Raw genomic sequence first — 57,671 nt, 5'->3', positions numbered from 1 at the left:
CTGGATTCGAACCAGCGACACAAGGATTTTCAGTCCTTTGCTCTACCAACTGAGCTATGGCACCTTTCCAAGATTTTGATTTGAATCTGTTACTTGTCAGATTTTGGTGGTGCCAGCTGGATTCGAACCAGCGACACAAGGATTTTCAGTCCTTTGCTCTACCAACTGAGCTATGGCACCTTTTTTTACATGTCCGTTACCGAACTTGCGATGCAAATATACCGTCCTTTTTCGAATTCTAAAACTTTTGCCTTAATTATTTTTGGTTAATTATTCAAAGTCTTGATTTTGATTGAGATAAAATTACATCAAATAAACATTGTGAATGGGCAAATAACGGTATCTTTGCACTTCAATAATATAATATGAGTAAAAAAGGAAGAGTTTTGGTAGCAATGAGTGGGGGAGTTGATAGCTCCGTTGCTGCTGTTATGCTACACGAACAAGGGTATGAGGTCATTGGGATTACAATGAAAACTTGGGATTATGCTAGTTCCGGTGGCTCTTCAAAGGAAACAGGTTGCTGTAGCTTAGATAGTATAAATGATGCTAGGACTTTAGCAGTAAATTATGGATTTCCACATTATATCCTAGATATCCGTTCGGAATTTGGAGATTATGTCATAGATAATTTTGTTGATGAGTATATAGCAGGCAGAACTCCTAATCCATGCGTATTGTGTAATACCTATATCAAATGGGAGGCCTTGATGAAACGTGCAGATAAACTGGACTGTGAATTTATCGCTACAGGACATTATGCCAATATTCGGATGCATGATAATGGACGTTATGTGATTTCAAAAGGTAAAGACGAAAATAAGGATCAGTCCTATGTACTTTGGGGTGTGTCGCAGGAAAACCTCGCTAGAACCCAATTTCCGTTAGGAAGTTTTACTAAGCAGGAAATACGCCAGATGGCTATGCAGATGGGACAAAAAGAATTGGCGAATAAGTCGGAGAGTTATGAGATCTGCTTTGTGCCTGATAATGACTATCGTTCGTTTCTAAGACATAAAAGACCTACTTTGGACCAAGAGATTGGCCCAGGAAACTTTATTCTTTCTGATGGGACGGTTGTTGGCCAACATATCGGGTATCCATATTTTACAATCGGGCAACGAAGAGGATTAGGTATTGCATTAGGGAAACCAATGTTTGTCATTCAAATTCTTCCTGAATCCAATTCCGTAGTTTTGGGAGAGGAGCATGAGCTTGAAAGAAGCAAAGCTTTCGTTAGGGACATTAATTTAGTCAAATATGCTTCTTTGACTGAACCAATGGAAGCAACTACTAAGATTCGATATAAGGACTCAGGAGCGATTTCAACGCTTACACAGCACGGAGATATCATGGAAGTTGATTTCGTCCATAATGTAAAAGGAATTGCGCCAGGTCAATCCGCTGTATTTTACGAAGGTGACGATTTGATTGGTGGTGGATTTCTTATGAAAGAAGAGAATTAAGAATTAAAAATAGAAATAAACAATAAAGGCGATGTTGAATGACATCGCCTTTGTTATTAAATAATTTTCGAAAATTATAATTTACCTACTTCTTGAGCTAGGTCGATGATTTTGTTTGAGTAACCCCACTCATTGTCGTACCATGATACAACTTTTACGAAGTTATCATTCAAAGAGATACCAGCTTTAGCATCGAAGATTGAAGTACGAGCATCTCCTAAGAAGTCAGTTGATACTACATCATCTTCCGTATATCCTAAAATACCTTTTAATTCACCTTCAGAAGCTTCTTTCATTGCTTTTTTGATATCTTCATAAGAAGCACCTTTTTCTAAGCGAACTGTAAGATCCACTACAGAAACGTCAGCAGTAGGTACACGAAGAGACATACCTGTTAATTTTCCTTTAAGTTCAGGTAACACTAAACCCACAGCTTTAGCTGCACCTGTAGATGAAGGGATGATGTTTTGGTAAGCACCGCGACCACCTCTCCAGTCTTTTACTGAAGGACCATCAACTGTCTTTTGTGTAGCAGTAACTGCATGAACAGTCGTCATTAAGCCTTCAACAATACCAAATTTATCATTCAATACTTTAGCGATAGGAGCTAAACAGTTCGTTGTACACGAAGCATTTGAAACGATGTTGTATTCAGCTTTTAATTCTTTATTGTTTACACCCATTACGAAAGTAGGGGTATCATCTTTTGCAGGAGCAGACATGATTACTTTCTTAGCACCAGCATCGATGTGTTTTTGAGCTAATTCTTGTGTTAAGAAGAAACCTGTAGACTCAATGATTACTTCAGCACCTACTTCATTCCACTTAAGGTTTGCAGGGTCTTTTTCAGCAGTGATACGAATAGTTTTACCGTTAACAACTAAGTTACCGTCTTTCACCTCAACTGTACCGTCGAATTGACCGTGAGTTGAGTCATATTTTAACATATAAGCTAAGTAATCAGGTTCAACTAAGTCATTGATTCCAACAACTTCAATATCACTGCGTTTAACAGCAGCTCTAAATGCTAAACGGCCAATACGGCCAAATCCGTTAATTCCAATTTTCATTTTTACTAATTTTTATTTATAAAATATTTTACAAGATTTTGAACAGGTTCCCGAATAATGGTTCCCACTGTTAAATGATTTTCTTTTGCTATTTCTCGGAGCCAATCTGCATAATTGTTTGCTACAGAACCAGTGAAATTCAATATTGAATCTGGATAGGCCTCTGAGAGAGGTATTAGATAAGTTTTAACATATAATTCTAAGCCTTTCCTAATGATTCCTTCCATGTAAGGGTCCTCTTTGTTTTCCAAGATAAAATCTGCAAATGAGGTTAGAAAAATATTAGGGTTAGGGGTATTATATGTTTTGTCCAAGATCATTTTACGATCAATGTTGTGTTTGTTTAGGAGTTTTTCACGAAATCCCTGCGGCATTGCTTCAGTAAGGAAATCTTTCAAGATCTGTCTAGCTTGCCAATTTGTGGAAGCTTCATCAGCAAGGATATAACCTAATCCGTAATTATTTTCAAGGACCTTTCTGCCATTGTAAAATGCAGCATTCGACCCACTTCCAATAATTCCTATAATACCTTTATCGTTACCAAAGGTGGAAATTGCTGATGCCAACATATCATGGCTAACTTTTACTTTTGCATTTTTAAAAAATTGAGTAAAGACTTTTTCTATCTTTTCCTGTCTTTCTTTAGAAGATGCTCCAGCGCCGAAAAAATATATTTTCCGAATCTTTTCAGCATTATTAATGAGCTGCGTATTCTTATTTAAGAGCTGAAATATAAATCTTTCATCTTGTATATATGGATTGATGCCGGAAGTTCGAAATCCATGTAGGACTCGTCCTTTTTCAGCTAAACGCCAATCGGCATATCTGGATCCACTAAATACGACTGCAATCATAAGTTTAAATGTTCATTACTTCAGCAATTGTGATAAGCTCCTCGTCAAGTTTAAACTCTTTACCTCGCAAAGCTTCTTCTAGGCTGGTTGCTACCATTTTACTACCTCGAATACCTACCGTAGCACTTTTATTTCCATTTATTAATTCGTTCACCGCGAAATATCCCATTCGGGTTGCCAATACTCGATCAAAACTACTTGGGGATCCGCCACGTTGTAAATGCCCTAATATACTAACTTTTGTGTCATAAAAATCAAATTTTTCTTCCACGCGTTTAGCAACATTGTAAGCGCCACCGTTTTTGTCACCTTCAGCAATAATAACAATCATAGAGGTTTTATTTCTCTCCTTTGCTACTTCTAACATTTCGATTAGTTCATCGATAGCCGTATCTTTCTCAGGTAACATGATAGCCTCCGCCCCGCCAGCTACACCAGCATTCAAGGCTATACAACCTGAATCTCTACCCATAACTTCAACGAAAAATAATCTATTATGTGATGCTGCTGTGTCTTTAATTTTATCAATAGCATCAATTACGGTATTGTTGGCCGTATCAAAGCCTAATGTGTAATCTGTTCCATATAGATCATTATCTATCGTTCCAGGAATACACATCACCGGTATATTATACTCTTGTGAGAAAATTTCAGCACCTGTAAAGGTTCCATCGCCACCGATGGCAACAAGTGCATCAATTCCAGCTTTTCTTACATTTTCGTAGGCTTTTTTACGTCCTTCCGGAGTTCTGAACTCTGGGCATCTTGCGGATTTTAAAATGGTTCCACCTTTTTGAAGGATAGAACTAACTGAACGACTAACCATTTCGGTAAAATCGCCTTCAATCATTCCTTCATAGCCCCTAAAAATTCCGGTAACTTTTAGGTCGTTAAAAAGTGCGGTACGAACTACTGCGCGAATGGCAGCATTCATGCCTGGAGCGTCACCTCCTGATGTATAAACGCCAATCCTTCGTATCTTGTCCATTAGGTCTTTCTTATTTTTTAGAATTACGAATATAATGTGTATTTCCTACACTATTAAATTTTTTTAGTAATTTGTTTGTGTAATTGTTATTATTGTTGAGGTTTTCAGGAAACAATTGATCAATATAAATAAATTTAAATTTTGCAGACACATTTTACCATAGATTGCGTCATTCTTACCTTTGATGAAGGACAATTAAAGGTGTTGTTGGCCGAAAGGAATGAGTATCCTTATAAGGATTGGTGGGCACTGCCAGGTTATTTTGTGAATAAATATGAGGAAATGGAAGATGCCGTTTCTCGTATTTTATTTGAGATGACTGGATTAAAGGATATCTATATGGATCAATTAGCTGCATTCGCAGGGGTGAAGAGACATCCCGAAGGTCGCATATTGACCGTTGCTTATTTGGCTCTAGTTCAGATGGAAGAAGTGAAAAATAAGATTTCATCCGGAAGTACTTATATGCGACAATTAAAATGGTTTCCTGTAACAGCATTGCCTGACCTAGCATTTGACCATAAAGAAATTATTGAGCTCAGCTTAGATCGTCTAAAAAAGACTGTTTCCTATTCCATGACACCCTATGAATTATTGCCTTCAAAATTTACCCTAACCCAATTACAGCAGGTATATGAAGCGCTATTGAATAAACAGCTTGATAAACGAAATTTCAGAAAAAAGATAAACAATTTGGGCTATCTCAAAGAGTTGAATGAATTTCAGAAAGGCGTATCATATCGAGCAGCAAAATTATATTCTTTCGATAAAAAGAAATTCCACAAAACATTTAGTCAGGACTAAATCCTCTTTACTTAATTAAATTCTATAATATCTTACCGTTAAAAAAGTGTTAATGATCACTTTTTTGACAAAGGGATGATATTATTTAATTTCTATTCTTTACTTTTGAACAATTTTTAGAAAAAGTCAAAAATAACAAAAGGTAAAAATGGAGAATCGTAAGGATCAAATCATTGAAGCAGCGCTTAAACGCTTCTCTCATTTTGGTTTTCATAAAACCACAATGAATGAAATTGCCGATGATCTGCGAATTACTAAAGCTAATCTTTATTACTATTATCCAGATAAGTCAACATTGATTTTGGATGTATTAATAAAACTTGGCAATGATGTGTATGCAGGAGAGAAGGAAATTGTCGAATCCTATTCAGGAGATTTAATGAAAACCATGAATGAGATACTAGATTATAGAGCAGGATTTACACGCAAATATTATGTGCTTCATATCTGTGAAAATCTAGACTGGATAAAAGGTTTGGACATCAATGAGGTAATGCAGGATTTTTATCAACGTGAAGTAGCTTTAATAAAGTCACTCTATAAAAAGTCTATAACTAATGGAGAGTTGATAATGGAGGATGTTGAAGGAAGTGCCTGTACATTGGTTGAAATACAAAAAGGGTTGGGTATTATCCATACCATTTCAGACGTTATTACAGGAATTCCAAATGAAGACAATGTGGATAAGATATTGGAGAGTCAAAAAAGAGCATTAAAATTAATTTTCGAAGCAAGAATAGCTAGCAATAAATAAATGAAGAGAACTAAACTTATGGCCCTATTGGTGGCAGGGATGCTGTCGGGTTCATTGTTACATGCACAAGAGACCTTAACCTTACAGGAAGCGGTTAAATATGCATTGGATAATAAGGCAGATGCTAAAAAAGCAAAACTCGACCTTGAGAATTCAGAATATCAAATTGATGAGGTCAGAGCTGGAGCATTACCACAAATCAATGCATCCGCAAATGTGAAGTATAATGCTATCATTCCAAGTATGCCCTTAGATATTGGTGGTCAGACTCAATATTTGAAAATGGGACAGCCATGGAACTCTACAGCTGGTTTGTCTGTAAACCAACAGATCTTTAACCAGTCCTTGTTCACAGGGCTAAAAGCAGCTAAAACAACACGAGAATTTTATCAAATCAATTCCCAATTGACTGATGAAATGTTAATTGAAAAAGTTGCAAATGCTTACTATGATGTATTTACAACACAGTTACAATTAGAAACAATTGATAATAACTTAGAAAATACAAATAAAACCAAGAGTGTTATTGAGGGATTGGTAACTGCAGGAATTGCTAGACAGATCGATTTAGATAGGATAGTCGTTAACATTAACAATTTACAAGCACAAAGACAAATTATTGTTAATGCGCTCGAGTTAAAAGAAAATGCTCTAAAGTTTGCTATTGGAATGCCTATTGAAACAGCGATTGAATTACCAGATGAAACATTTGACATCAACGCACAACTGGCATCCGCAAATACGATGGATCTTTCGGGAAGAACCGAAATCAAAGTATTAGAAAAGCAGTCAGAATTATTGGAACTTAACCGCAAGAGTATGAAAGCTGCATATTACCCATCGTTATCCTTTGGTGGAGATATTGGTTACCAAGGTTTCGGTAATGGAGTTCCAGGATCAAATGATTTTAAATGGTTCCCAACATCAGGACTAGGATTGAACTTATCCATTCCAATCTTCAATGGAGGATCAACAAAAGCAAAGATTAACCAAGCAACCATTCAGATCAAACAATTAGATGTTGATATTGAAGATGCACGTTTGGGATTGAATTTGGCAAATGAAAATGCAAAGGCCCAAATTAAGAACAGCTTATTAACAGTTGATGCCAATAGGAGAAACGTAGAATTATCTAAAGAGGTATTGGATGATACGCAAAACAATTACCGTAATGGTTTAGCGACTTTAACAGAGTTATTGGACGCTGAGAATGCATTGGCAACAGCTGAGAATAATCTAAATACATCTTTATTAAATTATAAAATTGCTGAGGTTCAGTTAATCAAAGCAAATGGAGAATTAAAAACATTAGTAAACGAATAATATAACCACATAAATGAAACGTACATTAATTACCTTACTTGTTATCATTGCTGCAGGAGCAGGTATTTACTTTATTCTTCAAAAGAATAAGGCGAAAAATGATGCAGCTACTGCTGCGGTAGCTGAGAAAAATGCTGCAGTAGCAGTTCGTATCGATACTGCAGAGAATAGCAATATGAGTTTAGAATATCTAGCCAACGGTACATTTATGCCAAAGCAAGAGGTAACTGTTGCTGCTGAAACTGGAGGTCGTGTGGTTCGTGTTTTAGTAGATGAAGGTTCAAGAGTTTCACCTGGCCAAACCCTTGCAGTTGTAGAAGGTGATAAATTAAATGTGAATGTAGCAAATGCGCAAGCTTCCTATGATAATGCACAAGCAAATCTGCAACGTTATGAAAATGCTTTATCAACTGGTGGAGTAACCCAACAGCAGGTTGATCAAATGAAACTTCAATTTGAAAATGCTAAAAACAACTTGAAGAGTGCTAAGTTGACTGCTGGCGATGTAACTATTAAAACATCAGTAAGAGGAATTGTGAATGCTCGTAAGATTGAACCAGGTGCCTATGTTAGTCCTGGAACTCCAGCATTTGACATTGTGAATGTTAGTACATTAAAGTTAAGAGTCAATGTTGATGAGAAAAATGTTGCTGCATTACGTGTAGGTCAGGCGGTAAATGTTAAGGTTAGCGTATATGCTGATAAAGAATTTACAGGTAAAATTACCTTTATCGCTCCGAAATCAGATGGTAGCTTAAACTTCCCTGTGGAGATTGAATTAGCAAATAATCCTAATAATGAATTACGTGCTGGTATGTATGGTACAGCTGTATTTGGCACACAAGGTACATCAAGTGTTTTGGTGGTGCCAAGGACTGCTTTTGTAGGAAGTATTTCAGATAATAAGGTTTACGTTTTGAAAAATGGTAAAGCTGTAGAAACTGAAGTAGTTGCTGGTAGGAGCTTCGGTGATAAGATTGAAGTGATCAGTGGATTACAAGCTGGAGATCAAGTTATTGTTTCAGGTCAAATTAACTTGTTCAACAATACTCCTGTAGAAATCATTAAATAATTTTTGCTAAGAACGAATTCATCAAATGAAAATTACCGAAATATCGATAAAACGTCCCAGTCTAATTATAGTATTATTTATACTATTGACGTTAGGTGGGATATTCTCATATTCTCAATTGGGATATGAGTTGATACCAAAGTTTGAGGTAAATGTTATTACCATTCAGACGGTGTATCCTGGTGCTTCACCTTCAGAGGTTGAAAGTACTGTTACGAAGAAAATTGAAGATGCTGTTTCCTCATTGGAAAATATCAAGAAATTAGAATCTACCTCGCTTGAAAACGTATCCATCGTTATGATTACGTTGAACGATGGGGCAGATGTCAATTTCTTGCTCACGGATGCACAGCGGAAGATTAATGCTGTGTTGAATGATCTCCCCGAGGACGTTGAAGCGCCATCCCTCAATAAATTCTCTTTGGATGACATTGCCATTATGAGTTTGGCAGTGACCTCCAATCAATCTGAAAAAGAACTTTATGATCTATTGGACAACAAAATCCAACCTATTTTTGCCCGTATTTCAGGGGTTGCGAAAGTAGATATGATTGGTGGTGAAGAACGTGAAATACAAGTTTCCGTAGATCCTGAAAAAGCTGAAGGTTATGGAGTGTCCATTTCTCAGATTCAAAATGTTATTGCACAGTCCAACCTTGATTTCCCTACAGGAAACGTAAGTACACGTGAAAATAGAACTACGATACGTCTGGCAGGAAAAGTTGTGGATGTAGAAGAATTAAGGAATCTTCCGATCACTACCCCAACAGGTGTCACTATTTTCTTGAGAGATGTTGCCGATGTTCAAGATGGAATTAAAGAGATTGAGAAAATAGCTCGTTTAGACCGTAAGAATACCATTTTACTTCAGGTATTTAAACAATCTGATGCAAATGCGGTAGAAGTATCCAAATTAGTTAAGGAAACAATTACTACCGTAGAGAATGACTATAAAACGAATGACATTAAGATATTAGTTGCAAATGACTCGACTGATTATACCTTGAATGCTGCGAATAACGTTATGCACGATTTAATGATCGCAATTGCATTAGTAGGTTTTATCATGTTGTTCTTCTTACACAGTTTAAGGAATGCTGCAATTACCATGGTGGCAATTCCACTTTCATTAATTGCCACATTTATTGGTTTGCTATTAATGGGATATACCTTAAACTTAATGTCATTATTGGGACTTTCCTTAGTAGTCGGAATTTTGGTCGATGATGCGATTGTTGTAATTGAGAATATCCACCGTCATATGGAGATGGGTAAAAATAAAGTTCGTGCTGCATATGACGGAGCAAAAGAAATTGGATTTACCGTATCGGCAATTACCTTAGTAATCGTCGTTGTATTCTTACCAATTGCGATGTCAACTGGATTAGTTGCAAATATCCTTGCTCAATTCTGTGTGACTGTAATTATTTCAACATTATTGTCCTTATTGGTTTCATTTACGATTGTTCCATGGTTATATTCTCGTTTCGGAAAGTTAGAACATGTAAATCCAAATTCATTTATTGGAAAGATTGTTCATGGTTTTGAAGCAGGATTAACAAAATTCACTCATTGGATTACTGGCATTCTAGAATGGTGTTTGAAAAATTGGAAAACTAAACTTGCGACTTTATTGATTGCCATGGCTCTTTTCTTTGGTTCATTTATGCTGGTAGGTTTAGGATACATTGGTTCAGACTTTTTCCCAGCATCCGATAAAGGTGAATTCATGGTTCAGTTGGAATTGGAAAAAGATGCTTCACTAGAGAAGACCAATTTCCTAACCCAGAGAGCCGAATCGATCCTTGAATCTAAGCCGGAGGTTGAGAGTATTATTACAACAGTTGGACAATCTTCCGATGGGGTAATGTCTACTGCTGGTTCAAGATATAAATCAGAGATCCATGTGATCTTAAAAGATACCTACACAGAGAGTTCAAAAGTTTATTCAGCAAGATTGAAAAGAGAGTTGGAGAACAAGCTGGTAGGAGCAAAAGTTACAACTGTAAATATGGGCTTAATGGGTGCTGAACAAGCTCCATTAAAATTAACAGTAATTGGATCTGATATTGAGGATGCTCGTGAATTTGCGATTAAATCTGAAGAATTGTTGAGAAATATTCCAGGAGCTACAGGTGTTAAATTGACCTCAGAAGATGGTAACCCAGAAATACGTGTTCAGGTTGATCGTGATAAGATGACAAGTTTAGGGTTGAATGTTGCGACCGTCGGAATGACTATGCAAACTGCATTTTCTGGAAATACAGATAATAAATTCCGGGCTGGTGATAATGAGTACGATATTAATATTCGTTTTTCCGAAAGTGGAAGAGCTGATATCAATAATGTTAGAAATCTGAAGTTCATCAATAATCAAGGGGCAACGATCTCATTGGATCAATTTGCAACCGTGACGTATGGATCTGGACCAACCTTATTGGAACGTCGTGATAAATCACCTGCCGTATCGGTTCAAGGTTCTGTTGTAGGACGTCCAATGGGTACAGTAGCACAAGAATGGGAAGCTGAATTTTCAAAATTAGAACGCAAACCTGGTGTAGTTTATATTTGGGGCGGTAATATGGAAAGCCAGCAAGAAGGATTTGGAACATTAGGAATTGCCTTAATTGCATCCATTCTTTTGGTATATTTAGTAATGGTAGCACTTTATGATAGTTTCTCAACTCCATTTGTGGTATTATTCTCTATTCCATTATCATTTATCGGTGCCTTGTTATTATTGGCATTAACAAATCAAACATTGAATATCTTTACGATTTTAGGTATTATCATGTTAATTGGTTTGGTTGCAAAGAATGCGATTCTATTAGTTGACTTTGCAAATCATCGTAAGGAACATGGTGATTCCACACATGATGCCTTAGTTGCTGCCAATCATGCACGTCTTCGTCCTATCCTAATGACGACGATTGCGATGGTATTTGGTATGATTCCTATTGCTCTAGCAACAGGTGATGGAGCGGATACCAATAGAGGATTAGCAATTGTAATTATTGGTGGGTTATTATCATCATTATTACTAACCTTAGTGGTTGTACCGGTTGTTTATTCCATATTCGATAGTTTTGGTCGTCGTTGGGGTAAAAAACAAAAAACTGATTATGCAACCTTAATGGAGGCAGATTATGAGAAAAACGAACATTACATTGATGAAATGGACGTTAAACATAATTAATGCAGAACAATTAAATTTCTAAATATCAAAAGGCCTGGAATTTTTACCAGGCCTTTTTATTTCATTAAAATCGGTTAGATTTAATCGAAAATATAATTTCAGAAAACCCTAGAAATTTTTGTCATCATATATCAAAAGAGAAAATATTTAAACTATCAAATCTATTGCTGAAATTGAATTGATATCCTAAAAAATAAATTGATTAATTTTTCACAAAATGATAAAACCGGTAAATTTTAGAGTTAATTTCTCACTAATGAGTTGATTTAAGAGTGGAATTCCTGAAAAAATAAGTGGAAATAATCGGAAAACTTGTTGTCTAAACATCTATTAAAAAAGCTAGAAAATATAGGTTTTTGATCAATTTAGGTCTATTTTTTAATTTTAATACTTTTGAAAAGGTTTACTTTTTAGAGAAATATATCCTATTCTCGCGAATTTTCCCGTACTTGGTCATATTAAATATTGAGAGAAAAATTTATCGAAGGATTTCAGATCGAATACAATAAAAACACAAGAAATACACACACTAACTATTTTAAAGAATGGCCTGAAATGAATTTATTTCAGGCCATTTTATTTTATTACTTATGGTCATCAACTTTATTGGGATTTGGAGGGAGTGGATTTGTATCACCTTCTGGCCTTTTACCTGTATCTGATTGAACCTTTTCATTTTCTTCTCTTGGTTGATTGGCTTTATCAGTTTCGTTTGAATCCTTTTTGATTTCTTTTTGATTACTCATGATTATTAGTTGTTTGTTTAAATCAGAACAATTAGGACATTGGAATGTTCGATTAAGATTTTGAAGGATTAACAAACTTTTTATTTGTCTTCCTGTTAAATAGGGAAGGGGAATTAAATTATATATGGAAAAACAGGAAAGTAAGGGGTTTTTTAAGGATACATTTAATATTTTAAAGAATTCTGTAATGGGATTCATGAATGAAGACAGTATGAAGTACAGTGCTTCATTAGCGTATTATACGATATTTTCTCTCGGCCCCATATTAGTGTTAATGATTTCTTTAGCAGGAATATTTTATGGTGAAGAAGCAATTAAAGGGAAGCTTTTTTCAGAATTAAACGAATTGGTTGGATTGACTGCGGCAAGGCAAATTCAAGATGTAATTAAGAATTTGGAATTGTCAGGCAAGTCCAATTTAGCGTTAATCGTCAGTATTGTCACTTTGATTATTGGTGCAACTACCGTTTTTGGGGACATGCAAAATTCAATAAACAAAATTTGGCATGTAAAAGCAAAACCTAAAAAGGGTTGGTTAAAAATGATTATGGATCGTTTATTATCCTCCTCCCTGATCATTGGACTAGGATTTTTATTGGTAGTGACCTTGGTGGTCAATGGTATTATATTAGCCTTTACGGATAGATTATTACGGTTCTTTCCAGACATGACGGTCTATTTCATGGACGCTATCAACTTTTTATTAACTTTTGGCATTACGTTTATCCTATTCTCCGTCATCTTTAAAGTCTTACCCGATGTAAATATCAGTTGGCGACCAGTGAAAGCCGGAGCTTTCTTTACTTCCATTCTGTTTGCAATAGGTCGATTTGGAATTGGTTTTTATTTACAGTCATCAGATACAGAAAGCACTTATGGAGCTGCAGCATCAATTGTTTTGATTTTATTATGGGTTTATTATACAGCTGCAATCTTATACTTTGGGGCAATATTTACGAGAGAGTATGCCACCTATCATGGTATAAGTATTGAACCATCAGAATATGCTGTTCATGTAGAATTGAAGGAAATTGAGCGAAATGTCAGTGAAATTCCTCCTGCACCATTAACGGAAGAAGAAAAAGTAATCGAAAAATAATTATAATAAGGATTGCTCAGACATTCAATTAATCGAAATTCAATCTGAAGTCTGAGCAATTTTGTTATTTATTGATAATAGTCTTTTACCTTTTTTTCAAGGTCAACAATGATTTCATTGGCAAAATCTTTTCCAAGGATTTCTGTTGCATGGAATAAAGCTCCTGGACTGAATACATTGACTTCCATGATTTTATCACCTACAATGTCCAGACCTACCAAATACATATTGTCATCTTTTAGCTGTTGAGATACCTTTCCAACTAAGTTTAGAATATGCTCATCGATGATAGCTTCTTCAGGCTTTGCTCCTTGATGAATATTGCTTCGGATTTCATCTTCCTTTTGTACGCGACGTACAGCAGCATATTTGCCATCAACTATAAGCGGTTCACCATCCATCATAAAAAATCGGATGTCTCCTTTCTTGGCTTCGGGAAGATATTCCTGTGCAATTACATAACCATCTCTCGCAATCGCTTCCACTGTTTGTTTTAAGTTCTGCCGTTCTTTATAGTCAATCATAAATACATTTTTACCTCCAGAACCTTTTAAAGGCTTTAAAATGATCTTTTCTTTCTGTTCTTCTAGAAATCTGAGAACGTCTTCGTGGTTTCTAGTGACTAAAGTTTTTGGACGTACATCTTTAGGAAAGTTTTCTAGATAGAGCTTATTATTTGCTTGAACCAGATAGTCTGGATCATTGATGACTAACCGACCATTTTTCTTTACTATTTGAGCGAACTGAATCCCTGCAGCAGCTGCCCATGGTCTATTAATCATATCTAAAGTAGGATCAAACCTTAACCATAATACATCAATATCTTCCAAATTCACCAATGTCTTTGCAGCATCTTTGAGGTGATTTACAAATGCCCCTGGGGTACTGAGCCCATGCTCTGGTTTGATAATTCTGCAATGAGCCAATATGGTTTGTTCATCTTCATAAACAAAGTCAGCTAATCCAATATAATAAACATCATGACCTCTATCTAACGCTTTCATAGCGAGCATAGTCGTCGTGAATCTTTCTTCTTCCTTGTGAGATTGATTGATAAGAATTGCGATTTTCATAAATTTTAATTGAAAAATATATTTATTGAATTAGTTTGAATATACTTCCTCTCCGTTTTACATCTTTCCATTGTGGACTGAAATCTGGGAACAGATATCTCGGAGTTATGGCTGGAGGGATAAGGATCTCTTTTTGCAATAGATCCTTTATGATAGGAAGGTAATCTTTCCTTATTTTTCCCATCATGAGTAAATGAACATTATTGCCATCTTTCAGGTATGTCAACAATTCCATAATACCTTTTAAATACAGCGCATCTTTAGTTAAGCCTCCACCTCGATATACTCGCATGACGATTTGAAAAGCAGTTTCAGTTTGGAAGCTGTATTGATCGACAAGCATGGTAAAAGTATCGATGAATGAATTTCCTAGGAGCATATTTTGGACTGCTATTACCCGTGCAGCAATAATCCTTAGGCGGTCATTATTTAATCCACCTACAATATATTCGGCTAATACAGCTAAACCTTCCTGTAATTCTTCATAACCTGGTACACCAAGGCTAAATATGCTTAAAGGTTGTTGCCTACCATTAAAATAGGTGACGACATGCGTTCCGATTTCGTGCTGGATTAAGGCCTCAGCTCTTTGACGAGTAATTCTATATTCCTTGCTTATATTCAATGCCCCTCGGTTAACCATCACCCCAGAAATGTCCTCCCGTACTCGGACAGGGCTGTTGAATTCAGGATTTTGAAGCTGCAAGAATTTTATTTCATCTCTTGCCAACTTAGCAAATTCTTGTGCGGAAAGGTACTCATCTGCTTTTTTAATAGGCTCTTCAGGTTCAGTGACCATTAAAATTGCCATTGCAGATTTATAAAGCTTCTCAGAAACATTCCCAAAGACCTGTAAGCTACCATGGAGAAAATCATCTTTCCCACGATCCGCAATCATACTAACCATAGAATCGAGTTCAGTTCTTTTATCCCTGAAGATATAAGCCATCGTTGGGTCATAGATATCCTCAATTCGTAAATTATAGAGTCTTCTTTTTACGAGGTCAGGATCAACATGCATGGGTCTATATAGGAATTTAGGGGTTTTCCAAAATTTGTCCTTTTTAAATTGCAGCCAAGCTTCATGTGCATTTAATGGAGTAACCATTAGTAGAAAGTCAAATTTCGTACTTTCCTGAGCAAGAGACTTATCAATTTCAATCATCAATGGCGTTAATTCTTGATGGAAATTCAGTTTTTGGGCTGTTGCATTGAGATGTGTGTAGACACGCAAGAATTCGAAAAAAAGACGCGACAGGGATTTCGCTAATGTTTCCCTATATAAACGCATTAATATTGGCAGAACCTGATCATCATCTTCAATATAATTCTGTTTTATAGATATTCCCATTAAAAGGGTTTGCTTATTTTGCAACTCTTTTTTACTGAAAATAGAAGGTACATCAACTGGTTGAGGAATATTTAAATCCTTGGACAGGGCAACGTCTATCTCACGGGCTTCTTTTTTAATATTTTTTTGAAAATATTCTGCTAAAGGGAGTAGATCCTTCTGTCCGACATGAATTAAAATATCTTCTTTTTGATTTTCATCAGCTACCCATGCTTCAACTAAAAGACATGCACCAAACTCCTCTGCTAGTTTTTGAGATATAGGTTTTATCCATTCCTCTAAATTGAAATCGTGGGATTTACAAACAATACTAGCATTTTCAGTTTTTGCAAGATCAACAAGCATTTTATCCCTTTTTTCAGAAGAAGGGACTCTATAAATAAATATGTAAGGAACAATTTTATTAAAGATGAATTTACCAATATTAGGAATCTGATAATGAATAGGATTACGCTTATTAATAGCGTTCAAGATTCTCAATAATGGTTTGTTCTTATCTTGAGTCATAATCGAAATACTTTTTTAAAATCGGTAAGGTATTTAATAGTAATTCTTTGCAAGAAACGATTTTATGAATATCCGGTAAGCCCGTCCATTCATCCATAAAATCTTTCCTAAATTCTATAGAAATAACACAACCATATTCGCCATATTTTTTATTTAATGTCTGGGATAAATTTCCTCCTTTAAATTTAATATTTTCTTGAATATCAATATCTTCTGAATACAGTTTTTCTTTTTGAATGTATGTTATTAAATTATTAACTAGAGAATTCCATTTAGGGTCAATGTAGGCAGTTCCTAAATTGATTTGAGGGTTTTTATTGACATCAACAACTTCATCAGGACCACTTCTCTTTGCATTATAGCTGTGAATATCATAAACAACAAAGAATCCATAAGTAGCAATGGTCCTTTCTATTAATTCCTCAATTTCCTCATAGATATTTTTATGATCAAGATAAAGATCATTGATTATAGTTTCTGGAAGATCATTCCGAAAGACAGTTAAACCCCAGGCTTGTTCAGGTTTTAAATAAACGGAATCATTAACTATTCTATTAAGATCTAATTGAAATCTAGAAGACGAAACAACAAATTGATTAATTGGAAGTTCTGCCATCAATGCTGTAAAAGGATCTTCTTCTCTTAATCTTTCCTGTTCATTTAGATTATAAAAAGGTTTGATTTGTTCATCTATTTGCTGACCGTCATGAATAGCAAATGCCCAAAATGGGCTTTCATTCTCTTTAATAAAATACTTTGTGAATTTTGCCATATATATGCGTTTCTGTTATAAAGAACAAAGATTGGATTATTTAGTTTGTAATTTCCTTATAATGATCGGACAATATATTTTCCTTGTCCTTAGCCCCAACGAAGATTCACTTTTTCATTTAATGACTATATAGGAGGATAGTTAATTAAAATATTATCGAATATATACAATATAGCTTGTTAAATTAGCGTTGAAATTATATAACCAGTTAAAAAGGAGGTTGTTATGAACCTAATTCAACGCATTGAACATTGGGGAGACGCTCACCATCCAAGGTGGATAGATTTTGTCCGAATTCTTCTTGGAGTGTTGATTTTTGCAAAAGGAATTAGCTTTATTATGGATCGTGACTCTGTTGCTAATTTAATTGAAAAGACTCATTTTCAATTATCGATTTGGTCAGCTGTACATTATGTTGTGTTTGCCCATTTGGTTGGGGGAATCTTCGTTGCATTAGGACTTTGTACAAGATTGGCAGTAGCAATTCAGATTCCTATCCTAATAGGTGCGGTTTTCTTTGTCAATATTACAAATGGATTTAGTTTTCTGAATTCAGAGTTTTGGTTGTCCCTTATTGTATTATTGTTGCTTATTTATTTTCTAATCGTAGGTTCAGGTCCTATGTCATTAGATAAAGAAATGAATAAGCCTGGCTATAAAAGGCAAATCTAGTAGGAAATATTCCTACAAAGAATTCTTGTATTATTTGGAATGGCCTTGGATTCAAGGCCATATTTTTTTGGACAAAAATCTATTGGGTTTTATATCAGTTCTTACCATAGGTCAATGCAATGACGCTAATAGGGGGCTACCTTTGTATAAGATTTAAGGAGAATACCATGAAAACAAAACAAATTGAGAGAATAATTAAGCCAGGTATCCCACATTTCGTTGGAGATGGATTTAGGGTTCATAGTTTTATTCCATCTGCCATAACGATGCAAAGGATGGATCCATTTTTAGTATTTGATTACAATTCAAAATATAATTTCCCAGCCAGTGAAATACCAAAAGGAGTTGGAGTACATCCACATAGAGGATTTGAAACAGTCACTTTAGCATACAAAGGTAGGGTAGAGCATGGGGATAGCAGTGGTGGTGGCGGTGTCATTGCAGAAGGGGATGTTCAATGGATGACGGCAGCTTCAGGGATCCTTCACAAGGAATTTCATGAAACCGAATGGAGCAAAAAAGGAGGGGAGTTTCAGATGGTTCAACTTTGGGTAAACTTGCCTGCAGAATATAAAATGTCTACGCCAAAATATCAGGCATTGGAGAACAAAGATATTCCTACAGTTCAAGTTGAAAATAATAAAGGATTTATTGAAGTTGTTGCAGGAGAATATAAGGGTACAAAAGGTTTAGCTAGCACATTTACGCCTGTAAACCTGTTGAATGCAAAATTACAAAAAGGAGGGAAAGCTGATTTTGAGTTTCCAGAAACATACAATACAGCCATGTTAATTATAGAAGGAAATGTAAAAATCAATGCTGTAGATGTTGCAACGGATCATTTCGTATTATTTGAAAACAAAGGTGAAACTATCGAAGTAGAAGCTATGGATAATGCCGTAATTTTAGTGTTGAGCGGTCAACCCATCAATGAACCAATTGCTGCTTATGGACCATTTGTTATGAACAGCGAGAATGAGATTAAACAAGCATTTAGAGATTTTCAAACTGGTAAATTTGGACATCTTGCTGATTAATCAGTCGCTTTGAATAAAAGATAAATGGGTCAATGTAATAAATACTTGACCCATTTAATTTTAATTGCTTTAAATTTAATAATTTACGGATAAGCCTACACCAAATCCCATATCAGAATCATAATGAGTCCTTATTCCAAAGTTTTTAGTAAGGATATATCGTAGATCGCCCATATATTCCATGTCTGAATTAATCATAAGTCCAGCTCTTAACCTTTTAGAAATTGGAATGTCTTCACGCATTAATTGAAGTCTCACATTTCCATCATGATAAACTTCTGCTTGGAACCTAACGAGCATGGGAAGCATATAAGCAAGACCAGCTGAAATCAATGCTCTTTCATTTTTACTGTTTTTTTGACCAAAGAGATTTTTTTCTGGCCCATGTTTATCCATTCTTCGGTACCTATAATCGAAACCGACAAATGGCATGAACCACTGCATTTTTCCAATATATCTTCCTAAATGGGTTTCTACTTCATAACCGTGCATATCATGGTATCCAAGCCTCCATTCAGTTGTTAAGCTATATCGGGTATTATGAAACATCATTTCACCATCATTTCCATTACTGGCAAAATCATTCTGAATCATAAAGTGTATTTGATTGCTTTCTTTTTGTAGTTCTCGGTATGCCCATTTTTTGTCTGGAAGATATGGATTGGGAGGTTGATTTTCCGTACTGAATACCCTGTTCATTCCCGCCATCATATGGTAAAGGATATGACAATGAAAGAACCAATCCCCATCTACATTGGAAAGAAACTCTATCGTATCGGTTTCCATTGGCATGATGTCAAGGACGTTTTTTAAAGGCGCATAATCTCCTTGTCCATTGATAACTCTAAAATCATGACCATGTAAATGCATTGGATGTCGCATCATGGAATTATTGAATAAGGTGATTCTAAGGGCTTCCCCTTTTTTAATCAGGATTTTATCACTTTCAGCTAGAACTTTGTTGTCCATACTCCACACATACCTATTCATATTCCCCGTTAACTCAAATTTTAGCTCCCGGATTTTAGCTTCCACTGGGAGTGTGGTTTTGGTTGGAGAACGTAACATGCTGTAATTCAACGTCACGATATCAGATGTTGCATGTTGACTATGATCATTCGAAGAATTGTCATGCCCATTATCTTCCATAGATTCTGTTGAATCCATTTTGTGATTAGAATGATCCTCTTTTGGAGACATTTCCATTGTATGATTAGCATGATTAGCATGGTTGGATTGACCTGAAATTTCTGGATACATGACAGTGTTCATATCCATTTTTTGAAGGGTCATTTTCATTCCCATATCATCCAGATCGCCGTTCATCTTCATCATGTCATTCATCATTTTCATGCCTTCAAAATACTTAAGCTTAGGAAGAGGGCTTATTAACTGTTTTATTCCTGAGCCAAGATACATGGAGACATTCTTTGTCCGATCTTCCGGGGTTGCCAAAAATTCATAGGCGAAACCATTTTCAGGAATCGTCACGACAATATCATAGGTTTCTGAAACACCTACGATCAGTCTGTCGACATCCACAGGTTCAACGTCGTTTCCATCATTTGCAACAACCGTTATTTTTCCTCCTGCATAGTTCAGCCAAAAATAAGAGGATGCTCCAGCATTAATTACACGCAAACGTACTTTGTCACCTGCCTTGAATTGGGAATAGATTTGTTCAGAGGATCCATTCAATAGAAATCTGTCATAATAGACATCACTCACATCCATTGCCAACATACGTTTCCATTCATTGGTAATTTTTGTTTTGAAATGTCCTTCCTTAATTGCTTCGGCATAACTTTGTGTTGCATTCTTTTTTATTGCAAACCAATCATTTGCATTATGAAGCATCCGGTGTACATTATCTGGGTCTAAATTTGTCCATTCACTTAATACCACCGGAATAGTGGGCAGGTCATCTATGCCTTTTCTAAATGTCGGATCAGTGGACCTTTTCTTTAATATCATAGCTCCATACATCCCAATCTGTTCCTGCATACCTGAATGACTATGATACCAGTGGGTACCATCCTGAATAATGGGAAACCTATAGACGAATGTACTTTTAGGAGCAATTGGTTTTTGAGTTAAGAATGGAACACCATCTTCTTTATTCGGAAGGTATACTCCATGCCAATGTAAAGAGGTCCCTTCATTCAGTTGATTGTGGACATGAATTTCCGCGGTATCACCTTCTGTAAATGTTAATGTTGGCATAGGAATCATGCCATTTACTGCAATCGCTCGTCTTTCTTTGCCAGCATAATTTACCATACTATCTGTGACGTACAGATCATATCGAACCACCTTTTGAGCATAACCCAAATTAGTTTGAATGATCAATATGCATAATAATATGAATGTTAGTAGCTTTTTCATATTCCTTATACGATTTAAATAAAAATATTGCTAGAATGGTTTTAGATTTTCTCTTTTACCTCTCCGCAAGTCATCATTTTTGAACCGAAATAAGGGTTTTTAATTTTTTCTTCTTTGCTCAGCCAGTATGCACCTTTATTATTATTTGCCATTGGACAGAATTGGTAATACAACTCTAAATTAGTGTTTGCATCTTTTGCAAGGGCGTAGATCTCATTCGAAAGATTGATGAACGCATTTCTTTGACTTTCAATTTTAGGATCTTTTGAAATTTGATTTGCTGATTTTTCAAGTCCGGCTTTTACTTTCATCCAAGTGTGGTGTTCTTTTTCACCAAGACTTGACATATCTACTTTTTGAATAGCTGAAGATAATTTTAATGCAGCTGCATTGGCAGCTTTGGGGTCCGTAGCAATTAAAGCATCTTTAAGATTCAGATAGGCATTGAAAATTGGATCTAAGGTTTTAGCTTGATCTGTAGAGTGATTATTGTGTTCTGTTCCATGTTGCATATGGTCATGAGAACCTGCATTCGGACCTCCTTTAGCCATTTGATGGTCTCTATCATATTGGCAACATTCATGAAGTTTACCATAAACATCATCAGGAGCGAGAAACTGTGCATTATCGTAACCTGCTAAAGCAATTTTCTTTAAAATTGCTTCTTCACTAGTTTTAGTTGAGTCGAAAGAAATCTCTGCAATTTTTTTGTCGGTATCCCAACTTACTTTAGAAACATTGCTTTCAGAACCATTTGTCTCTATCGTTTTTTTACACATGCCACAATTGCCATTAACAGCAACTGTTGTTGATTTAACATTTTTAATTTGTGCTATGCTGGTATTTAATCCTAGCGCCAATAAAAGACCTAGGAAAATGTATATATTTTTCATCTTTTAAAATTTTATTGTATAGAAATAGATAAGCAAATATTCATTTGCCATTTAATAAATTGTTAGAACAAGAATGTCCCTTTGTTTATTAAGCTATTTTTGGAGGAATAAAAATTGATGAAAATCCATTTGTTTCTTGGAAAACAAGGATGGTTGAAATTTCTTCTTTATGTAAAGTGATATTAAAGTCGAATTCTATGGACTGGGTATAAAAAAAGCAACAGCTGTGATTTGCCATGATAGGGCAGCAGCAGTTACTGGAATCTCCACATGCATTTTGATTTTGATGATGGTCTGCAGATTGAGTTTCAGCCTCATCACAACAAGAATAAACATTATTTTCTTCGGAATGAGATGTACATTCCATTTCTACATTTTGAGGTACTTCATGATCCTCACAAGCAAAATTATGCTTTGGACTCATCATAAAGACCATTGTAAATAAGAATATGTAGAAGTATCTCATCATATTGTATTAATCACAAAATTAGGTAAAATGTTCTGTGAAATAGAATTTAATCTTGCTAAACTTTATTAATAAACAAAAAGAAGGCCCAAATAAAATTTATTTGAGCCAATCATCACTAACTATTATTAATTATACCTTTCAAATTCTTGATGAAGGAATTACCTTCGATTTCGAGATGGAACTTCACAATTACCATTTGCTGAGCATCCCATATTCAATAGGGGCATAATGGTAAAAAATATTCCTAATCCTGCTATTAACCACATTTCCGATTTTAAGCCTTGAATAATTATTATTATTCCCATAATTAACCTCAAAAACCTCATAATAGACCATTGGGCTAAATATATTCTCACTCTATCCATTTCTTCTCCTTAAGTTAATAAACAATTCTGTGCCTTTCCTTGCTGGAATGCTATTGTAACAAAGGTCCATTCTTTCAATTTCAAAGGCCTTTGCAAATATGGATACATATTCTTCCTTTGATCCGCCAAATGGAGGCCCTTCTTTTTCAAACTCCTTTCCAAATAATACGCCGATAATTCGACCATTTTTATTTAAAAGAGAACTTGCCTTATTGGCATATTGAGTTCTTAATTTGGGTTCTAGCGCACAAAAAAATGTTTGTTCTAGCATGAGGTCATACTGCCCTACATGCTCAAAAAAGTCACCCAAAATAATTTCAATATGTGGGTTTTCTTTAAATCTTTTTCTAACATTTTCGATTGCTAAAGGAGCTATATCTATTAAAGTCACATTTTTAAACCCTTGCTCTAAAAGATATGCTGCTTCATGTGCATTTCCGCATCCTGGAATTAGGATTTTTGCATTTTTATCTAGATAACTATCCATAAATGAAACTATAGGAGTAGAAGCATAGCCAATATCCCAACCCGTCTGTTGGGTTTCCCAACGTTGGTTCCAAAAGTTTTGATCCAATGATGTTTTCATCTGCTGATTAATCCCTATAGTGTGTTTCATTTTCAATATTGCGGATAGCAATAGGACAAAATTGAAAATTAATTTTTTATTGCTATGTATCTTTTGTTACATACAGAAATAGTCAATAATTTCTCCATTTTAGTTAAGCTTTCGTAAATGAAAATTTTCTCTTTCCAATACATATGGATTGCTTTAAAATAATTAATTCAGATTTTGAAATTCCATGAATATAAGATCATATCCTTTTGCCCAATAATCAGGAACTCTTTCTATGGCTATAAAGCCTTGTTTTTTATAAAACCCTTCAGCAAATTGAGAGGTCCTGACAATTAATCTTTTTATATGAGGTAATTTGCGAATAAGATCTATTCTATATTGAGTAATTGCTGTACCTGCACCTTTATGGTTCTTGTTCTGATCCATAAAATCCCAACTGAGTCTTGCTGTAATTTGATCATCATCGTAATTAATACCGGCAGCTCCCAATAATTGATTATTTTCAGTAATGACAAAATAATCTTCAATTTCTTCTTGCAAATAGGTTGTTAGGTCGGCTATTTCCGTTTCTGCAAAAGAATCAGGCACATTGGTTTTAAATATATGGATAAGCTCATCAAAATCTTGTGGAAGATAAGGTCTGATTATATAGTTTTTCATTTCTCTTATATATTACTTAGTCCATGTTATATCTTTCGAATGACTGCCAATATTTATCCTTATAGAATTCATAATTCATATCCAACTTATCTTTATATTTAACCTGTAGATTATGAATTGCTTCAGTTGCTAATCTAAATTCACGGCAAGCAATAAAAGTTTCCCGAAGCCCATCCACTGTTTCGGAACCTAAAAATATATATCCGGATAGGCTGGGTAAGGTTAATTCTAGATCATCTTCAAATGCGGTGATAACTTTATATGTTTCAGCATCAGGAAATCCAGCTTCTCCTTCAGGTGTATAATGGATCATAATCACTAAAATCCAAGGGTGTGAGGCTTTATATTCCCAATTTAAAATGGAAGTGTTAAATGTTGAAAGAATCGGTTTATCACCCTCAACCGTTCCTTCAAATCCTGTAAATTCATCATTGCTAGGGTCATGCCTAACGTCTTGATATTTCTCAACAAATTCTTTTTCTCTCCAAATAATATAGTCCTTTAATTTTTCCAAGGGAATAAGTTCTTCAATAACATTTTGAGGCCCCTTCACATTAATTTTGTCAATGGATTGGATCATGGTTTCTTCACCTAGGAAATTGTCGAGGAAAATAAATATTCCATTCAGAATATCATCATGAGCTTCTTCATGGTATGCATTATAGACAAACATGAGGTCAATTTTATCTGGATAGTTTTCATGTATTATGGGATAGAATTGAATATTTTCCCGGTCAAAAGTTAGGTCATGCATCTTTATTGCAAAATCAATGTTTTGGGATGCAGGTTTTAGGGCTCTGAATTTCCAGTTATCAATTTCAGGAGCTTCTGCGACTAGTTTCTCTGCCCAAAAAACATTTTGAATTCTTCCATCTGGTGTAAATATCAATTCTGCCTTTTTATCCTCTTCCATTCCAACTAAAAAGAATACTTGAGATTCTATTTTGTCCAATTCAGGTGCAAAAATATTTATGAAATTCTCTTCAACATTTTGTCCTGATTTAATTACCTCGTAAAAGTCTTGGGCATGGCCTGAGAACCATTTCCAAAATTCATTATAGGTTTTTTTATTTTGGTCAAAGTTTTTTTGTTGATCGAAATCTGCCATATGATTCTATGTTAATGTCATTAAGAATTATTCAATTTCTTAAATATAAGGATATAAAAAACCCTATCCTACAATAAATAGGATAGGGTTTTAAAATATATTAAAAAAGAATTACGCTAGAGGTTCTGGCGCTTCTTCTTCAAATAATGGAAGTTCTTTGATAATATTATACCAAGAAATGATTTTTTTGATATCAGATGAATATACTCTTGCTTCATCATGGTTTGGAGCTACTTCACGGAAATATTCACGTAAAGTATTTCCATCAGCTTTGATGTCAGGAGTATTTCCGCCATTGTTTTTGATGGTTTCAAACACATCTAATAAGCGAATTTCATCATCTTCACCATAAATAGTGATATCCTCAAGAGTAGCCATTTTTGTAGTTGATAGATTCACTACAGATTTAATTTTGCTGCCATCTAAAGATTCTAAAACGAATCCACCTTTGTTTTGTCCGATCAATTTAAATAAGCCTGGTTTCCCAGTCACTGATACTAATCCTCTTAAATTCATTTTTTTATTAATTTGAATTAATCTTCAATAATTTCTACAGCTAAAATACGGTCGCCTTGACGGATATCATCAACGATATCTACATTTTCGATAACTTTTCCGAAACATGTATGATTACGGTCCAAATGTGCTGTATTGTTACGACTGTGACAAATGAAGAATTGTGATCCTCCAGTATTTCTTCCAGCGTGAGCCATTGAAAGAACACCACGGTCATGATATTGGTTTTCCCCAGTTAACTCACAATCGATTTTGAATCCTGGTCCACCAGTACCCGGCATACCTGTAGCGCCTTCACGAGTGTTTGGACAACCACCTTGGATAACGAAATCAGAAATAACACGGTGAAATGCTAATCCATCGTAATATCCTGATTTAGCTAACTTGATAAAGTTTGCCACTGTATTTGGAGCATCTTCTGTGTAAAACTGCACAGTCATGTCGCCTTTTTCTGTTTTAATTATTGCTTTGCTCATGATATCTATCCTTAATATTATAATAGGCTACAAAGATAACGTTTCTAACTAAATTCTAAAGGTTGTCTAAGAAGATGTTGATAATCAATATTTAACGTCCTGTTAATTTCTTTTTATTTACTTTAAGGAAAGAAAATTACATTAAAATTTTATGGAGAAATTAGTCATACGCGAATGGGCTGAATTGGATAGACCAAGGGAAAAACTATTAGAACATGGCAGAAGATCGGTTTCAGATGCCGAATTGCTAGCGATTTTGATTGGATCAGGATCAAGACAGGAGACTGCAGTAGCTCTATGCCAACGCATGCTTAGCTCCGTCAACAATGATTTATTTCAATTGAGTAAATTAGAAGTGAAGGATTTATGTCAATTCAATGGAGTCGGAGAGGCCAAAGCCGTAACGATCATTGCAGCCTTGGAATTAGGAAGAAGAAGACAAGAATTCAATATTCAAGAAAAACCAGTAATCAACAGTAGTAAAAAAGCTTACGATTTTATCAAACATGCTTTAGAAGATTTGAGTCATGAAGAATTTTGGGTCATATTCTTAAATACGAGCTGCAAAGTTTTAGAGAAAAAGCTTATCGGTCGTGGTGGTAATGATTTTACTCCAGTTGACGTTCGAATAATTTTAAGGAATGCTTTATTAAATAAGGCAAATTCTCTAATTCTGATTCATAATCATCCTTCCGGGACGCTTAAACCAAGCGAGCCTGATAAAGTACTCACCAAAAAGATTTCTTCAGCCGCTAAAGTAATGGATATTCATGTTCATGACCACCTCATCATTACCGATAATGGTTATTTCAGTTTTAGAGATGAAGGTTTATTAACTTGATTTCTTATCCTAGGTCAATGAAAAATAAAACTTAATGCTGGATACTTGTGTTATAAAAAAAAGAAGAAAAAGATGGCAAAATTTTTTTATCACCCCGCTGATTCACGTGGTCATGCAGACCATGGATGGTTGAAATCAAATCATACTTTTAGTTTTGCAGGATATATGAATGCAGAGCGCATGAACTTCGGAGCCCTAAGAGTGCTGAACGATGATTATGTTGCTGGGGGAATGGGATTTGGTCGACATCCACATAGTAATATGGAGATTATTTCGATTCCTTTAGAAGGGGAATTAGCACATAATGATAGTATGGGAACAGGATCCGTTATCAAAAAAGGAGATATTCAAGTAATGAGTGCGGGTACTGGGATTGAACATAGTGAGTACAACCATAGTGAATCTGAGCCAGTTAAATTTTTACAAATTTGGGTAATTCCCAACAAACAGAATGTTGAACCGCGATATGATCAGCAAACGATAGATTTCGATGCTGCTAAGAACAATTTTCTTCAAATACTTTCTCCTGATCCAGAGGATAATGGAGTTTGGATTCATCAAAATGCTTGGTTTCATATTTCTGAATTTGATGCAGGATTTACAAGACAATATGTTCTTAAGAAGCCAGAGAATGGCCTGTATATTTTTGTTTTAAATGGGGATTTGGATGTGGAAGGCCAAAAAATGGAAACTAGGGATGGATTAGGAATTGTAGGAGCAAAAGATTTAAAAATAAAAGCTGATACAAAAGCAGAATTTTTAGTGATGGAAGTTCCAGTTTAATAAATTAATAATATTTAGGATTCGAAAATTCTAAACTAAATTCAGGGTATTCAACTGGTACCCCCATAATTTAAAAGTCAACAAGGTAAGAGGAAATTAAATTGGAAATAACCTTATTCGTTCCTTTGGTTATTGTTAGAAACTATCCTCTTACCTTTTTGGGAGCTTTTTACAATTAAGAATAGATCATCTCCCAATTCTAAAAAACCATATTCATAACAGAATATGTATTCATGTCCTTTGGCAGTTGTTATTCTGTGTGTATGATAGCTGAAAGAGTAACCCTCAGTAAGTAATTTGTGAGTATTGATTTTATACATTTTTTCATCAGCTAAAAATTGTTTCAATATTTTCCGATTTTTTTTCAACTGTTTATTTATAATCTTCAAGATATTATTTTCCTTACTGTTTATTCTATTATTGAAGGCATTTCTACAACTGTCGTTGCAAAATCTTTTATCTGTTCTTCCTCTTAACTGCAAACCGCATTCCTTACAAATCTGTTCGTTCATATTTTCATATTAGTTTTTAAACGATTATAACCGCTTATATCCGACTTTAATTAGTTGATTTCCGTATAATTTCTTAGATCATTTAGAATTTTGTTTCAGATACTTAGCTAAGATAAATTAATTAAAAGAAAAATAAATATCTAAATTAGAAATATATTATGAGCACATTAAGAAATTCAGTTCAATTATTAGGGCGATTAGGGAAAGAGGCAATCGTGAAAATGAGTAGTAATGGAAACCCATATTGTTACCTGAATTTAGTTACAAACGAATACGTAATGAAAAAGAATGGTGAACATTTTGAAAAAAGTCAATGGCATACCATCGGAGTATGGGGCGAAATGACAGAAAAAATAAAGAATAAGGGAAAGAAAGGTAGCCTATGGTTAATCCAAGGCACCATAGAATATAGACAGTATGCTGATAAAAATGGTGAATTGAAGAATTACTGTGAAATAAAAGCAAATAAAATTATGTTTCTAACAGATGCATTGGGAACAAAGAAACCGTTAGAACATCAAGTTGAGCTCTAAAAAGAAAAGGTAGGTGAATAGAAAATTCACCTACCTTTTTAATATGTTTTCAGATACTATGGATGTTGCCAGCCAGCAATCTTTGATACTGTTCTTGGAATGTCAACATTATCCATTTTTTTATTGAATTCTTGAGCACCAACACCAATAGCAAAAACTGGAATATAGGCTGCAGAGTGGCTTCCTGATGCCCAACTGATAGATGATGCCTTGTTTAAGGCTTTAATTGCCAAAGAAGCAATCTTATCAGATGTTGCATATAAGCTTTTACTGGTTTCATTCTTATGTTCAACAAAGCTCTTTTCATAAGCTTCATGAAGACTTTCATTGTCTTCATCGCTTAATTTAATTGTCTTCCATAAACCTAATTGCTGTCCTAAAAATTCTTTTAATTGATCCCAGCTTGCTGATGCATTTTTATTACGGAAATCATTTATCAATAAGGACAAAGCTTCTTGGGATATTTTTTGGTTTTCAAGATTTTTAACTCTTAAAGTAGAGCTGCCGTTTCCAACGCCAATTCCTCCTGTTTCATGGTCAGCAGTTACAATAATTAAGGTTTCCTCAGGATGTTTTTTGTAGAAGTCATAAGCTTTTTGAACAGCATTGTTGAAATCCAATACTTCATGAATTGCAGTTGCGCCATCATTAGAATGTGAAGCCCAATCAATTTTCCCCCCTTCAACCATTAAGAAAAATCCGTGATTACCTTGACCTAGGGTTTCAATTGCGGCTGAAGTTATTTCCGCAAGATTCAAATCTCCAGGTTTTTGGTCAATAGCATATTTTAAGGATACGTTATCTGTTCCTTTTTTGTTCATTAGAATCAATTTATCAGATTTGTTCGCTTTTTTGAAATCATCTAAACCATACAATAACTTATAACCTGCTTTTTCTAGTTGCGGGAAAATGGATTGTACCTCTTCTTTTTTTGCATTTGTTGTAGGTTTCAAAAATCCTGATCCAGCGAAGAAATCAAACTTCGATTTAATTATATCCAAGCCAATTTCATAATACATATCGCGATCAGGCTGATTAGCGAAGAAAGATGCTGGCGTAGCATGATCAATACTTACTGAAGTCGTAATGCCGACTTTCATACCTTTTTCCTTTGCTAAATAGGCAATACTCTTATACGATTTTACACCAGCGCTATCCATAGCAATTACTCCGTTTTTAGTTTTATAGCCAACAGCTAATGCTGTACCGCCAGCTCCTGAATCGGTTACTCCATGAGAAAGAGAATGAGACGTTGCGAATGTTGCATACGGAAATTGACTAAAAACCGTTGGGTACACAGTATTTTTATTGTCTAGTGATGCTTTGTAGATTTCCGCTGCTTGAACTTGATTTAATCCCATACCATCACCGATCATAAAAAAGATGTACTTGGGTTGTTTTTGCGCAAATGCTGAGCCTACAAATAAAAATAAAGCAATTAATACATTTAAAAATTTAATATTCATTCCTATTCGAATTAGTTTGTTTACAAAAATAAGGTTCTAAGATTAAGATAATGTTAATTACGAAAGTGAAGGCTATGCAAACAAATTGTTACATGGATTGTTTTTTTGATTGTACTTATAAACTAAGGTTATGGAAAACAATTTAATACAACTTGCTCAGTCTTATTTTAATGAGCAAACGTATAGCACGCTTGCTTCTCAAGAAAACATTTCTGTAGAGCAAGCAAAGAAAGGAATTGATACAGTTATTCCTTCGTTATTCTTAGGCTTACAGAAAAAATCTGGTCATGGATTAGCAAGCCTCCTGGAGACATTAAAATCAAGTTTTTCGGGATTTAATTTCAATGAGATATTGAGATTTAGTCCTCCAGTTCAAGAAGTTCCTCAACAAGGAGATACTACAAGAACTGTTTTAAGCTCTTTGTTTGGGAATGAATTTGATCAAATCATTCCAAATACGGCAAATTTTTTAGGATTAAATACCAATAGTCTAATTAGATTATTCTCAGCTGGTATTCCAGCAGTTATTGGGGCTTTAACCAGTAATGGATCTAGATGGGACACGACTTCCATCGAAGCTGACCTTAACAACAACAGGAGTAATTTTTTAAAGGCTCTTCCAGTAGGACTTCCTCTAAATATATTGGGTGAAAATCCAATAGAAACTGTAGTTCCAGAGGAAAGAGAAATCCTTACAACGGAAACCATTGTTGACCCGGCGAGAGATGTTATATTAGAAGACCCAGTTATCCCGGCATCGGCACATATTAAAAGACATGATGAACCGCCTGCTGCCCTTCCACCTGCAGAAGAAGAACGCAAAAGAAGTGCAGGATTATGGTGGATTTTAATTCCAATTATATTGTTGTTGTTATGGTTTTTCTTTGGCAAAGGCTGTAATCGTGAAGAAGCACCAGTTTCAGATGCTCATGTTGATTCATTAATTACAGATTCAGTAGTGACCAATGATACCGCTACTGCTCCAGCAGGAGAGATTGTTCGCGAAAGCATCATGGTTACTCTTCCGAATAACACAACAATTAATGCATATAAAGGAGGTATCGAAGATCAATTGGTTCAATTTTTAAATTCAGATTATAAAGGTCTTTCAGATGAAGAGCTAAAAGATCGTTGGTTTGACTTTGATAATTTAAATTTCGCAACAGGTACGGCAAATATTCTTCCTGAAAGTCAGGTTCAAGTAGATAACTTGGTTGCCATAATGAATGCGTTTCCAGATGCAAAAATCAAATTAGGTGGATATACAGATAAGACCGGAGATGAGGCTTTTAACAAAAAATTGTCTAATGATAGAGCAATTGCTGTAAAAAATGCCTTTGAAGCAAAAGGAGTTGGTGATAGAGTTATGGCTACTGAAGGTTACGGTTCAGAATTTGCTAAATTTCCAGCAGATGCTCCTGAATCTGATCGTGTAAAAGATAGACGTGTTGCAATCAGTGTAAGAAAATAAAAACAGATAGATTATTTAACAGCCCAATTTTGATGTTGGGCTGTTTTTTTATTGAATAAGGTATTGTTATTTTTGCGACATGCTTACACAGACACAACAAGACATGATCCGAGGGGATTTTGAGAAGTTCTTAAATTCATTAAGATCAAAGAAAAGACCGTTAGACTTTGATTTATTTGGTGAATATGCCGTATCAATCTTAAATTTTTACGTTGGCAGTTCTTTATTAACAATACAAGAAAAATCTGATGCTGCAGACATTTTAGTCAGACTTTTTAATGCAGGACTGGGCAATAGAATCAGTCCATCGGATTTAAAAGAAATCGCGGCTTCGGTCATTCAGGATCCAACCTTGGATTACAGTATTATTCAGCCTGTTTTTGATCTATAATCAAGCCTCCTGTACCGTCCATTTTAATTTTGAAATATCATATCCTGATAATTCAGCATATTTTAAATAAGCTTGTTTTCTGCTTTCGTCAATTTCTTTGGTCCTGGAAAGAATCCATATATAATCTAGGTTATCACCAAAGATCAATGCATCTTGATAATGATCATCAATTTGAACAATGTGATAACCTGAATAAAAGGGACCAAAAAATGAAACTTTTAGGCTCCCTTCATTTACATCAGCAGCATATTTTGCTTTCCCAATACTCGTTTTCTTTTTACCAGAGATCGTACTTACACCTTCATTTTTTACCTTTACGGACCCATCCTCATTTAAACTGTATTCAGCTGTGACATTTTTTAGGTTCTTTTCCCAAAAGAAATCCAACCTAGCAATCTCATACCATTTTCCGAGGTATTTCTGAAGATCAAAATTTTGAATGACTTCTACTTCAGATTTAATTGGTTTTAAATAATTATAAATTACAGATCCTAATGCTACTGCTGACAATGTTATAAGGGTTTTCTTTTTATCCATCGTAATAATTTTAAAGGAAAACAGCTTAAACTAGATAAATGTTTAAAGAGATTCCTAGTTTTGCATAAAATTAAAAAAATTGTATTCAAGAGAAGAGGCAAAGCGCATTAAGGAATCTTTCTGGACTAGTTTTGGTCAATATATGGCACCAATACCTAATTCTGATGGTGAAAAAGTAACTTGGGTAAATTATAAAACTGGAATTCGTTATCTTTTTTTTCGGATGGAAGCTAGCAACAAGACTGCCCAGATTGGAATAGAGATAGCTCATCCAGATGAGGGTATTAGAGCCTTGATTTTTGAACAATTCAAAGAATTTAAAGCGGTATTGAATGCCGAATTGAATGAGGAATGGATTTGGGATGACCTTCATTATGATGAATATGGGAAGGCAACGGCGAGGATTTATATGGAAGCCCGAGGTTTGAATGTGTTTAAAAAGGAAGATTGGCCAGAATTGATACAATTTTTTAAGCCTAGAATCATAGCGTTAGATAGTTTTTGGTCGATGGCAAAATATGGATTTGAAATTTTTAAATAATAGATTGGTATATGAAAATTGTTGGTAGGATTATAGTTTTTTTAATGATAATTATCCAGACCCAGGAAGGATTTGCTTGGGGGATGACAGGACATCGGGTAATTTCTGAAATTGCAGAACAACATTTAACGAAAAAAGCAAAGCGGAATATCCAAAAATTAATGGGACATCAAAAGTTGGCTTATTGGTCCAATTGGGCAGATTTTATTAAATCTTCACCAGACACTGTTTTATTGAAAACAGGGACTTGGCATTTTTTGAATACCCCTGGTAACTTGACTCATGCGCAGTTTTTGGTTGAACTGCAAAATTCTCCGGAACAGAATTTATACAAAGCCTATCAAAGAATAAAAAAGGAGGTCGTAAATAAGGAGTTATCGCTAGAACAAAGGCAACAGGCATTATATTTTATGATTCACCTATTGGGCGATGCACATCAACCTATGCACGTGAGCAGGGCGGAGGATCTAGGAGGAAATAAAATTGCAGTAACTTTCTTTGGTAAAGGATCAAACATTCATAGAGTTTGGGATAGTGATTTAGTAGATAATGAAAAATGGTCTTATACTGAGTATGCACGAGTATTAGATTATGAAAAATATTTTTTCAAGCAATATACCCAATCTACTTTTGAAGATTGGCTTTATGAATCACATGAATTAGCAAACCTAATTTATGATGATGTGGCTAAGGACAATAAACTTTCTTATGATTACATCTATAGATTCAAAGATCCTATGGAGAAAGCATTATTAAAAGCTGGACTTCGATTGGCTAAAGAATTGAACGATGTTTTTGGATAGAACAAAATTAATAAATTGCAAAAGCGCCCATTGTATTGGGCGCTTTTTTAGTTTTTATAGCATTGTATCAATTTTAATTTCGGGATTAATTAGTTAAGGTCCAATCAAAATAAGAACCTCTAGCGTTAAAATCCCCATTCTCAAAATGAAAATTGAAATCGATGTAATCATTCGAACAGCTTTCCATATCGGAGCAGCAAAACCTACGATCTATATCAAATTTCAATCGAAATGAACCTTTATTTTTTTCCTTGTCAAAAATGAAATTAGAAACTTTCAAATTGTTGATTTCAGGACTTCCATCCTTATTGCCTAAAATATCAAAAATAAAATCTTTCAGCTGAGCTAATTTATTAGGCTGTATAACCTTCAATAAAATGTTAGAATCTTCTAAAATAGAGGAAAACTGATTATTATCGATTTGAAGATTGAAAGTATATTCTTTAGCATCCATATTTTAATAATTTTTCAATTTGTATTTTATCTGGAAAATGTTCATCAAGCAGTCCATCTTTTACTTGGTTACTTGCATTTAATAATTTTAAAACGGCACTGAATAACAAGTATTCATTAATTCTTAAATTAAACTTTTCATTATTTCTATTGAAAACAATCTTATTGTTTTCAATTATGAAATAGTTTGTTTTAAGTTTTTTAAAATTTACCTCTTCCACCAATATTTGCAGTTTTTCTTCCCATTTAGCACATAAATTCAGGATAGTTTGTTCAAAAACATACTCAACAATAAATTTTGTTAATTTCTCGTGAGATTTAAATAGCAATGCTGGTTTAGAATAATAAATAATGTTGTTTTTGAGGTAGGGTTTTGAATGGCCATCAGATAAGGGTTTGACTGAAAATGATTTATCAAATAAATTGATGGTAAAAAACTCTAATGAAAAGCTATCAACTTTGGGTTTTAATTTATTTTTTTTTGAATATTGCTTTACAAATAAAACCACTTCATCTAAGGGCAATGTTGCTGCAGCATAGATGATTGGCAAATCAGAATTTTTGTGTTCCAATCGGATAGATTCATCATTTGTACTTATTAATTTGTATGATTTGTTTTCAATCTGGATGATCATAGGCACAAATTACTAATTCCTTTCTTTTATATTCTTCACTTTATATAAAAATAGTTACTTCGAGAATTTTTATAGAATCATTATGTTTGCATAAGAACTTACCTAAGTTTTAAAACAAAAAAGGTTAATTATGAAACAATATGTATTAATGGCTGCGTTATTTGCAAGTTCTGGTTATGTTTTTGGCCAAGAGCATCAAGCAATTAATGTTTCCTACATGGACAAATCAGTACGTCCACAAGATGATTTCTACAATTACGTGAATGGTAATTGGATGAAAACAGTAGAGATTCCATCGGACAAAGCTCGTTGGGGTTCTTTTGATCAGTTAAGAGAGAATACCGATGAAGCTACTCTTAAAATCCTAAAAGAATCATTAGATACCAAATTTGAGAAAGGGACTGATGGACAAAAGATTGCAGATCTATATAAATCATATGTAGATTTTGATACCCGCAATAAATTGGGTTATACACCTATACAACAGCAATTGAAAGATATCGATCAAGTTAAAAACCTGAAAGATCTAAATGATTATTTTGTAAAATATGGTGCAATAGGGGGAAATCCTTTCTTCGGAGCTTATGTTTATGCCCATATGAAAAACAGTAATATGAATGCTGTTTATTTAGGTGGTGGAGGATTAGGTCTCGGCCGTACCTATTATCAAAAGGAAGATGCGAAAAATACAGAAACCTTAGGGAATTACAACCAATATATCAATGCATTATATGGAAAGGTTGATCCCAAAACTCGTGATCTAAAAGGTCCAAAAGTCATTGAATTTGAAAAATTAATTGCATCAAATTTAAAGACTGTAGAAGAGATGCGTGATGCTCAAAAACGTTATAATCCAGTTGCTGTGAAGGATTTGGGCAAAATGGTGAAAAATATGGATGTTGCAAAATATATCCAAACGTTAGGCTTCAAAGCTGATACTGTAATTATTGGGGAATTGAAGTATTATGAAAATCTTGATAAGATCGTTAATCAAGAAAATATCCCTGTCATTAAGGAATATTTGAAATTCCATGTTATGGATGATGCAACTGGTTATTTAACAAGTGACTTAGATGAATTATCGTTTGACTTTTATGGAAAGAAGCTAAGGGGGCAAAAGGAGCAGCGCGCATTGGATAAACGCGGACTTGAATTTGTCAATGGTAATGCAGGTGAATTATTAGGAAAATTATATGTAAAAGAAAATTTCCCTGCCGAAGCAAAAGCGACCTGTGAGGAGTTGGTTCAATATTTAATCAAATCATTTGATCAACATATCAAAGATTTAGCTTGGATGTCACCAACAACCAAAGAGAAAGCTTTAGAGAAATTATCCAAATTCACTGTTAAAATAGGATATCCAGACAAATGGAAGGATTATTCAAATCTTCAGGTTGGAACATCATTAATTGAAAATGTGAATAATGTTCGTCGTTGGAGTTTTGAAGAGAATTTGGCAAAACAAGGTAAACCGGTAGACAAATCGGAGTGGGGTATGACACCACAAACGGTGAATGCATATTACAGTCCACTGTTTAATGAGATTGTATTCCCTGCTGCGATTCTACAGCCACCTTTCTATGATTATAAAGCGGATCCTGCTGTTAATTTCGGTGGTATTGGAGCTGTAATAGGCCATGAGTTATCCCATGGATTTGATGATTCAGGTTCTCAATATGATGGAAATGGTAATTTGAACAACTGGTGGACAGATGAAGATAGAACCAAGTTTGAGGCTGCTGCTGATGCTTTGGTTGCTCAGTTTGAGTCATATGAGCCAGTACCAGGGGTTTTTGTTAATGGAAGATTTACATTAGGTGAGAATATTGGAGACTTGGGTGGTTCGTCAGTTGCATTTGATGCTCTTCAAATGTACTTAAAGGATAAAGGTAATCCAGGCCTAATCGATGGCTACACGCAAGATCAGCGATTTTTCCTTTCTTGGGCTACTATTTGGCGCGCAAAAACAACGGATGAATTTGTTGTGAATCAAGTTAAGACTGATCCACATTCACCGGCGCAATATCGTGCAACAGGTCCAATCATTAACTTGGATGCCTTCCATAAAGCATTCGAAACAAAAGAAGGCGATAAATTATATCTTCCAAAAGATAAGCGAATCGTTATTTGGTAATTGATATCTATATAAATACAAAAGCCACTAATTTAATTAGTGGCTTTATTATATATTTAGATTTCAGATTAAACTGAAGTATCGTCTATTGTTGCATCAGGAGCATTTTCCTGAACGGATTTAATACCATTGCTTCGGCCAGCTTCGCTTTCATACATTTCACTGGTACCAATTATCTGTCCATTTCCTGCTTTTAAATTGAAATAGAACTTTCCATTTTTTGCTGTGATCTTGTCGAATTTAGCCGTGTCTTGTGAATTTTTCTTTACAGAACTAATCCCGTTTTCACAAGCTGCCTTTGTAGTATATCCTTCACTACTTAAAATCACCTGACCATTTGCAGCTTTGAGGTTGAACTGGAACTCTCCATTCTTCCTTGTAGAAATTACAAACTTTCCCATAGTTTAAATTATTTAGTATATACTAATTTACTAAAATTCAATAAAACCCACATATGGTTTTAACAAAAAATTAGGAAACTATCTTGCCATCTACATAATACCAAATATTCTGAACTCTTTGAAAGCGAGACTTTTCGTGGTGACTTTGTTCAGTATTGTTTGAATCTAGGTATTTAGCAATAAATTCTACTGTGTTTTCAGTTACTTTGATAATTTGTAGTCCCATCCATTGGTTTTCCTTGCTCCATTGTTCAATTTCTGATTTTTTTTGAAATCTTCTGGTTTGAGGATGAAAGGTGTCATAAAGAAAATTCACAAGATTTAAAGTGAATGCTGAATATCTAGCTCGCATCAGTTGTTCGGCAGAACTGGCAGATTTTGGTTCTTGATGAATGATTTTACAACAATCTGCATAAGATAAGGTAGACCCACAAAAACAATTCTTATTCATATTCAATAGATTATCAATTTTTCAAAATATTAACCTTTGTTGGTCTAATACTTGTTTTGCGAAGATACAGATGTTTCTAATTTCACTGAAATATCTATATAAGTATTGTTACAAACTATTAATTGAAAATCGCCGTTATAAAGGCAAACATTAACCCCTAAATGACAACATTGAAGAATGAATTAGTTGGTACATGGCAACTACTATCCTATATAGAAGTACCCATTAATGGTACAGACTCAAAATTTCCGATGGGACAGAACCCAAAAGGATTATTAATATATGGCGCGGATGGATATATGTCCGTTCAGATTTCAAATTCAGAGCGTGGTAATTTCAGTTCCGATGATCGATACTTAGCAAAGGAGGAGGAATTAAAATCCCAAGTGAAAGGATTTATTGCATTGGCAGGTACCTATAAAATTGACAACATGAATGCAATTGTACAATATGCCATTACTACTTCATCATTTCCAAATTGGGAGGGCCAAATTCAGGAGCGTAAAATTGATTTTGAAGGAGACATCCTTTATCTGAAATCAGTAGATCCTATCCTGTCCGATGGAATAAAAGTAAATAGCTATATGACTTGGCGGAGAGTTGAGAAAGAAGAGTACCTTTCTAGGAGGGAAAGATTTATGGAGATAACGGCTTCCAAACAGTCAAAAACACAGTTTGAGGACTTTGAATAAAAAGTTGTGTACGATATAATTTTTTACATTTAGATGTATCTAATTTTTTTTCAAAATTCCGTACCTTTGTGCCATCAATTCAAGCTATGAGTGACGCTATAAAACACGAGTGCGGAATCGCACTTATCCGACTTTTAAAACCCCTGTCTTATTATCAAGAAAAATACGGTACGCCCTATTATGGCATCAATAAATTGTATTTGCTTATGGAAAAGCAACACAATAGAGGTCAGGATGGAGCTGGTATTGCAACAATTAAATTTGACGTAAAACCTGGCAACCGATATATCTCAAGATATAGAGCGATGGGATCAAGCGCAGTTGCGGAAATTTTTGAGTATGTTCAGAAGAAATTCGCGGCTGTAAACAAAGCTTTTCCGGAAGAGTCTAAAGATACTCAATGGTTAAAGGATAATGTAAGTTTTACTGGTGAGGTTTTGTTAGGCCATCTACGTTATGGTACTCACGGAAAAAACAGTATTGAAAGCTGTCATCCATTCCTGAGACAAAACAATTGGATGTCTCGGAATCTTGTTGTTGCCGGAAACTTCAATATGACAAATGTTGATGAATTACTGCAACAGTTATATGACCTAGGTCAACATCCAAAAGAACAAGCCGATACAGTAACTGTTTTGGAAAAAATTGGTCACTTTCTAGATGAGGAAAACCAAAAACTATTCGATAAGTTTAAACAGGAGGGTTATTCTAATATTGAGATTTCTGCGCAGATAGCAAAGAATATTGATGTTTCGAAAATATTAACTCGTTCTGCAAAAACCTGGGATGGTGGATATACTATTGCGGGTATATTTGGACATGGCGATGCTTTTGTCATGCGCGATCCAGCAGGGATTCGTCCGGCATTTTATTATCAAGACGATGAAGTATTGGTTGTGGCATCTGAAAGACCTGTTATACAAACAGCATTTAATATCCCATTAGGAGCTGTTAAAGAAATTAAGCCCGGTCATGCGCTTATTGCTAAGAAAGATGGTACGGTGAGTGAAGAAATGTTCCGTCAACCAGTGGAACAAATGTCTTGTTCATTCGAGCGTATTTATTTTTCAAGAGGATCTGATGCAGATATCTATCAAGAACGTAAATCACTTGGGAAATTATTAATTCCTCAAGTCTTAAAAAGTATCAACAACGACATTAAGAATACTGTTTTCTCTTTTATTCCAAATACGGCTGAAGTGTCTTATTATGGAATGATGGAAGGAATCAATCAACATGTTAGAGATTGTCAAAAAGAGGCTTTATTAAATCGTGCAGATAAGATTTCTGATGAAGAGCTTAATGAAGTATTGGATTTAAAGCCAAGATTTGAGAAACTGAATGTTAAAGATGCCAAGCTACGAACCTTCATTACACAAGATGCTGATCGTCAGGATATGGTTCAGCATGTATATGATACGACCTATGGTATTGTTAATGATCATGAGGATACCATTGTAGCAATTGATGATTCAATCGTTAGGGGAACAACCTTAAAGCAAAGTATATTAACTATCCTTGATCGATTGAATCCGAAGAAGATCGTAATTGTTTCTTCTGCACCACAGATCCGTTATCCTGATTGTTATGGAATCGATATGTCGAGGATGTCTGAGTTTGTTGCATTTGAAGCTGCCGTATCATTATTGCGTAAAAATGGATTGGCTCATGTCATTGATGAGGTTTATCAAAAATGCCTTGCATCTGTTACCATGCCTAAAGATCAGGTTGAAAACTATGTGAAAGCTATCTACGAACCTTTTACAGATGAACAGATTTCGCAAGAAATATCTAAGATTGTTAAGCCGCATAATTTGAAAGCGGAATTGGAAGTTATCTTCCAAACTTTAGATAATTTACATTTAGCATGTCCTAATCACAAAGGTGATTGGTATTTCTCCGGAAACTACCCAACACCAGGAGGAAATAAAGTCGTTAACCGCGCTTTTATGAATTGGATGGAAGGAAAAAATGTAAGAGCATATTTTAGTTCTTAATCTAATAAAATATTTAAAAACGGTCAAGATTTATCTTGACCGTTTTTATTATAAGTCAATTAAATAGATCAAAAAAAAGCCCACAATTTTCTTGTGGGCTTTTGGTTTATTGTATTCAAATGTCTTTTAAATCTAATTTAATACGGTTTTAGATTTTGTTGTTTCCTCATCATGTTGGGTGGCAATCAATGTATTGGATGGTAATAAAGGGTTTTTCTTAACAAGTTTTGTGCTTGCTAAATATTCTTTATTTCCGGCGTAAATATACATCAGGCTACCTCCCTTGATTGTATTGATGATTGGTTTAGTCAATTCTCTTGGTAGGGCAGGGCAACCATAACTTCTTCCTAACCTTCCAGTTGACTTTATAATATTCGTACTACAATAATCTGCGCCGTGTACCACGATTGCTCTTGGTCTAGCTTGATCATTGATTCCTTTTTCCAAACCATCTAGTCTTAATGAGAATCCATTTCCTCCATTATAGGTTTCCTCTGCAAAATAGAAACCTAGAGAACTCTGAAAAGATCCATGTTTGTTTGAGAATGACGTAGCAAACTTTTCGCCGCTATTTCTGCCATGAGAAACGATGTTGTGGAATATAAGCTTTTTTGCTTTCATGTCTAAGACATACATCCTTTTCTCGGTAGATGGTAGGGTAAAGTCAATTATCGTCATGATGTTTCTGTTTTTCGGGCTTAATTGGTTATAACCTTGCATAGCTTGCTCGAAGGCGTCCCACTTAATGATCCCTTGCAACTTCATTTCATCATACAACTCTTTAACAGGGTCTTTCTCTAATTCTACTTTTGTTTGGTTGATTTCAATAGGAGCGTTTACTTGCTGAGATTTGTTTAGGTCTCCAGAAATACTGGAGGTAGCAATAGCCCATAATGAAATAATCAATAGTTTATTCATAAGCACATTTTCCTAGTCTTCTAATACAAAGCTAGGAAAAATATGACAATCAAAGTGTTAAATAAGGTTTTAATCAATTACAACCACTAGGGATTTAAAGGGTTTTGACGTATCATAAACAAATTTGGCATGAGATGACGCATTTCTGACACACATATGTGACCTAGGGGTCGTACCCAATGACCATGAATATTCTACGATTTTTCCTTTTGGATTGTTAACAGGAACTCCATGAATATAACCTCCATTTGTGAATCTGGAAGCATATGGAGCAAATCCTTCTATCGTTGTAGTTCCGTCTCCATAATAGAACATTTTAGTTTTTTGTTCCTGAACCATAAATATTCCTACCGGGGTCTCCATCTGATGTGGAGGCTTATGTAGACCTGAAGTTGCAGGATTCATACTTCTAATTTTCCATTCATTTTCACCAGTACGCTCAACTGTTAAAATATTTTGATTTGTAACATCTACAAAATTTACATGGGTAATTTTTAAGGAATCTCCGATAGATTTTACATAACGTTTAGGAACAAACCAGGTTCCATCGAATGAAATTCCATTAACCTTAACCATCTTCAAGGTATCTGAACTTTCTAAACTCACTAAAGATCCATCACGACCATAGATACTGGGTTTTGCACTGTTTTCTTCTCTGTATAGTGGTGCAGATTGGTACTTTTCAGTTCCTAAAGTATCTGAAACTCTTTTGTAGGCATTCCGAACAAAATTTTCTACAACAGCAGCTTCACCATTTCGGTTTTTATAGTTTTGTAAGACACCGTATTGATGAGGAGCACGTTGGAAATTCTCAATAAATGCAAGTTTTTCTTTTATTTTTTCCAGTTGGAATTGACGAGTCGTATCCTTGTAGGGATAAGTTTCTTCCAATGTATGCTTGTCATAAGTAAGATCTTTTTCAAGTTTTATATCAGCTGCGGTTCTAGGACGTTCTCTTTCTGCACGTTCTGCAGCTTCCTTTTCCTTCTTAACCTGTTCTAGTGAATCCTGTTTCTTTTGTTCAGCAGCACTTGTTGTTTTTGACGAGTTCTTACATGATGCAATGGCTAGAAAAGCAATAAGTAAAGACCAGAAAAAATATTTCTTCATTCGTTAGTTTGGTATTTATTAGTGGATTGTAATCTTTTCGGATACAAAAATATCATAAATTCAATATCAACCTATTTATATTAAAAATCATTCCATTATTTCTCTTTTTTGAAAAATATTTCTTTAATTATAAACATGAAGCTAAATAACTACATTACAATCGCTGTTGGAATCATTATTAATGATGAAAATGAGTTGTTAACAGTTCAGAAGAACGGTTCTACCTATTACCAATTACCAGGTGGAAAGATTGAAGATGGTGAGAAGCCGGTGGATAGCTTGATCCGGGAATTAAAAGAAGAATTGAATATTGAATATACAGAGAAGGATTGCGTTCTCCATGGAGTTCATGAAGCTCAAGCAGTTAATGAAGATGGGAAAACAGTAAGAGGATATATATTTCGTTGTAAATATGCTGATTCTATGAAAGATTTGAAACCCTTAGCTGAATTAAATGAGATTAAATGGGTTGAAAAAGATGAGGCAAAAAATGTGAAGCTAGCTAATTTATTAAAGCAGTTTGCATTGCCAATTTGGATGGAGGATAATTTGAGTTGAAAATCCCCAAATTAACTACGTCTTTATTATGGTTAATGACTATCGCATCAGGGATGGTTGTTGCAAATAATTACTATAACCAGCCTTTATTAGCTGAAATTGCTTCGGAGTTTCAAGTTTCAGAAACTGAGGTCAGTAAAATTACAGTGTTGACTCAACTGGGCTATGCTTTTGGCTTATTAATGATTATACCATTAGGAGATAAGTTATATCGAAAGAAGTTAATTCTCATTGATTTAATTTTTGTTTTTATATCCCTAATAGCCATGGCTTTATCGAAGGAATTATGGATGATGTCGACAGCTAGTTTTTTTATTGGCTGCACTTCTGTTGTACCTCAATTATTTGTTCCTATGGCTGCAGATCTTTCAACTTCGGAAAACAGGTCTCAAAATATCGGTATGGTCATGTCTGGATTATTAATGGGAATATTGTTATCTAGATTTATTGGAGGACTTGTAGGTGATATTTGGGGTTGGAGAAGTATATATTGGGGAGCTTCAATTATGATGGTAATCTGCTGGATTTTTATCTATAAGATGTTGCCGGAAATGAAACCGAATTTTAAAGGGAATTACCTATCATTGATGAAATCGGTAATCCATCTTGCAAAAACAGAACCCATACTTCAGCTAGCTTCCTTTCGCGGTGCGGTAAGTTTTGCTTCGCTTTGTGCAGTATTTACCACGCTTGCATTTCATTTGGAACAGCCTCCTTTTGAGGTAGGTCCTTCAGTTGCTGGTACATTCGGATTAATTGGAGCGGCGGGTGCTTTAGGAGCAGCATTTGTCGGGAAATTAAATAAATCGTGGTCTCGACACAAAATAATTTCTGTAGCTCTATTTATCCTGTTAATTAGTTGGTTTTTTATCTATTTTTTGGGCAATTCCTACATAGGATTAATTATCGGTATTATCTTGATTGATCTGGGCTTACAATCTTCCCATATCATGAACCAATCAGACTATTTTGCCATAAAAACACCTGCCACAAGTAGGTTAAATACTGTTTATATGGTAACTTATTTCATTGGTGGCTCGTTTGGATCTTGGCTTGCAGCACAGGCTTGGGGAGTAGCAGGTTGGAAAGGTGTCTGTTTAGTTGGAGGAATATTTGCTTTAATTGGATTGCTCTCACATCTATTATTAGCCAAAAAGGTTTCCCATCTGAAGAAAATTGAAGCGAAATAACATATTTATTCCGCTTCAAGTGAAATTAATTCTTTCCGAGATCAGTCTAATTTTACTGCATTCAATCGTAATGAATTTAGAATAACAGATACCGAGCTTAAACTCATTGCAGCAGCTGCAATCATCGGTGACATCAAAATGCCAAAGGTTGGGTATAATAATCCTGCAGCTATTGGAATTCCAATTACATTATACAAAAATGCAAAGAGAAGATTTTGTTTAATATTGCTCAACATTGCTTTACTTAACTTAAAAGCTTTATGTACACCAATTAAATCCCCTTTAATTAAAGTAATTTCAGCACTTTGAATTGCGACATCGGTACCTGTACCCATTGCAATACCTACATCAGCTTGTGTTAATGCTGGAGCATCATTAATTCCATCGCCAACCATAATAACTTTCTTTCCAGAAGCTTGTAATTCTTTAATACCATTTAATTTATCTTCAGGTAATAATCCTCCTTTAGCATGATCAATATCTGCTTCTTTTGCTACAATATCAGCTGTATTTTGATTGTCGCCTGTAAACATGTAAACTTCAACACCTTCTTCCTTAAATCTTTTGATAACATCAATACTGCTCTTTTTCAAAGCATCGAATGCAGCAACCAAACCCGCAACTTGTCCATCAATAGCTAATACGGAGACTGAGTTTCCTTTTTTCTGCAGTTCTTCAATTTTTTGAAGGTCATTTTTGGATATTTCAATTTTCTGTTCTTCCATCAACCTCGGTGTTCCTAATAAAGCGGACATATGATGGATTTTTCCTTTAACTCCTTTACCAGAGATATTTTCAAATTGAATAACATCCAATAATTGAAGTTTTAATTTATTGGCTTTATCTATCATTGCCTGTGCCAATGGATGGGTACTATTTTTATTAACAGATGCTGCGATTTGAAGGATGTCGTTTTCTGAAAATTTCTCATTTCCTGAGATAACTTCCGAAACTGATGGTTTTCCTTCAGTAATAGTTCCTGTTTTGTCGACCACCAATACATTCGCTTTTTCTAATTTTTCTAATGCTTCAGAATTTTTAATTAGAATTCCATTTTTTGCTCCTTTTCCAATTCCAACCATAACAGACATTGGGGTTGCTAAGCCTAAAGCACAAGGACATGCGACAATTAAAACCGCTAACATATTTGAAAAGGCCAATGCCGTACTACTTGGTACCGAAGAAATATTCCACAGGATGAAAGTTAAAATGGCAATTGCAATGACTGCAGGGACAAATATCTTGGATACTTTGTCTGTTAACTTTTGAATAGGAGGCTGACTTCTGCTTGCTGAATTAACCAATTGAATAATTTGTGCTAATAAAGTTTCAGATCCAATACGTTCTGCACGAATTAGAATTTCATGGTTTCCATTGATTGTGCCACCTATAACATGATCGTCAATAGTTTTTTCAACAGGAATTGGTTCGCCGGTGATCATCGCTTCATCTATTGATGTACTACCTTCTTTCACAATACCATCCACAGGAACTTTGTCACCTGCCCTTACTCTTAATACATTACCAACTTTAACGTCATGAATTGAAATTTTCCTGTCTTTACCGTTTTCAACTAATATAGCTTCTGCAGGACTTAATTTGATTAATTCTTTAATCGCTGTATTCGTCTTAGAATGTGCTTTTGCTTCCATGACTTGCCCAAGTAGCACTAGGGTAAGTATGACAACTACGGATTCAAAATAAAGGTGGACCTCGCCATGGTGACCTTTTAATTCTGCAGGGAAAATTTGAGGGAAAAAGAAAGCTAAAAGACTAAAGATAAATGCTGCTGCTGCACCAAGACCAATTAAACTGAACATATTCAAATTCCAAGTCTTAAATGAAGTCCATGCCCTTTGAAAGAACATCCAACAAGTATAGAAAACTACTGGAATTGTCAAAATGAGCTGTATCCAAGCGTTGATGTGGTAGGGAATGATCTTACTGATCGGTTGACCTGGAAGCATGTCTCCCATAGACAGTATAAAGATTGGAACAGTACAAGCTACTGAAATCCAGAATTTCTTCAATAAATCTTTATAATGCTTGTCGTCCTCTTCTGTGACTTGGTTTGGAACTAACTCCATTCCACAAATAGGGCAATCCCCAGGATGATCCTGAACAATTTCAGGGTGCATAGGGCAGGTATATTCCACTTTTAAAGTTGTTTCAGGTATTTTTTCAAGATTCATACCACATACTGGACATGAACCAAATTGATCATATACTTTATCGCCTTCACACATCATTGGACAGTAGTATTTTCCAGCATTGCCTTCATTTTGCACTGGCTTATGATGATCATGGACTTGATGAGAAGGGGCGTTGAAATCTACCTTTTCAATTGGGCGTAGATGCATATTACATACAGGGCATCTTCCAGGTTCATGATAGATTTTATCTTTTCCTTCACAAAACATTGGACATATATATTGACTACTTTCACTTTGTTCAGTGGAATCTTTGTGAGGAATGTGTTCTACGTTTTTTAAATCCTGATCATAAATTTTATAATGACCTCCAAGATCATTTAAACTTGTTTGTAATTCTTGCAAGTCAATTTTATTTTCAGATTTAATCTTGGCTTCCCCTTTTTCCAAATTTACAGTTGCTGAAATCCCCTGTACTTCATTCAACTTCTTTTCTACATTAGTCCTGCAGCCGTTACAAGTCATTCCCGAAACTGAAAATGTTTTTTCTGAACTCGAAATATCTTTCGGCTCTGAAATCTTATAATGACCTCCAAGTTCATCTAATTTGGCTTGTAAATCATTAGTAGAAATCGAATGATCAGATTGAACTTTTGCTTCTTCATTTTCTAGATTTACACGAGCAATTACTCCAGGAATTTCATTTAATTTTTTCTCAACATTTCCTCTGCAACCGTTGCAGGTCATTCCAGAGACTTTGTATATATGATTTTCTTTCATTTGAATTTCTTATAATAGTTAAAACAAATTTCATAAGAAAACGGTGCAGAATTGTTACATAATTTCCATAAATTGTTATAAAATTATGATCAATTTGCATAACATCGTACATTTAAAGAAACCTAAAACGAATGAGTATTTCCAGAAGAGATTTTATTTATAAGTCGGCTCTTTTATTTCCGGCGTTACATTTATCCTCCTTATATGGGAGAACAAATCAACAGTCGACCTTGAAAATTGGTGCAATAGGCATCAAGGGTATGGGTTGGTCAGATCTAAGTTCTATACTTAAAGTTTCCAATGTTAGTTGTACTGCTATCTGTGATATTGATGATTCTGTAATAAGTGACCGTTTAAAGGATTTAAATAAATTAGGTCAGAAGCCAAAGGTATATAAGGATTATAAGGAACTTCTAAAAGATACAGAAGTAGATGCTGTAATTATTGGTACACCGGACCATTGGCATTGTTTAATGTTGGTGGATGCCTGCAAAGCTGGGAAAGCTGTATATGTTGAAAAGCCGATTGGAAATTCTATTGTCGAATGTAATACGATGTTAGATGCCAAAGATAAATACAAAAGTATTGTTCAAGTTGGCCAATGGCAACGTTCTCAAAAACATTTTAAGGATGCTATAGATTTTGTTCATTCAGGACAATTGGGTAAGATTCGCTTGGTTAAGGCTTGGGCATACCTTGGATGGAAAAAACGTGTACCTGTAGAGGCTGATGGCCCAGTTCCAGCAGGTGTTGATTATAAAGGATGGCTAGGTCCTGCAAAAACAAGACCTTTCAATCCAAATCGTTTTCACTATAATTTTAGATGGTATTGGGATTATGCTGGTGGTTTGATGACAGATTGGGGTGTACATCTTTTGGATTATGCATTATTAGGAATGAAAGTTTCGGATCCAAAATCGATCATGGCAGCAGGGGGGAAGTTTGCCTATCCTGATGATGCTGGTGATACACCGGATACCCTGACAACAGTTTATGAATTTGATGATTTCAATATTCAATGGGAACATGCGACCAGTATTTCAGGAGGACCTTATAGCCGTGAACATGGCATTGCCTTTATTGGTAACAATGGAACCTTAGTTTTAGATCGAAATGGATGGGAAGTCATTCCTGAAATGGATCGTATGAAAGCTGTTCCCTATCAAAAGAAAGTTGATAATGGATTAGACCTTCATATGCAGAATTTTGTGGAAGCAATTAGGACGAAGAATCCAAATATTCTAAATGCACCTTTAGAGGTAGGTAGTCACATTGCCAAATTTTCTCAAATGGGAAATATAGCTTATCGCACTGGTAAGAAAATTTATTGGGAAAAGGAGAAACAGAAATTTAAAGAAAGCGAAGCCAATAAATTATTAGCAGCAGGATACCATAATGGATATAAAATTCCAAATATCTAAATAATAGGAAAGAGGGATGATTTAGATTTAACAGGATGATTTTCTTTCAAAACTTTGAAAAATCGACTATTTAATTGGTTATCTTCCAAAATAAATGGTAAAAATACTTGGTTATTATGAACGATAAGTTCATAATAACCAAATAGAATCTGATTGTTCTTTTGAACAGATTTTATTGCTTTTACCTGTTGTATATCTTTTTGTAAATTAAAATTCACTCGATTTCCACTTAACCATTCAATGATGACATCATTGGTATTTGGGTTAAACCAAATCCTTTGATCCTTTGCATATTTGAGTTGATTATTTAAAAGTAACAATTGGCTCATCAGGTAAATGCTAATCGGCAGCATAAAGAGGATGATTTTAACTTTCAAGGCCAAGAGTATAGTTATTACGAATAAAACAACACCTATTCCTACACTGAATAATGTGTTTTTGATTGTTCTCTGAATAATTGGAGTACCACTTTCTATTAAATAAAACCCTTGATTATTGCTTCGTTGAATAGCGCTTGATTTTCCTTTCATCACGACTCGTCGAGAAAGAAAATAAATCAATACTGATACAAGAATTACAATCAGGAGAATTTTATTCATCGTTAGTATTGTTCAGTTTGGTTAGGGTAGTCCTGTGATTTTACGTCTTCAATATAATTTTTAACAGCTTTATTAATTTCTTGGTTTAAATTAAGATACTGTCTCAAGAATTTAGGTTTAAATTCTTGTGTGATTCCAAGCATATCATTGACTACAAGAACTTGACCGTCGGTTTGATTTCCTGCGCCAATACCTATTGTTGGGATGTCCAGCATTTTTGAAACTTCCTCAGCTAATTTAGCTGGAATTTTTTCTAATACAATGGCGAAACAACCTGCTTCTTGAAGGGCAATTGCATCTTCCTTTAATTTTGCGGCTTCTGCATCTTCTTTTGCACGAACTCCAAAATCTCCAAATTTATAGATGGATTGCGGCGTAAGGCCTAAATGACCACAAACTGGAATTCCAGATTGGACAATTTTTTTAATATTCTCGATGATTTCAGTTCCACCTTCTAATTTTAGAGCATGTACACCAGATTCTTTCATCATTCTAACAGCGGATTTATAGGCGTCTTCTGTAGCACCTTGATATTCCCCGAAAGGTAAATCGGCTATGACCATGGATCTTTTGGCAGCTCGAGCAACAGCTGAGGCATGATAAATCATATGATCCAACGTAATAGGTAAGGTGGTTTCATATCCAGCAAAAACATTTGCTGCTGAATCGCCAACCAATAATACATCTATTCCAGCGTCATCAAGGATTTTTGCAGTTGAGTAATCGTAAGAAGTAAGCATGGTTATTTTCTCACCTCTTGTTTTCATATCACGAAGGATAGACGTTGTAATACGCTTTATAACTTTATTTACTGACATGTTAGATTGCTTATATTGCAAAAGTAGACATTTTTATAGGAGTATCAACCTGAATGTTAACCTATTGGTTAAACTACGCTGAATTATAGAAAATTAGCAATATTTCTTATTTTTGCAAAATGGCTCAACAAGAGAAAAATCTATTTAAATTTCCGAAATTCAAAGAACTTATCATACATGAGGATGATAACCTAATAGTTATTAATAAACCTCCTTTTGTAGCGTCCTTAGATGCTCGTGGGGGTGATGAGGTAAATATCCTACGATTAGCGAAAAGCTATTACCCAGATGCTCAAGTTTGCCATCGCCTGGATAAAGACACTTCGGGAGTTTTGCTTATTGCAAAGAATCCAGAAACTTATCGGTTGATGTCAATAGAATTTGAAAAACGTCGTGTAGACAAAACCTATCATGCGATAATAGGGGGGACCCATATTTTTGAGAATTTAAGCGTCGACTTACCTATCTTAAATCAAGGGAATAAAAATGTAACGATAGATCGTTATAATGGTAAACCTGCAGAAACAATATTCAATAGCATTAAATATTTCAAGAATTATACTTTGGTAGAGTGTAAGCCTATCACTGGTAGGATGCACCAAATTCGTATTCATTTAGCTACCCAACACGCAGCTATCGTTGGGGATGCAATGTATCGTGGAAAACCTGTCTATCTTTCTCAGATTAAAAAAAGAGGATTTACACTTTCAAAGGATCAGGAAGAACTTCCTATTATGAAGCGTTTTGCTCTTCATTCAAAAGCCGTAAAATTTACAATGGATGGTAAAGAATATGCTTTTGAAGCAGAATACCCGAAAGATTTTGCTACTTTGTTAAAACAGCTAGAGAAATTTGATTCCTAATTATGGCAGAAAAGAAAAATAATACCAAGAACATACTTTCTTGGGTACTCATTATCATTTTGGCGATATTAGTAATTACCCCAACAACAAGGGTTGCTATTCAACGGGGCTTAATGAAAATAGGACTTTTTAAACCCGATGTTCCAGCTCAGACCACAAATTCACAGCCATCAGCAACACCAATGGTTATGACAGAATCTGCTAAATTATCGGATGAAGCAGGGAAGATTGTGAGTACTCATGACCTACAGGGCAAAGTTGTATTCATTAACTTTTGGGCTACCTGGTGTGGTCCATGCCGTGCTGAGATGCCGTCTATCCAAAAATTATATAATAAATATAAAGACAATGAAAATGTTGTTTTTATGCTAGTTGAAATTGAGCATAATTTGGATGGAGCAAAAGAATTTTTGGCGAAGGAGAAATTAGATATGCCAATTTACTTTCCAGAAAGCGATATACCATCAACTTGGTTGGGAAATTCTATTCCATCAACAATTGTCCTGAATAAGCAAGGTATGCTCGTATTTGATCACGCCGGAATGGCTGATTATTCGACCAAAGAATTTGAAGATTTCTTAATTTCCCAAATCAATCAATAATAATGACTAAGCAAGAGCTAATCGAGAACATAAAAACGAAAAAGAGTTTTTTATGCGTAGGGCTAGATACGGATATCAGCAAAATACCTGAACATCTTCTAGAAGAGGAAGATCCGATTTTTTCCTTTAATAAAGCAATCATTGAAGCAACCTCGGATTTATGTGTTGCTTATAAACCAAACATTGCATTTTATGAGAGTTATGGAGTAAAGGGCTGGGAATCTTTAAGGAAAACTTGTGAAGTCTTACCTAAAGATTGTTTTAGCATTGCTGATGCGAAGAGGGGAGATATAGGAAATACATCAAAAATGTATGCACAGGCATTTTTTAACCCTGAGTCTTCAGGATTGAGCTTTGATTCTATAACGATCGCTCCTTATATGGGCGAAGATTCAGTGACACCATTTTTAGAGTTTAAAGGGAAATGGGCGATTGTTTTGGCTTTAACATCCAATCAAGGTAGCTTAGACTTTCAAAATTTTAAGAATTTTGAAGGCAAACAGCTTTTTGAAGAAGTTATCGACAAGGTGAATACTTGGGGCACTTCGGAGAATATCATGTACGTTGTTGGGGCGACCCGTGGTGAAGCTTTTACCAAGATTCGGGAGCATGCTCCGGATCATTTCCTGTTGGTTCCTGGCGTAGGAGCACAGGGAGGCTCCCTATCTGATGTCTGCGAATATGGAATGAATAAAGACTGTGGATTATTAGTAAATAGTACACGAGGAATTATTTACGCTTCAAAAGGTAAGGATTTTGCAGAAAGAGCTCGTGAAGAAGCAATTCTTCTGCAGAAAGAAATGCAGCAGCAGCTTGAAATCCATGGTATTATCTAAATTAACTAAATAAAAGTCTTACTTTTTGTTAAATTCTGCATCTTTGGCATAATAATTTGTGGAGATGCAGGGTTAATGAGTTTTATGAATAAAGTAAGGTCTTCACTATTAATTTTCTTGTTGTTCAGCGGTATAACTTGGTTGAGCAGCTGTAGTTCCGTTTATCTTCCAAATGTTCCAGCCACTCCGATGTTTAACAACAAGGGCGAGGGTTATATTGCCGCACATGTTAATCCAAAAGGGAATTTAAGTGGCAATCTTGGAGTTGCTTTCACAGACCATTTAGCAGTAATTGGAAATGGTTCCTATCTAAATTATACTTCCACCAATAATGATTTTAAACAATACCTCTATGAAGGGGGGCTTGGCTACTATACTTTAGTAGGAAAATCTAAAAGAAGTGTACTTGAGTTCTATGGGGGATATGGTGTGGGTGCAACCACCGATGTTGATAAGAGAGCGAGTACTACGGGTTCAGACCCGGTTGAAACAAGGGACCTTGACTTTAATAAAATCTTTATTCAGGCGAATTTTTCTTCCACAAAAAAAAACAAGATTAATCTTTTTGGTAAGAAAAGAACTCTAAACTACGGTACTGCCATTCGCTTAAGTCGAATTAAGATGGATCGCTTTGAATTAAATGGCGTTTCAAGTCCATTAGAAGAGAATATTTATATTGAACCTGTTTTCTTTACAAGGCTTGAATTAAATAAAGGATTTCAAATACAATATACAAATGGATGGAATATTGGACTAATGGACAATCAATATTTGAAACCTGGAAATGCAGTATTTATACTCGGATTGATTTATAATTTTGGAAGAAAGTAAAAGAATATGAAAAAGATTATTGGAATATTGGCCGTTTGTACGGTGTTTATTTTATCAAGCTGTCAAGTTAACAAGAAGGCACAGATTAAAGCATTAGCTGATTGTGAATATGATGTAGAATCTGTCGACCAAGTGAAGTTTAATGGAAAGTCACTCGAATCATTTAAAGGTTCGGACGGTAATTATAATATGTCATCTATTGCAGGATTGGCAGTTGCTTTATTTAGCAAAGAACTTCCATTAGAAGGGAAGGTAAATCTGAAAATTACGAATCCTGAAGTTCAAAAGGCAGCATTCAATTCTTTCAAATACGTGATTGAAATTCAAAATTCTCCTTTATTCGAGGGTACGGTAGATCAAAATGTAAACCTTCAAAAGGGAGAGAGTACTATTGTACCTATGACTTTTAAAGCAAATATTTTTAATAAGGCCAAGGAAAACGGTTTTGACAAATTCTTCGATGAATTATTAAACAAGAAATCAGAAGGCTTTATGGTTTTGAAAATAAAACCTTCAATTAAAATTGCAGGACAGAATATCTATTACCCTTCCTACATTACAGTAGACAAGAATTTTGGTAGTAAGATTTTTAAATTGTTCAAATAGAAAGAAAAGCCTGAAGGTTAAAGACAGACATTTTTTCCTTTCTACTTAATCAGCAATTCTTCAACTAATTTTCCCTCTTGATTATAGATCTTGAATGATCCTTGTTTATCATCAAGGGTTGCTTTTATCAAATTTACATTTGAGTTTATAATTATTGGGAAATTGACTGTGTTGTCTGATTTAAGGATTTCATGTTTGTGCATATGACCGCTCAACATAATCTGAGCACCAGATTTGTTTAAGATTGGTACAAATTTATTTCGAAGGTCCTCCATTCCATGCCAACCTAAAACAGGAGGGATATGGCAAATAATGATTTTATATTTGGCATTTTTATAGATAGGGTTTTCAACAGCTTTTTCTAACCATTTTGCCTGTTCAGTACGATAGGCATCCATGTCCACTATTCCACTATATTCGATGTCACTGTCGGGTTTGTCTTCTCCACAATCAAGTACAATGAAACATGCATCCCCTTGATTGAACATGTAGTATAATTCTCCCGAACTCGTTGGGAAATATTTAGGATAGGCTACTGCAAATGGTCCTCTTGTTTCATGATTCCCTCTTGAATAGTACATAGGCTTTTCACTTGCGAAGGTCTTAATGGCATTATCCATAAAGCCACTAAACATTTGTTCCTCGCTCAATAGGTTATCAACCATATCTCCATTAAAAACCACGAAATCTGTGTTATTAAGATCCACTTGATTTAACAAGTTGCTCATTACCTCATTTTTGCCATGAATATCATTGATTACAGCGAATGATACTTGTTTTTTAGTACCTACTGTTGAAAAAGTTAATGGTTTTTCACTGTAAACATTTGTTGCGGTATAATCACCATATTGAACCTTGGTCCCTTCATGTTTAAGAACCTCCTGATTGTACACTCTATATCTATATTTTGTTCCGGGTTTTAAATCCTTTAAATCTACCTGATGGACAGTTCCTACATTTTTAAAGCCATATTTCCCGGCAAATATTTTAGGTCTTTCTTGTTGATAAAAATGTGTTTGATCATCCGGTGCAATTTCGACCCATCCGATGGCATCTTTATTTGTCGTCCAGAGGATTGAAACAGTGGAATCGGTCAGAGCCTGAATATAGGGGAGGTGGCTGATCTTAATTTTTTCTTGTGCAAACAGCCCCTTGCATAGTAGAAATAAGGAAATTAAAAGGATGAAAGTAGACTTATTCATAGGTTTTGGTTTTAAGTTGAATGAATCCATTAAATGGAGGATTTGTTTAGATTGTCTTTATACATATCATAAGTATAAACATTATAAGGTAATAATTTATTGGCAAAGAATTTTGAAATAAAGCAACAAACTAAAAGTGGTATTATGAGGATATATCCATTTGGAGCAATATTACATATCAGAATGATGCTGGTAAGAGGAGCGTAGATTGCTGCTGAAAGGGCAGATCCGGCGCCGATTAATGCAAAATTTATTGGATTAATATCCATGTGTAAAACCGTTTTACAAAATATGGCCATTGTCAATCCCATAAATGCTCCAGCAATAATACTAGGGGCAAAAACTCCTCCATCTCCGCCTGCACCCAATGTTAAGGATGACGCCAATGGTTTTAAAAATATTAATAAAAGAAGGTACCAAATTGAATTCGATTCCGATGACAATATCTCATTTAATCCATGATAACTATCCCCAAATAAAACCGGGAAATAATAAATAAGTAGTCCAACTGAAATAGCACCTAAATTGACCCGAATAAAATTATTGTTAATATTCCCGAAAAATGATTTGGTATGGATTACTAGTAAAGTAAATCCAACAGCAAATAATCCTGCAAAAAAACTTAATAATATAAAGAAGGGTACTGATTTCCATTGCCAATCAGTTAGTTCCTGAGGGATTATGGGTTCATTTCCTAAAATATACAGAAAGAAAGCTGCCACCAGAGTAGAACCCATACAACTAATTAAGATAGTTTTTTTAAATTTTCTGCTTATTACTTCTATGCCAAACAATAGTCCGGCTAATGGACTTGAAAATAGAATAGCGACTCCTGCGGCAGAGGCTGCACAGATTAGTTCTCTTTTATAAAGTTTTGCGGAATAATTTTTCTTATAGATTTCATTTCCTATGGTTGCTGTCGAAACCACTGTTGAAACTTCGATTCCAGATGATCCCCCAAATATCACCGTTAAAAAACCATTTATAAAGTGTGAAGGAATTTTAAACAAGGGGAGATGATCTTTACGGAGATCTAATGTTTTGTATATTTCAGTGATTCCCTTGTTTTTACGGCCTTTAAAAACAAATTTTCTAAGAAAATATATGATGGTAATTCCTATAGTTGGAAAAATAATAAACAATAATGGGTTTGTATTACTGATAAAGCTAAAAACATGATGTTCAGTTTTTTCTGTAATGTATCGTAGTGCAAGGGCTAGAAGAGAGCTTAATAATCCTACAATTAAGGAGATTCCAAATAGCTTAAAATAGTTCTGTTGAATAACTTTTTTCCTATTCATTTTAGATCTTATTCCAATATGAGATTGAGTTTAGTGAGGAATTGATTTATTTGATAAATCTTGATTCGATCGTCTCAAATTTACATATTATAGCATGAAGTCTAATGATTTGTCAGGTGAAATGTTACAGGAAATTTTATTTAATTAGGGTTAGTGCTTTGCCTTTATGAGCTGCAATATGATCAGATTTATCACTTTTAATTTCATATTGTGGATCTTCCTCCGAGGCATGATGAGTATAACCTTTGTAATTGAAATTGCTAGTATGTATTTTAATTATTGTTCCAGTGACTTTTCCGGCTTCAGAATTCCAAGTTACTTTGTCACCAATGTTAAAGCGTTCCATAATTATTATTTATTTAAACAAAGAATAACTTAATTGACCATTAATTATTTGAGCAACAGAGCTGTATGGATGTTCAATTTCTTTCTCTTTTCCCATGATATGCCAAACTTTCCAACCCTCTAATTTTAGGTAATCGGATACCAATGATCGATGGCATCGCCACCAAAGTGATTCGGAGCACATGAAGACAGTTTTAAAATTAGTTCCAAACTGTTCAAGTTCGTTTATGCCACTTAGAAAGTTGTCCGTTTCCATGTAATCGGCATAGCCCCTAAATGAGAGGTTTTTCCAGCCTGTATTATGACTGTCATTTTTTGGTTTTCTTCTCCCGCCTAGCTCATCAATATACTGGTATTGAATTCCATGTTCTTCCAGAGATTTTCTTAATGCATCTTGATTATACTGAGGATATTTCCTTGAGCCTGGATATCGCCTTATATCCGCCAATAGTTGGATATTAAAGGAATCCAAGATCTCCAAGAAGTCATGGATTGGATAAGTTGAATGTCCTATGCTGTAAATTACATTCATTTTTAGTCCTCTTTGGAAAATGCATTTAAATATTTGTCAATATAGAGATCCTTATCTTTGGACTTATATTGTTGAATAAATCTTGGGTGCTCCAAAATTGTGAGTTTGTCAAATAATTCTGCTTCTCTATTTAATTTA

At 34.8% G+C, this 57,671-nt stretch carries 59 protein-coding genes and 2 tRNA genes (2 of these 61 running past the window's edge); 27 read left to right on the top strand and 34 right to left on the bottom strand.

All coding sequences use genetic code 11. The features are described 5' to 3' along the window. Together E0Y80_RS06610 and E0Y80_RS06605 are read right to left on the bottom strand one after the other, a co-directional pair. Positions 1-64 (bottom strand) — tRNA-Phe (locus E0Y80_RS06610) (it extends 9 nt beyond the left edge of the window). 40 nt (positions 65-104) lie between these two features. Beyond that, positions 105-180, bottom strand: a tRNA-Phe gene (locus E0Y80_RS06605). A 185-nt stretch (positions 181-365) separates the two neighbouring features. On the opposite strand from E0Y80_RS06605, the gene mnmA reads away from it, so the two are divergent. Beyond that, complete coding sequence (gene mnmA / locus E0Y80_RS06600) at positions 366-1,466, top strand: tRNA 2-thiouridine(34) synthase MnmA (protein WP_156306872.1); 1,101 nt, start codon at positions 366-368, stop codon at positions 1,464-1,466. A gap of 74 nt (positions 1,467-1,540) precedes the next feature. Here the strand turns inward: mnmA and gap are convergent, their stop codons facing one another. Genes gap through pfkA form a run of 3 tightly spaced genes read right to left on the bottom strand, consistent with a single transcriptional unit; the run spans position 1,541 to position 4,378 of the window. Further along, entirely contained in the window at positions 1,541-2,536 is a 996-nt protein-coding gene (gap, locus tag E0Y80_RS06595; protein ID WP_156306871.1) for a type I glyceraldehyde-3-phosphate dehydrogenase, read from the bottom strand. A 5-nt stretch (positions 2,537-2,541) separates the two neighbouring features. After that, the gene (locus E0Y80_RS06590) at positions 2,542-3,390 is read right to left on the bottom strand and encodes a hypothetical protein (RefSeq protein WP_156306870.1); all 849 of its coding nucleotides are present in this window, start codon (positions 3,388-3,390) and stop codon (positions 2,542-2,544) included. Positions 3,391-3,394: 4 nt separating this feature from the next. Beyond that, on the bottom strand, positions 3,395-4,378 hold the full coding sequence (gene pfkA, locus E0Y80_RS06585; RefSeq protein WP_156306869.1) for a 6-phosphofructokinase: 984 nt from the start codon (positions 4,376-4,378) through the stop codon (positions 3,395-3,397). Between the two features lie 141 nt (positions 4,379-4,519). Between pfkA and E0Y80_RS06580 the strand changes: the two genes are divergently transcribed. The 5 genes from E0Y80_RS06580 (at position 4,520) to E0Y80_RS06560 (ending at position 11,527) form a co-directional block, all read left to right on the top strand. Beyond that, the gene (locus E0Y80_RS06580) at positions 4,520-5,182 is read left to right on the top strand and encodes an NUDIX hydrolase (protein WP_156306868.1); all 663 of its coding nucleotides are present in this window, start codon (positions 4,520-4,522) and stop codon (positions 5,180-5,182) included. 148 nt (positions 5,183-5,330) lie between these two features. Then, positions 5,331-5,936 (top strand): TetR/AcrR family transcriptional regulator, encoded by a 606-nt coding sequence (locus E0Y80_RS06575; protein WP_156306867.1) that lies wholly within the window; start codon positions 5,331-5,333, stop codon positions 5,934-5,936. Beyond that, entirely contained in the window at positions 5,937-7,259 is a 1,323-nt protein-coding gene (locus E0Y80_RS06570) for a TolC family protein (RefSeq protein ID WP_156306866.1), read from the top strand. A 13-nt stretch (positions 7,260-7,272) separates the two neighbouring features. Beyond that, a complete protein-coding gene (locus E0Y80_RS06565; RefSeq protein WP_156306865.1) occupies positions 7,273-8,331 on the top strand; it encodes an efflux RND transporter periplasmic adaptor subunit in 1,059 nt (352 codons plus the stop codon). A gap of 25 nt (positions 8,332-8,356) precedes the next feature. Further along, entirely contained in the window at positions 8,357-11,527 is a 3,171-nt protein-coding gene (locus E0Y80_RS06560; protein ID WP_156306864.1) for an efflux RND transporter permease subunit, read from the top strand. 584 nt (positions 11,528-12,111) lie between these two features. Here E0Y80_RS06560 and E0Y80_RS06555 read toward each other — a convergent pair. Next, the gene (locus E0Y80_RS06555) at positions 12,112-12,273 is read right to left on the bottom strand and encodes a hypothetical protein (RefSeq protein WP_156306863.1); all 162 of its coding nucleotides are present in this window, start codon (positions 12,271-12,273) and stop codon (positions 12,112-12,114) included. Between the two features lie 124 nt (positions 12,274-12,397). Between E0Y80_RS06555 and E0Y80_RS06550 the strand changes: the two genes are divergently transcribed. Beyond that, positions 12,398-13,372: a YihY/virulence factor BrkB family protein gene (locus E0Y80_RS06550; RefSeq protein ID WP_156306862.1), complete on the top strand. Its 975-nt coding sequence runs from the start codon at positions 12,398-12,400 to the stop codon at positions 13,370-13,372. 68 nt (positions 13,373-13,440) lie between these two features. Here the strand turns inward: E0Y80_RS06550 and E0Y80_RS06545 are convergent, their stop codons facing one another. Genes E0Y80_RS06545 through E0Y80_RS06535 form a run of 3 tightly spaced genes read right to left on the bottom strand, consistent with a single transcriptional unit; the run spans position 13,441 to position 17,075 of the window. Then, a complete protein-coding gene (locus E0Y80_RS06545) occupies positions 13,441-14,445 on the bottom strand; it encodes an ATP-grasp domain-containing protein (RefSeq protein ID WP_156306861.1) in 1,005 nt (334 codons plus the stop codon). 22 nt (positions 14,446-14,467) lie between these two features. Further along, entirely contained in the window at positions 14,468-16,303 is a 1,836-nt protein-coding gene (locus E0Y80_RS06540) for a peptidase MATCAP family protein (protein WP_156306860.1), read from the bottom strand. Beyond that, a complete protein-coding gene (locus tag E0Y80_RS06535) occupies positions 16,290-17,075 on the bottom strand; it encodes an N-formylglutamate amidohydrolase (protein WP_156306859.1) in 786 nt (261 codons plus the stop codon). The genes E0Y80_RS06540 and E0Y80_RS06535 overlap by 14 nt, the downstream gene beginning before the upstream one ends. Before the next feature lie 225 nt (positions 17,076-17,300). On the opposite strand from E0Y80_RS06535, the gene E0Y80_RS06530 reads away from it, so the two are divergent. Both E0Y80_RS06530 and E0Y80_RS06525 read left to right on the top strand, forming a co-directional pair. Beyond that, positions 17,301-17,747: a DoxX family protein gene (locus E0Y80_RS06530; RefSeq protein ID WP_156306858.1), complete on the top strand. Its 447-nt coding sequence runs from the start codon at positions 17,301-17,303 to the stop codon at positions 17,745-17,747. A 167-nt stretch (positions 17,748-17,914) separates the two neighbouring features. Then, the gene (locus E0Y80_RS06525) at positions 17,915-18,784 is read left to right on the top strand and encodes a pirin family protein (RefSeq protein WP_156306857.1); all 870 of its coding nucleotides are present in this window, start codon (positions 17,915-17,917) and stop codon (positions 18,782-18,784) included. A gap of 75 nt (positions 18,785-18,859) precedes the next feature. Here E0Y80_RS06525 and E0Y80_RS06520 read toward each other — a convergent pair whose 3' ends face one another. From E0Y80_RS06520 to E0Y80_RS06485, 8 genes are all read right to left on the bottom strand, one after another. Next, complete coding sequence (locus tag E0Y80_RS06520; protein ID WP_156306856.1) at positions 18,860-21,169, bottom strand: multicopper oxidase domain-containing protein; 2,310 nt, start codon at positions 21,167-21,169, stop codon at positions 18,860-18,862. 41 nt (positions 21,170-21,210) lie between these two features. Beyond that, positions 21,211-22,062 carry a DUF3347 domain-containing protein gene (locus tag E0Y80_RS06515; RefSeq protein WP_156306855.1) on the bottom strand — a complete coding sequence of 284 codons (852 nt, stop codon included), beginning with the start codon at positions 22,060-22,062 and terminating at the stop codon, positions 21,211-21,213. Positions 22,063-22,150: 88 nt separating this feature from the next. Further along, positions 22,151-22,489: a hypothetical protein gene (locus tag E0Y80_RS06510; RefSeq protein ID WP_231595980.1), complete on the bottom strand. Its 339-nt coding sequence runs from the start codon at positions 22,487-22,489 to the stop codon at positions 22,151-22,153. Positions 22,490-22,888: 399 nt separating this feature from the next. Then, positions 22,889-23,512: a methyltransferase domain-containing protein gene (locus E0Y80_RS06505; RefSeq protein WP_197091502.1), complete on the bottom strand. Its 624-nt coding sequence runs from the start codon at positions 23,510-23,512 to the stop codon at positions 22,889-22,891. Positions 23,513-23,674: 162 nt separating this feature from the next. Beyond that, positions 23,675-24,130, bottom strand: a complete 456-nt coding sequence (locus tag E0Y80_RS06500) for a GNAT family N-acetyltransferase (protein ID WP_156306853.1) — start codon at positions 24,128-24,130, stop codon at positions 23,675-23,677. A 16-nt stretch (positions 24,131-24,146) separates the two neighbouring features. Next, positions 24,147-25,238, bottom strand: coding sequence for a DUF695 domain-containing protein (locus tag E0Y80_RS06495; protein WP_156306852.1), 1,092 nt, complete (start codon positions 25,236-25,238; stop codon positions 24,147-24,149). 111 nt (positions 25,239-25,349) lie between these two features. Next, positions 25,350-25,754 (bottom strand): DUF5606 family protein, encoded by a 405-nt coding sequence (locus E0Y80_RS06490; protein WP_156306851.1) that lies wholly within the window; start codon positions 25,752-25,754, stop codon positions 25,350-25,352. 17 nt (positions 25,755-25,771) lie between these two features. After that, positions 25,772-26,230, bottom strand: coding sequence for a peptidylprolyl isomerase (locus E0Y80_RS06485; RefSeq protein WP_156306850.1), 459 nt, complete (start codon positions 26,228-26,230; stop codon positions 25,772-25,774). A 151-nt stretch (positions 26,231-26,381) separates the two neighbouring features. Between E0Y80_RS06485 and radC the strand changes: the two genes are divergently transcribed. Beyond that, positions 26,382-27,071 (top strand): RadC family protein, encoded by a 690-nt coding sequence (gene radC, locus E0Y80_RS06480; protein ID WP_156306849.1) that lies wholly within the window; start codon positions 26,382-26,384, stop codon positions 27,069-27,071. A 72-nt stretch (positions 27,072-27,143) separates the two neighbouring features. Further along, positions 27,144-27,854, top strand: a complete 711-nt coding sequence (locus E0Y80_RS06475) for a pirin family protein (protein WP_156306848.1) — start codon at positions 27,144-27,146, stop codon at positions 27,852-27,854. 113 nt (positions 27,855-27,967) lie between these two features. On the opposite strand, the gene E0Y80_RS06470 is transcribed toward E0Y80_RS06475, so the two are convergent. After that, complete coding sequence (locus E0Y80_RS06470) at positions 27,968-28,366, bottom strand: hypothetical protein (protein WP_156306847.1); 399 nt, start codon at positions 28,364-28,366, stop codon at positions 27,968-27,970. A 158-nt stretch (positions 28,367-28,524) separates the two neighbouring features. On the opposite strand from E0Y80_RS06470, the gene E0Y80_RS06465 reads away from it, so the two are divergent. Further along, positions 28,525-28,899, top strand: coding sequence for a single-stranded DNA-binding protein (locus E0Y80_RS06465; RefSeq protein ID WP_156306846.1), 375 nt, complete (start codon positions 28,525-28,527; stop codon positions 28,897-28,899). Between the two features lie 56 nt (positions 28,900-28,955). On the opposite strand, the gene E0Y80_RS06460 is transcribed toward E0Y80_RS06465, so the two are convergent. Beyond that, complete coding sequence (locus E0Y80_RS06460; RefSeq protein WP_156306845.1) at positions 28,956-30,365, bottom strand: alkaline phosphatase; 1,410 nt, start codon at positions 30,363-30,365, stop codon at positions 28,956-28,958. A 130-nt stretch (positions 30,366-30,495) separates the two neighbouring features. On the opposite strand from E0Y80_RS06460, the gene E0Y80_RS06455 reads away from it, so the two are divergent. After that, positions 30,496-31,836: an OmpA family protein gene (locus E0Y80_RS06455; RefSeq protein ID WP_156306844.1), complete on the top strand. Its 1,341-nt coding sequence runs from the start codon at positions 30,496-30,498 to the stop codon at positions 31,834-31,836. Positions 31,837-31,915: 79 nt separating this feature from the next. Then, positions 31,916-32,227, top strand: a complete 312-nt coding sequence (locus E0Y80_RS06450; protein WP_156306843.1) for a hypothetical protein — start codon at positions 31,916-31,918, stop codon at positions 32,225-32,227. Here the strand turns inward: E0Y80_RS06450 and E0Y80_RS06445 are convergent, their stop codons facing one another. Continuing rightward, a complete protein-coding gene (locus E0Y80_RS06445; RefSeq protein ID WP_156306842.1) occupies positions 32,228-32,764 on the bottom strand; it encodes a lipocalin family protein in 537 nt (178 codons plus the stop codon). A gap of 79 nt (positions 32,765-32,843) precedes the next feature. On the opposite strand from E0Y80_RS06445, the gene E0Y80_RS06440 reads away from it, so the two are divergent. Beyond that, positions 32,844-33,305 (top strand): DUF4268 domain-containing protein, encoded by a 462-nt coding sequence (locus E0Y80_RS06440; RefSeq protein WP_197091501.1) that lies wholly within the window; start codon positions 32,844-32,846, stop codon positions 33,303-33,305. Positions 33,306-33,349: 44 nt separating this feature from the next. Then, positions 33,350-34,108, top strand: coding sequence for a S1/P1 nuclease (locus tag E0Y80_RS06435; protein ID WP_231595979.1), 759 nt, complete (start codon positions 33,350-33,352; stop codon positions 34,106-34,108). 85 nt (positions 34,109-34,193) lie between these two features. Here E0Y80_RS06435 and E0Y80_RS06430 read toward each other — a convergent pair whose 3' ends face one another. Together E0Y80_RS06430 and E0Y80_RS06425 are read right to left on the bottom strand one after the other, a co-directional pair. Continuing rightward, positions 34,194-34,562 (bottom strand): hypothetical protein, encoded by a 369-nt coding sequence (locus tag E0Y80_RS06430; protein ID WP_156306840.1) that lies wholly within the window; start codon positions 34,560-34,562, stop codon positions 34,194-34,196. Further along, on the bottom strand, positions 34,552-35,196 hold the full coding sequence (locus E0Y80_RS06425; protein ID WP_156306839.1) for a hypothetical protein: 645 nt from the start codon (positions 35,194-35,196) through the stop codon (positions 34,552-34,554). Before E0Y80_RS06425 ends, E0Y80_RS06430 begins: the two co-directional genes overlap by 11 nt. A gap of 130 nt (positions 35,197-35,326) precedes the next feature. Here E0Y80_RS06425 and E0Y80_RS06420 point away from each other — a divergent pair, with 130 nt between their 5' ends. Continuing rightward, positions 35,327-37,330, top strand: a complete 2,004-nt coding sequence (locus E0Y80_RS06420) for a M13 family metallopeptidase (RefSeq protein ID WP_156306838.1) — start codon at positions 35,327-35,329, stop codon at positions 37,328-37,330. Positions 37,331-37,398: 68 nt separating this feature from the next. On the opposite strand, the gene E0Y80_RS06415 is transcribed toward E0Y80_RS06420, so the two are convergent. Together E0Y80_RS06415 and E0Y80_RS06410 are read right to left on the bottom strand one after the other, a co-directional pair. Further along, complete coding sequence (locus tag E0Y80_RS06415; RefSeq protein ID WP_156306837.1) at positions 37,399-37,731, bottom strand: YegP family protein; 333 nt, start codon at positions 37,729-37,731, stop codon at positions 37,399-37,401. Positions 37,732-37,801: 70 nt separating this feature from the next. Beyond that, positions 37,802-38,182 carry a YchJ family protein gene (locus E0Y80_RS06410; protein WP_156306836.1) on the bottom strand — a complete coding sequence of 127 codons (381 nt, stop codon included), beginning with the start codon at positions 38,180-38,182 and terminating at the stop codon, positions 37,802-37,804. A gap of 161 nt (positions 38,183-38,343) precedes the next feature. Here E0Y80_RS06410 and E0Y80_RS06405 point away from each other — a divergent pair, with 161 nt between their 5' ends. Beyond that, complete coding sequence (locus E0Y80_RS06405) at positions 38,344-38,874, top strand: lipocalin-like domain-containing protein (protein WP_156306835.1); 531 nt, start codon at positions 38,344-38,346, stop codon at positions 38,872-38,874. 86 nt (positions 38,875-38,960) lie between these two features. Then, the gene (locus E0Y80_RS06400) at positions 38,961-40,871 is read left to right on the top strand and encodes an amidophosphoribosyltransferase (protein WP_156306834.1); all 1,911 of its coding nucleotides are present in this window, start codon (positions 38,961-38,963) and stop codon (positions 40,869-40,871) included. Positions 40,872-41,003: 132 nt separating this feature from the next. On the opposite strand, the gene E0Y80_RS06395 is transcribed toward E0Y80_RS06400, so the two are convergent. Together E0Y80_RS06395 and E0Y80_RS06390 are read right to left on the bottom strand one after the other, a co-directional pair. After that, a complete protein-coding gene (locus E0Y80_RS06395) occupies positions 41,004-41,789 on the bottom strand; it encodes a murein L,D-transpeptidase catalytic domain family protein (RefSeq protein WP_231595978.1) in 786 nt (261 codons plus the stop codon). A gap of 69 nt (positions 41,790-41,858) precedes the next feature. Next, a complete protein-coding gene (locus E0Y80_RS06390) occupies positions 41,859-42,899 on the bottom strand; it encodes a L,D-transpeptidase (RefSeq protein WP_156306832.1) in 1,041 nt (346 codons plus the stop codon). A gap of 135 nt (positions 42,900-43,034) precedes the next feature. Here E0Y80_RS06390 and E0Y80_RS06385 point away from each other — a divergent pair, with 135 nt between their 5' ends. Then, positions 43,035-43,457, top strand: a complete 423-nt coding sequence (locus E0Y80_RS06385; RefSeq protein WP_156306830.1) for an NUDIX hydrolase — start codon at positions 43,035-43,037, stop codon at positions 43,455-43,457. 35 nt (positions 43,458-43,492) lie between these two features. Next, positions 43,493-44,647 carry an MFS transporter gene (locus E0Y80_RS06380; RefSeq protein WP_156306828.1) on the top strand — a complete coding sequence of 385 codons (1,155 nt, stop codon included), beginning with the start codon at positions 43,493-43,495 and terminating at the stop codon, positions 44,645-44,647. Between the two features lie 41 nt (positions 44,648-44,688). Here E0Y80_RS06380 and E0Y80_RS06375 read toward each other — a convergent pair whose 3' ends face one another. Further along, positions 44,689-47,577 (bottom strand): heavy metal translocating P-type ATPase, encoded by a 2,889-nt coding sequence (locus E0Y80_RS06375; protein ID WP_156306826.1) that lies wholly within the window; start codon positions 47,575-47,577, stop codon positions 44,689-44,691. A gap of 131 nt (positions 47,578-47,708) precedes the next feature. Between E0Y80_RS06375 and E0Y80_RS06370 the strand changes: the two genes are divergently transcribed. Beyond that, a complete protein-coding gene (locus E0Y80_RS06370) occupies positions 47,709-48,998 on the top strand; it encodes a Gfo/Idh/MocA family protein (protein ID WP_156306824.1) in 1,290 nt (429 codons plus the stop codon). Here E0Y80_RS06370 and E0Y80_RS06365 read toward each other — a convergent pair. After that, positions 48,995-49,597 carry a hypothetical protein gene (locus E0Y80_RS06365; RefSeq protein WP_156306822.1) on the bottom strand — a complete coding sequence of 201 codons (603 nt, stop codon included), beginning with the start codon at positions 49,595-49,597 and terminating at the stop codon, positions 48,995-48,997. The two genes, E0Y80_RS06370 and E0Y80_RS06365, sit on opposite strands and share 4 nt — an antisense overlap. A 2-nt stretch (positions 49,598-49,599) precedes the next feature. Then, positions 49,600-50,415, bottom strand: coding sequence for a 3-methyl-2-oxobutanoate hydroxymethyltransferase (gene panB, locus E0Y80_RS06360; RefSeq protein WP_156306820.1), 816 nt, complete (start codon positions 50,413-50,415; stop codon positions 49,600-49,602). A 119-nt stretch (positions 50,416-50,534) separates the two neighbouring features. Between panB and E0Y80_RS06355 the strand changes: the two genes are divergently transcribed. The 5 genes from E0Y80_RS06355 (at position 50,535) to E0Y80_RS06335 (ending at position 54,153) form a co-directional block, all read left to right on the top strand. Next, complete coding sequence (locus E0Y80_RS06355; RefSeq protein ID WP_156306818.1) at positions 50,535-51,278, top strand: RluA family pseudouridine synthase; 744 nt, start codon at positions 50,535-50,537, stop codon at positions 51,276-51,278. Between the two features lie 2 nt (positions 51,279-51,280). Next, a complete protein-coding gene (locus tag E0Y80_RS06350; protein WP_156306817.1) occupies positions 51,281-51,880 on the top strand; it encodes a TlpA family protein disulfide reductase in 600 nt (199 codons plus the stop codon). A 2-nt stretch (positions 51,881-51,882) separates the two neighbouring features. Beyond that, complete coding sequence (gene pyrF / locus E0Y80_RS06345) at positions 51,883-52,716, top strand: orotidine-5'-phosphate decarboxylase (protein ID WP_156306815.1); 834 nt, start codon at positions 51,883-51,885, stop codon at positions 52,714-52,716. An 84-nt stretch (positions 52,717-52,800) separates the two neighbouring features. Then, the gene (locus tag E0Y80_RS06340; RefSeq protein ID WP_156306814.1) at positions 52,801-53,547 is read left to right on the top strand and encodes a hypothetical protein; all 747 of its coding nucleotides are present in this window, start codon (positions 52,801-52,803) and stop codon (positions 53,545-53,547) included. Between the two features lie 6 nt (positions 53,548-53,553). Beyond that, a complete protein-coding gene (locus E0Y80_RS06335; RefSeq protein ID WP_156306812.1) occupies positions 53,554-54,153 on the top strand; it encodes a hypothetical protein in 600 nt (199 codons plus the stop codon). A gap of 41 nt (positions 54,154-54,194) precedes the next feature. On the opposite strand, the gene E0Y80_RS06330 is transcribed toward E0Y80_RS06335, so the two are convergent. From E0Y80_RS06330 to E0Y80_RS06310, 5 genes are all read right to left on the bottom strand, one after another. Continuing rightward, positions 54,195-55,355 (bottom strand): purple acid phosphatase family protein, encoded by a 1,161-nt coding sequence (locus E0Y80_RS06330; protein WP_156306810.1) that lies wholly within the window; start codon positions 55,353-55,355, stop codon positions 54,195-54,197. A 29-nt stretch (positions 55,356-55,384) separates the two neighbouring features. After that, on the bottom strand, positions 55,385-56,656 hold the full coding sequence (locus E0Y80_RS06325; protein WP_156306808.1) for a chloride channel protein: 1,272 nt from the start codon (positions 56,654-56,656) through the stop codon (positions 55,385-55,387). Positions 56,657-56,792: 136 nt separating this feature from the next. Next, positions 56,793-57,002 carry a hypervirulence associated TUDOR domain-containing protein gene (locus E0Y80_RS06320; RefSeq protein WP_231595977.1) on the bottom strand — a complete coding sequence of 70 codons (210 nt, stop codon included), beginning with the start codon at positions 57,000-57,002 and terminating at the stop codon, positions 56,793-56,795. Between the two features lie 9 nt (positions 57,003-57,011). Then, positions 57,012-57,533, bottom strand: a complete 522-nt coding sequence (locus tag E0Y80_RS06315) for a DUF488 domain-containing protein (RefSeq protein WP_156306804.1) — start codon at positions 57,531-57,533, stop codon at positions 57,012-57,014. A gap of 2 nt (positions 57,534-57,535) precedes the next feature. Continuing rightward, positions 57,536-57,671, bottom strand: partial view of an SMUG2 DNA glycosylase family protein gene (locus E0Y80_RS06310; RefSeq protein WP_156306803.1) — the 3' end only. It continues 560 nt past the right edge of the window; 136 of the gene's 696 nt are visible here — the last part of the coding sequence; the start codon falls outside the window, past its right edge; its stop codon occupies positions 57,536-57,538.

The organism is Sphingobacterium endophyticum (assembly GCF_009733535.1).
In the GTDB taxonomy this organism is placed as follows: domain Bacteria; phylum Bacteroidota; class Bacteroidia; order Sphingobacteriales; family Sphingobacteriaceae; genus Sphingobacterium; species Sphingobacterium endophyticum.
Note: the sequence above shows the minus strand (reverse complement) of the source record. Positions and strands in the feature narration are given on the sequence as shown.

Excerpts from the sequence above, each read along its gene's own strand:
- pyrF (WP_156306815.1), top strand. The coding sequence starts at position 51,883 with ATGACTAAGCAAGAGCTAATCGAGAACATAAAAACGAAAAAGAGTTTT.
- E0Y80_RS06425 (WP_156306839.1), bottom strand. The coding sequence starts at position 35,196 with ATGATCATCCAGATTGAAAACAAATCATACAAATTAATAAGTACAAAT.
- E0Y80_RS06460 (WP_156306845.1), bottom strand. The coding sequence starts at position 30,365 with ATGAATATTAAATTTTTAAATGTATTAATTGCTTTATTTTTATTTGTA.
- E0Y80_RS06470 (WP_156306847.1), bottom strand. The coding sequence starts at position 28,366 with ATGAACGAACAGATTTGTAAGGAATGCGGTTTGCAGTTAAGAGGAAGA.
- E0Y80_RS06535 (WP_156306859.1), bottom strand. The coding sequence starts at position 17,075 with ATGGCAAAATTCACAAAGTATTTTATTAAAGAGAATGAAAGCCCATTT.
- E0Y80_RS06430 (WP_156306840.1), bottom strand. The coding sequence starts at position 34,562 with ATGGATGCTAAAGAATATACTTTCAATCTTCAAATCGATAATAATCAG.
- E0Y80_RS06400 (WP_156306834.1), top strand. The coding sequence starts at position 38,961 with ATGAGTGACGCTATAAAACACGAGTGCGGAATCGCACTTATCCGACTT.
- E0Y80_RS06485 (WP_156306850.1), bottom strand. The coding sequence starts at position 26,230 with ATGAGCAAAGCAATAATTAAAACAGAAAAAGGCGACATGACTGTGCAG.
- E0Y80_RS06590 (WP_156306870.1), bottom strand. The coding sequence starts at position 3,390 with ATGATTGCAGTCGTATTTAGTGGATCCAGATATGCCGATTGGCGTTTA.
- E0Y80_RS06330 (WP_156306810.1), bottom strand. The coding sequence starts at position 55,355 with ATGAATAAGTCTACTTTCATCCTTTTAATTTCCTTATTTCTACTATGC.
- E0Y80_RS06315 (WP_156306804.1), bottom strand. The coding sequence starts at position 57,533 with ATGAATGTAATTTACAGCATAGGACATTCAACTTATCCAATCCATGAC.
- E0Y80_RS06355 (WP_156306818.1), top strand. The coding sequence starts at position 50,535 with ATGGCTCAACAAGAGAAAAATCTATTTAAATTTCCGAAATTCAAAGAA.
- E0Y80_RS06405 (WP_156306835.1), top strand. The coding sequence starts at position 38,344 with ATGACAACATTGAAGAATGAATTAGTTGGTACATGGCAACTACTATCC.
- E0Y80_RS06520 (WP_156306856.1), bottom strand. The coding sequence starts at position 21,169 with ATGAAAAAGCTACTAACATTCATATTATTATGCATATTGATCATTCAA.
- pfkA (WP_156306869.1), bottom strand. The coding sequence starts at position 4,378 with ATGGACAAGATACGAAGGATTGGCGTTTATACATCAGGAGGTGACGCT.
- E0Y80_RS06325 (WP_156306808.1), bottom strand. The coding sequence starts at position 56,656 with ATGAATAGGAAAAAAGTTATTCAACAGAACTATTTTAAGCTATTTGGA.
- E0Y80_RS06385 (WP_156306830.1), top strand. The coding sequence starts at position 43,035 with ATGAAGCTAAATAACTACATTACAATCGCTGTTGGAATCATTATTAAT.
- E0Y80_RS06495 (WP_156306852.1), bottom strand. The coding sequence starts at position 25,238 with ATGGCAGATTTCGATCAACAAAAAAACTTTGACCAAAATAAAAAAACC.
- E0Y80_RS06540 (WP_156306860.1), bottom strand. The coding sequence starts at position 16,303 with ATGACTCAAGATAAGAACAAACCATTATTGAGAATCTTGAACGCTATT.
- mnmA (WP_156306872.1), top strand. The coding sequence starts at position 366 with ATGAGTAAAAAAGGAAGAGTTTTGGTAGCAATGAGTGGGGGAGTTGAT.
- E0Y80_RS06390 (WP_156306832.1), bottom strand. The coding sequence starts at position 42,899 with ATGAAGAAATATTTTTTCTGGTCTTTACTTATTGCTTTTCTAGCCATT.
- E0Y80_RS06505 (WP_197091502.1), bottom strand. The coding sequence starts at position 23,512 with ATGAAACACACTATAGGGATTAATCAGCAGATGAAAACATCATTGGAT.
- E0Y80_RS06455 (WP_156306844.1), top strand. The coding sequence starts at position 30,496 with ATGGAAAACAATTTAATACAACTTGCTCAGTCTTATTTTAATGAGCAA.
- E0Y80_RS06410 (WP_156306836.1), bottom strand. The coding sequence starts at position 38,182 with ATGAATAAGAATTGTTTTTGTGGGTCTACCTTATCTTATGCAGATTGT.
- E0Y80_RS06560 (WP_156306864.1), top strand. The coding sequence starts at position 8,357 with ATGAAAATTACCGAAATATCGATAAAACGTCCCAGTCTAATTATAGTA.
- E0Y80_RS06515 (WP_156306855.1), bottom strand. The coding sequence starts at position 22,062 with ATGAAAAATATATACATTTTCCTAGGTCTTTTATTGGCGCTAGGATTA.
- E0Y80_RS06365 (WP_156306822.1), bottom strand. The coding sequence starts at position 49,597 with ATGAATAAAATTCTCCTGATTGTAATTCTTGTATCAGTATTGATTTAT.
- E0Y80_RS06320 (WP_231595977.1), bottom strand. The coding sequence starts at position 57,002 with ATGGAACGCTTTAACATTGGTGACAAAGTAACTTGGAATTCTGAAGCC.
- E0Y80_RS06395 (WP_231595978.1), bottom strand. The coding sequence starts at position 41,789 with ATGAATAAACTATTGATTATTTCATTATGGGCTATTGCTACCTCCAGT.
- E0Y80_RS06555 (WP_156306863.1), bottom strand. The coding sequence starts at position 12,273 with ATGAGTAATCAAAAAGAAATCAAAAAGGATTCAAACGAAACTGATAAA.
- E0Y80_RS06490 (WP_156306851.1), bottom strand. The coding sequence starts at position 25,754 with ATGAATTTAAGAGGATTAGTATCAGTGACTGGGAAACCAGGCTTATTT.
- E0Y80_RS06510 (WP_231595980.1), bottom strand. The coding sequence starts at position 22,489 with ATGATGAGTCCAAAGCATAATTTTGCTTGTGAGGATCATGAAGTACCT.
- E0Y80_RS06450 (WP_156306843.1), top strand. The coding sequence starts at position 31,916 with ATGCTTACACAGACACAACAAGACATGATCCGAGGGGATTTTGAGAAG.
- E0Y80_RS06550 (WP_156306862.1), top strand. The coding sequence starts at position 12,398 with ATGGAAAAACAGGAAAGTAAGGGGTTTTTTAAGGATACATTTAATATT.
- E0Y80_RS06475 (WP_156306848.1), top strand. The coding sequence starts at position 27,144 with ATGGCAAAATTTTTTTATCACCCCGCTGATTCACGTGGTCATGCAGAC.
- E0Y80_RS06420 (WP_156306838.1), top strand. The coding sequence starts at position 35,327 with ATGAAACAATATGTATTAATGGCTGCGTTATTTGCAAGTTCTGGTTAT.
- E0Y80_RS06500 (WP_156306853.1), bottom strand. The coding sequence starts at position 24,130 with ATGAAAAACTATATAATCAGACCTTATCTTCCACAAGATTTTGATGAG.
- E0Y80_RS06370 (WP_156306824.1), top strand. The coding sequence starts at position 47,709 with ATGAGTATTTCCAGAAGAGATTTTATTTATAAGTCGGCTCTTTTATTT.
- E0Y80_RS06380 (WP_156306828.1), top strand. The coding sequence starts at position 43,493 with ATGACTATCGCATCAGGGATGGTTGTTGCAAATAATTACTATAACCAG.
- E0Y80_RS06340 (WP_156306814.1), top strand. The coding sequence starts at position 52,801 with ATGAATAAAGTAAGGTCTTCACTATTAATTTTCTTGTTGTTCAGCGGT.
- gap (WP_156306871.1), bottom strand. The coding sequence starts at position 2,536 with ATGAAAATTGGAATTAACGGATTTGGCCGTATTGGCCGTTTAGCATTT.
- E0Y80_RS06445 (WP_156306842.1), bottom strand. The coding sequence starts at position 32,764 with ATGGATAAAAAGAAAACCCTTATAACATTGTCAGCAGTAGCATTAGGA.
- E0Y80_RS06530 (WP_156306858.1), top strand. The coding sequence starts at position 17,301 with ATGAACCTAATTCAACGCATTGAACATTGGGGAGACGCTCACCATCCA.
- E0Y80_RS06525 (WP_156306857.1), top strand. The coding sequence starts at position 17,915 with ATGAAAACAAAACAAATTGAGAGAATAATTAAGCCAGGTATCCCACAT.
- E0Y80_RS06435 (WP_231595979.1), top strand. The coding sequence starts at position 33,350 with ATGATAATTATCCAGACCCAGGAAGGATTTGCTTGGGGGATGACAGGA.
- E0Y80_RS06570 (WP_156306866.1), top strand. The coding sequence starts at position 5,937 with ATGAAGAGAACTAAACTTATGGCCCTATTGGTGGCAGGGATGCTGTCG.
- radC (WP_156306849.1), top strand. The coding sequence starts at position 26,382 with ATGGAGAAATTAGTCATACGCGAATGGGCTGAATTGGATAGACCAAGG.
- E0Y80_RS06575 (WP_156306867.1), top strand. The coding sequence starts at position 5,331 with ATGGAGAATCGTAAGGATCAAATCATTGAAGCAGCGCTTAAACGCTTC.
- E0Y80_RS06545 (WP_156306861.1), bottom strand. The coding sequence starts at position 14,445 with ATGAAAATCGCAATTCTTATCAATCAATCTCACAAGGAAGAAGAAAGA.
- E0Y80_RS06565 (WP_156306865.1), top strand. The coding sequence starts at position 7,273 with ATGAAACGTACATTAATTACCTTACTTGTTATCATTGCTGCAGGAGCA.
- panB (WP_156306820.1), bottom strand. The coding sequence starts at position 50,415 with ATGTCAGTAAATAAAGTTATAAAGCGTATTACAACGTCTATCCTTCGT.
- E0Y80_RS06375 (WP_156306826.1), bottom strand. The coding sequence starts at position 47,577 with ATGAAAGAAAATCATATATACAAAGTCTCTGGAATGACCTGCAACGGT.
- E0Y80_RS06415 (WP_156306837.1), bottom strand. The coding sequence starts at position 37,731 with ATGGGAAAGTTTGTAATTTCTACAAGGAAGAATGGAGAGTTCCAGTTC.
- E0Y80_RS06335 (WP_156306812.1), top strand. The coding sequence starts at position 53,554 with ATGAAAAAGATTATTGGAATATTGGCCGTTTGTACGGTGTTTATTTTA.
- E0Y80_RS06465 (WP_156306846.1), top strand. The coding sequence starts at position 28,525 with ATGAGCACATTAAGAAATTCAGTTCAATTATTAGGGCGATTAGGGAAA.
- E0Y80_RS06350 (WP_156306817.1), top strand. The coding sequence starts at position 51,281 with ATGGCAGAAAAGAAAAATAATACCAAGAACATACTTTCTTGGGTACTC.